Here is a 57,671-nt window from a genome sequence, read left to right as displayed (position 1 = left end):
CAAGGTGGTCATTCACTTGTAAAAGATAGCTTCAGTATTACTACAACAGGTAATAAACCTGGATATTACGGTGGTGCAACTGCTATCGACGATTTCTTAGCGGCCTTTCCTGGATCAACATTCACAATTGATGCTTCTGGAAAAATCACTGTTACAATTCCAAAAGACTTGATCAACAAGACTGGCGTTCTAATTTTCTATCGTACAAAATTAGAAAATGAAAAGCAAAAAGACTTCAAGAACAACACAAAAGTTTGGTACCAAGTCAAAGGTGAAACTGCGGTTGTGGCCAAAGAAGTAAACGCATCTGTGGCAAACATCAATGCAAACGGTGGTGTGGATGGCGATCAAACTTCAACTACTACAACCACAACTACAACCACAACCACAACTACAACTGAAGAGCCTACAACTACTTCAACTACAACAACTACAACTGAAGAGCCTACAACTACTTCAACTACAACTACGACTGAAGAGCCTACAACTACTTCAACAACTACAACAACAACTGAAGAGCCTACAACTACTTCAACTACAACTACGACTGAAGAGCCTACAACTACTTCAACAACTACAACAACAACTGAAGAGCCTACAACTACTTCAACTACAACAACAACTGAAGAGCCTACAACTACTTCAACTACAACAACAACTGAAGAGTCTACAACTACTTCAACTACAACAACAACTGAAGAGCCTAAGACTACTTCAACTACAACAACTACGACTGAAGAGCCTAAGACTACTTCAACTACAACAACTACAACTGAAGAGCCTAAGACTACTTCAACTACAACTACAACTGAAGAGCCTAAGACTACTTCAAGCACAACAACTACAACTGAAGAGCCTAAGACTACTTCAACTACAACTACAACTGAAGAGCCTACAACTACAACTGTAGAACCTAAGACTACTTCAACTACAACAACTACAACTGTAGAACCTAAGGCTACTTCAACTACAACAACTACAACTGAAGATAAGCCAGGGCTTCCAAAAACTGGTGAAAGAAAAGGAACATTTGTAACAATTCTTGGTACTATCATCCTTGTTTCATCAATTCTAGTTGTTAGAAACTCACTTAAATCTAAAAATAACTAATTTTAATGAACACAATTAAAGTGGTCTAATTTTATATGATTTAAGTTCACAACCAAAAAAGGGTTTACTAAAAAAGTAAACCCTTTATTTTTTATGATTTATAATAGAGAAAATCGATAACCATTTTAAAGTTATCGATTTTAAAATATTTTAATCTTTTTCACCAAGTTTACTATTGATTGTCATCATAATGCTAGCAATCTTTTCACCCCAATATGGATCGGAAGCGTAAAGAACGTTCATACCAGATGATTTGTTACCAAGATAGGTTCTACCTTCATCAATATAATTTTCTCGAATCCATTTAGCTGCACCCAAGATTCCCTTATCAACATTGTCAAAACTCTTTGCAGAATCATATGGAGTTGTATCATAGGCGGCAATACCAAAGAAGTTATTCTTATCTTTAGCAATTTGACTACGTCCCCATGCACTTTCCAGAGCACTGTGGGCCATTAGATAGAGTGCGTTGACCTGATAACGTTTCTCCGCTTCTTTGAAGACCTCTCCTTTACCTGCAAGTCGGCTCCCCTGAATATTCATAAGAGAATAAACTTTATCTAGTTCAGCTGCTGTATAATTTGTTGGCTTCCTTAGATCTCTATATAAGAATGGATTCTCAACTTTAAAGTTATCGAAGTTAACGCCATCTGCTGAATAGTATTTTGTACCAATAGCCATCGATGAACTATGAGGTGCTACACGAATACTTGTATAAGGTGATAACTCGTGATAAACGTAACGACCATCACTCGTATAATGAGGAATAAACTCGTCACTAGCATTCACAGCTACAAGGTCACTCTTATTCATAAAGCCTGAAAGTCCAGAAATTTGGACTGGTAATCTATCACCTTGTGATCCTGAGGCAGAAACAGCGACTATAGTACCTTGAGAAATATAGCTAAGTCTAGCTCCAGAAGCACTATAAACATAGGCTGTTATTGGTTTTACTTTATAATAACTAGATGGGTTAGAGATCCACTTCCCGTTATTTTCAAAGCTATAATTTTTACCATTGATTTTGAGTGTTCCAGTAGCATATAGTCCATCTTCTTTTAGATAATACCAAGCATTGTGTGAATTATCAAAAATCCACTCACTTTTGGCCATATAGCCACCTGATTTAAGATAGTAGGACTCTTGCCATTGATTTTCAGCATAAGTCCCATCTGGTTTTAAGTAGAACCAGCTATTGTACTGTTTGTCAAAAATCCATTCACTTTGTGCCATAGCACCACTATCTTTTAAATAGTATTTCTTTTTCCAGGTGCTACTTACCATTACACCTTCCGCATCAAAGTAATACCAGCGGTCTTTAATTTTTTCCCATTTATTACGAGTTATTTTACCGGATGCATCAGCGTAATACCACTTGTTAGAAATTTTAACCCATGAAGATTCGGCTAATGCACCGCTCTTGTTGAAGAGATACTCTTTGTAAATCGTATCACTGAGCATGGTTCCGTCTTGGTTAAAGTAATACCAGATGTTCTTAATTTTTTCCCACTTATTACGAAGAATTTTCCCATCCTGATTACCATAGTACCATTTATCATCAATTTTAGTCCAAGTGTTAATTGCTAAAGCACCGTTGCTATTGAATAAATAGTCTTCGTAAATGACATTACTAAGCATGATACCGTCTTGATTAAAACGATACCAATCTCCAGAAATACTAGCCCATTTATTTCGAGTTACTTTTCCTTCTTCAGTCGCATAATACCATTTATTTTCAAGTTTTACCCATGATGATTCCGCTAGGGCTCCACTCTTATTGAAAAGATAGTCGTTAAAGACAGTATTGCTAAGCATGGTACCATCCTGGTTAAAATAATACCAAACTCCAGCAATCTTCTTCCAATTTTTGACAGACTTTTTATTTTCATAATAACGCCATTGACCATTCTCTTTTTGCCAACCTTCTTTGTTAACCTCTTCAGTAATTTCTTCTGTTGAAGAGTTATCCTTAGTAAGGGCTGTTTCTTGTTTCTGTGTAGATTGAGAAGAATCCTTTTCTGCCTTGTTTCGTGTTTCGTTCTGATTCTGTTTATCGCCCTGTTCTTGACCTTGAGCTTGCTTTTTCTCTTTAGCTTCCTTAATCGTTCCATTTGCTACAGTTTTTTCTGAACTTTGTACTTTGTTTGTAGCTTGGTTTTCCTCTGCTAATACAGTTGTTTTTGAAATACCTGCCATGGAAAGAACAACAGTACTTGCTAGTAATATCTTTTTCATTTTTTACCTTTCAATTTTATAAATTCATATTCTTTATTTCTTGCTTATCTCTATTACAGACGAGAATTATCCATTTTATTATACAATATAATTTCAAATATAAAAGTAAGGTCTTTAAGAAGAAAGAAAGTTGTAATATTGTTAAAACAATTTAGAAATAAAAGTCAACAAAAAGTAGTCGAACATGATCTGAACGACTACTTTTTTATTCTGATAATTAACCTTCTATTACTTTGGTACGCTGATTAGTTAGAAACGGTTTTATAAAGATGGATAGAATAGCTAGTACTGAAAAACCAATCCCAACGTACCAGTATGGTGCATCAAGTGCGGTTGAACGGCCTGATAGATTAACAATTCCTCGGAAAAGCATACCTGCTGTAAAAATAGCTACTGCCGAATTCCATAGATTTAGACTGATACGAGAGAAATGTGGAAGAGCTTTGAGAAAGATTACTAGTATTATCCCACCGACCAGAGGTACGGCGAACAAGTAATGCATATGAACTGATGTCTCTCCAAAACTGAATGCTTCATAAATTCTAGAGAAGGCAAAGAAGAAAATCGTAATTAGTGTATAAGAGATGGCAGTTTTTTTAAAACGTTTTTTGCCAAGATTAATAACCGATGTAGACAATATCACTCACCGCCCTTTCTGAAATTTTGTTTCCTCCAGTCGTTGGTTTATTGATAACCTGACCGTTGAAGTAAAGTGTAGAGGAACCCCCACCATCAAGATTGTAAGCTGTTTTTGCACCGTATGATTTCATGACTTCAGCCATTTGGTACAGGGATAGACCCTTGCTTTCAGATGTACGTCCGTCAGAAACTACAATAATGTAGTGGTTTTCATCGATAATACCAATAGCTGTACGTGGATTCGAAGCCATAGCTTGTCCAACTTCTTGGTTTTTTCCTACTGCTATTTCACCATTTTCTACCAAGGCAGGACCAAAAGCTAAGAGATTAATAACTCCGTCTTTGACAAGTTGCTCAGCTGAAATCTGATCCTCGTAAATAATCTTGAAAGAACCATCTTTATAAATGGCTAAATCACCATTATTAGAATTTTCACGGACAGTATCACGATAGACAACTCCATTACGGATAACAAAACCCGAAGAGTTGGCACCGTAATAGTCGCCATTGACTGCTAAAATTGCATCATTATCTGCAGCAGTGACAGATGTTTTAGCTGTTACGTTTGTTCCAAATGAGTTTTGAGCAAATGCTGTTTTTAGATATTCTGATGAACTTACTGTAACATCTGCAACATAAACTTGGGTATGATTAACCGTCGTTTCAGTCAACTTGATAGAGATATTCCCGTCCTTATAACTTGAGTTAGTTATTGTTGCTGGTTTAGCTGCTTGGCTAGCTTGAACTGTATTGGAACTTGTATTAGTTGTTGCTACTGTCGAAATAGTCTCAGCGAGTACAAAAGTTTTCAACATTGAGTAACTAAAGGATCCTGTCAATAGTAAACCGAGAACCGAGGCATAAGCATATGGTTTCTTTATAAATTTCATAATACAGTTGATGTCCTTTCCTTAAAGATCAATTTCTTTTGCACTGTCCAAGAGACAGCGAAGAGAAGGATGCCGACGATAACTTTGGCAATCAGAAGGTTAATACCAAAGATTGTAAAGAAGAGACGAATTAGTAGCGTGTCTAAGACAAAGAGCCCGACTGCCAGACCAAAGTACCCCATCCCTGTTTTCACAAAGCTATCGTCGTTTTTAAAGACTAGTTTCTTATTTGTAGAGTAGTTAAAAACGGAGCTTGTCACACGAGCTAGTCCGTTAGCTAGGAAAATTCGAAAACTTGTTGGCGCTGTTGGTAAAAACAAGATTGCAATAGCGTAAACAAGATAGTCTACAACAAAACTACTGAGAGATGACAAGGCAAATTTAAAAATATTTTTATAAATCATTAATCCATCTCTGATTGGACGGAAGTGTGAACCCTCATTATCATTGATATAAACTGTCTCAATAGGAACTTCTAAAATTTGATATTCTTTAGTAGCTTCAAGTAGCATATTCATTTCATATTCATAACGTTGTCCTTCGATCTTTAGCATAAAAGGAATAAGATTTGTTGTAAAAGCTCGAAGTCCTGTTTGAGTATCTGCTACTTCTACCCCAGTTTGAATCTTAAAAAGTGCTTTTGTTAAGCTATTTCCGAAACGGCTACGAAGGGGTACTTTACCAGTGAAGGCCCGCACACCCAAGATTAGCTTATTAGGATTTTCAGAAGCTTTATTAGCCGTACGGAGAATATCCCAAATCTTATGCTGACCATCTGCGTCTGCCGTTACAACCGTTCCATAGCTATTTTGTTGTTGGATATAAGTAAAGGCCGTTTTAAGTGCTTGGCCTTTACCTTGGTTCACTTTGTGACGGAGTACCGTAGCATATTGTTCTGCTTTATCAAAGATATTTTGACACTTTGATGAACTACCGTCGTCGATAACTAGAATACGAAAATCACTCTTTTCGTGGATTTTTTCGATGAGTTTGATAAGTTTATTATCAGGTTGATAAGCTGGAATTACTATATAGTTCATACCGGCACTCCTTTCTTAGTGATGGTATAACTATACAGAACATCGCTTAAAGATACCTTATATCAGTTTTCTTTAAGAAAAAGTTAAAGAAACTTTAAGACTGGAACTCATTTCCTTTAGAAATTAAAAATAATCAATATTAATAAATATACAAAAATCCTCAAATAGCATATGAATTTGAGGATGGAATTTATTATAAAATAAACTATTTATTCTATTTTATCTCTTAATTTCTCGACAAAGAGATAGGCTGCAGGACAAGTTAAAGTATTTTTGATAGTCAGATTATTGATTTGATAAATCTTTTTACGGTCGGTATGTGGAAATTCTCTACAAGCCTTGGGACGGACATCATAGATGGAACAAAGATTGTCACCGCCGAGAAATGGACATGGCATTGACTTAAAGATCTTATCACCGTCTTCATCTACCTGTAGAAATTCATCTTCGAAGGCTGGTAATTTCATTTTAAAGTACTTGGCAATGCGTGTAATATCTGCTTCCTTAAAATCCGGTCCAAGGCTCTTGCAGCAGTTAGCACAGGCTGTACAATCAATTTCTTCAAAAACTTCCTGGTGAATCTCCAGCGCAATCTTATCTAGGTTTTTTGGTGCTTTCTTTTTCAGATTTCCAAGAAATTTACGATGCTCTTTTTGCTTTTGTAAAGCTAATTGGTGATAGTATTCGATATCGATTTCTTTTGACATAGATTCTTTAACATCCTTTTCTGAAACTAGTATACCATAACTGAAAATAAATAAAAACTACTGCCGTTAAGGCAATAGTTTTTACAAGATTAGTTAACTTCGACCACCTCAACCATATCTTTGCCAAGTAAGATCAAATATTTTTCAATCTTATCTATCTCATAAGAACGGGATAAGGCTTCTGCATATAGAGATAATTGACCTCTATAACGTTCAATCAGTTGACTTGGATATTCATAATGATCTGTCTTGTAGTCAAAGAGAACAATTTTATCCTCATAAAGGAGATAACCATCTAAAATTCCACGGACAACAAAGTCTTCCTGACTCTTAGCATCCCGTTTTAACATAGAGAAGGGTTGTTCTCGATAAAGTTTATCTTGATTTTTTAGAATCTCTTGACCAAGAGCTGTATCAAAGAAAGACAAGATTTTTTCTATATTAACTTTATCTTTAACAGCTGAAGTCGCCTGAACTTGTTCCAAGGCTTCTGTCAAGGTTTCTAAAGTAGGTTTCTTAGCGAGATTGATTCGTTGCATCAATTCATGAGTAGCACTACCAATCTCAGCTCCAGTGACTTTTTCTGTCTTGGAGAAGTCTGGAAGTTCAAACTGAATCATAGTTTCTTTTGGTTTAGATTGACTAGCTAATACTACACCTTCCATATCCATGACTGGTTCATAAAACTTCTTAATCTGACTTGGGGTCTGAACACTCGGAAGATTAATCGCTGCACGGTGGATTTCATTATACACTTCCACTTCTTTCAGCATTTGTAAAGCTTCCTTAATGGTATCAGACTGACGGTTGCTTGCCTGAGAAAGATCTTGGAGCTGGCTTTTAGTTTCCAATTTACCGATAGCTTCTTCTGTCAGTTGTTCTTCACCTTCGAAACGAACACTAAAGTGTAAGTCCTCTTTAGAAAAAGCTTGATAGATGGCCCAAATCCAGTCCTGGAAATTTTGAGCATCAAGTCTAGTTTCACGAGTCAAAAGACCTTTCCCATTTGTCGGGAATACTTTAGACTCCAACTTTTCCCGAGATCCTTTTCCGACTAGATAGAGTTTTTTTTCAGCACGAGTCATGGCTACATAAAGTAAACGCATCAACTCAGAATAGCTTGCTAATTGGAGCTCCTCCTCATTTTGACTATAAGTCAAGCTTGGAATCGATAACTTAATAGTAGATGGAAGATATTCCTCTTTTGCATTTGTAGCTACTCTAGCTACGTACTTAAGACCAAGGCCATTTTTACGACTTAGGATAACTTCAGACATGGAATCTTGCTTGTTAAATTGCTGATCAATATTGAGAATAAAGACATAAGGGAACTCAAGCCCCTTACTCTTATGAATACTCATAAGCTCCACAGCATCCTTAGGTGGAGCTACAGTGACACTGGCAAGGTCGTGCTTGGCTTCCAAGACTTGATCAATCATAGTTATGAAACGTGATAAGCCTTTAAAATTACTCTTTTCAAACTGGTCAGCTCGTAGTGCTAGGGCATAGAGGTTGGCCTGTCTAGCCTGACCATTTGGCAAAGCCCCAACATAATCATAGTAGAAACGTTCGCTATAGATTTTCCAAATAAGGTCATAAAGCGAATGAGTTTTTGAGAACAAACGCCAAGAATTAACAGTTTCCATAAACAAGTCTAACTTTTTAAGTAATTCAGACTTGATTAAATCTTTATGGAGGCTAGTTTTTGCTTGAGCATTGACTAGTTTCTCATAAAAGTTCTCTTGAACCTTATCCTCAGATTTCTGAAGGGCTAATCGAGCCAATTCATCCTCGTCAAAGCTAAACATAGGAGACTTCATGAGAGCTACTAAAGCGAAGTCTTGGAGAGGATTATGGATGACACGAAGAGTATCCAACATCACCTGCACTTCTAAAGATTGCAAATAATTGTTTTGAGCTCCATCCGTCTTGACAGGAATACCATACTCAGATAATGCAAGTAAAACTTGGTCATTACGACTTCTACTAGCAGTTAAGAGAGCAATGTCCTTGAAAGGAATCCCTTTATCATTATGAAGATGCAATATCTCCTTAATGATCATTCGCATTTCACCAGTCAGTTTGTTGGACGAAAATTCTTCCTCTTCCTTAGAATCACCGTCAACATCCTTATCATACAAGAGGACTTCTGCCTTGTTTTCTGGATCAGGGTGTAAATCAGTATTTCCGAAAACAAGTTGATGCATGCCGTCATAAGAAATCTCTCCAACTTCCTCATCCATGAGATGCTTAAAGACGTCGTTGATAGCATTTAGTACTTCTGAACTACTACGGAAGTTTTCCTTGAGCAGTATTAACTGACCTTCTTCACTATCTTGAGCAAAACTATGGAATTTTTCATTGAAGATTTGGGGATCTGCCTGTCTAAAACGATAAATAGACTGCTTGATATCTCCCACCATAAAACGGTTATGTCCGTTAGAAAGGAGCTCCAACATTCTTTCCTGGATATGGTTGGTATCTTGGTACTCATCGACCATAACTTCGTGGAAACGTTCCTGATACTCTTTTCGTACCTGAGGAAAGTTTTCCAGAATCTCAATGGTATAGTGGCTAATATCAGCAAATTCGAAGGCATTTTCTTCACGTTTACGCTTTCGATAGGCATCAACAAAATCACTCATGAAAACTTGAAAAGTCTTTGCTAAGTCCCAAGACTCTTGATGATATTTTTCCTGGAATTTCAATAAAGTAATTTGGTCATTTAGTGCAATTAGCTTTTCAAACTTGTCTTTTCTCTCTTGGTTGTAAGCTTCTTTCAGTTCTAGGAGTTCAGCCTTGCGACTAGCATTTGTGAGAGCACGACCACCCTTATCTTTAGAAATACTCACAACTCGCTCTAGAACTTCTTGATATTGATTAAAAGTAGATTCGTTTGTTAAAGCTCCAATTTCATCAAGAACTTGTTGGACAGCTTCTAAGTAGGCTGCTTTCCCAAATTCCTTAGCATCATTCTCTAGATGGTAACGGAAGAAACTTTCCAAATCCCAAAGTCTTTCTTTTAAATCCTCTGCAAGGTTTTCTTTAGCAACTGTAAAATCAGCCTTTTCGAAACCTTTTAAGAAAGATTCCTGTAGCCAAGCCTGAGGATTACTTGTAGATTGCAAAAAGTCATAAATCATATAGACCTGTTTACGCAAACCACGCGCATCCTTACTTTTACCCGCAAAGTTCTTGACCAGCTGACTAAACTGTTCTTGTTCCTTACCTTGGTAGTGTTTTTCAAAAACCTGTCGAAAGACTTCGTTTTTTAAGAGGAGTTGCTCACTTTCATTCTCAAGAATGCGGAAGTTTGGAGCAAGATCTAGAAGATAGCCATGTTTGGCTAGAAACTTCTGAGTAAAAGAGTCCATAGTTCCAATAGCAGCGTTTGGTAAATCAGCTAATTGTCTTCCAAGATGCTTTTTTAGCTCCATATCTTGAGTCTCTTGGATTTGTTGGCTGATTTTCTTTTCCAAGCGTTCTTTTAACTCGGTTGCTGCCTTTACCGTAAAGGTTGAGATAAAGAGTTGGCGAATTTCTACTCCACGCGCTAGTTGATCAAGAATTCGTTCAGCCATGACAAAGGTTTTTCCTGAGCCAGCTGATGCTGAGACCAGAATGTTTTGACCAGAACTGTAAATAGCTTGAATTTGTTCAGCAGTTTTCTTGGGTTTCTTGTCAGAATGAGCTTCTTCTATTTGCAACTTTTCAATCTCTTCTTGGGATAAAAATTTCATCGCTCCAACTCCTCTCTAATTTTATTAAACCATGTTTCCTTATCATTGCTCTTTGCAACCTTATCTAACAATCTAGCCTGACCTAGATGGTAATTAGCTTCAAAACCAGTTATCGACTGGTATTGTTGGACATATGGGGCAATACTTCTGCCGTCTTCTGTATAAGGATTGATAGCAAATCTACCAGATAAAATCTTCTCTGCTGCTTTCTTATAAATAAGGGCGTTATAGTCCAGCAATAACTGGAACTCCTCATCAGACAACTGATAGGTCTTGTTTTTATTGTAAAGTTCCCCAAGGTTCTTTATCTCTTTTTCGAGAAATAACCCTTGATATTTCATACTCTTAGTCGTTTCTGCCAAAGCCTTTGAAAGAGTTTTAACTGTTTGTATAGACTGAACTGGTTCAGCCATCTCTAAATACATGGCACCAAAGAAGTCTGTATTTCCTTCTTTCTTAAGAGCAGCTAGATAGGTCGGTAACTGTGAATTAAGGCCGTTATAAAATAGAGGGAAGTTAAACTGAGTTAGAGAAGATTTGTAATCGACAACACCAATAGCTTCACTGGTTTTTAAGCGATCTATACGGTCAACTTTACCACGGACATAGACATTTCTGCCGTTTTCTAACTGAACAAAAGCTTGTTCCTTACCACCAAAGACTGCTTCTTCCTGAATTGTTTCAATTTCAGAATTGTGACGAAGAATGTGCCCAGTTGCACGCGCTACATCCAAAAGAACTTCTTTGGTTAATTGGGCTTCCAAACTTTCTTGATAAATGGCTTGAAACTCACGTTCTTGACTGGTTTCAGAAATTGCTTGTTCTAAACGACGGTCAAAAGGTGTATCAACAGGAAGTTTCATAGCGCGTTCAAAAATACGATGCAAGAAATTCCCATGGCTTCGAGCATCAGGTCGCAAACGTAATTCTTCCTGTAAGCCTAAGACATATCGAAGGTAATAACTGTATTCGTTTCGATAAAACTCTGTCAATCCAGAAGTTGATAGATAAAAATCTTGATCTTGAGGATACAAGGCTTTCAGAGTTTCAGTAGCTAAGGTCTTACTTTTTGGACTTGTCGGTAGGACAGGATTATCAAGACCTTGATCTTCTAATTTTCTCCCCATAACACGAGCTAGAACCTTAATAAAGGTCAAATCTTGCTCACTTGTCTCCATATCACCTTGCTGGTGATAAGCAACAAGACTAGACAGAAGACTGTGATAAGAACCAATGTCTTCAGTTGATAGACTGTTTCGGTCGATTCTCTTTTCAATCTTGGTAAAACCAAAATCCTGCAATTCTTTCAGATAAACTGACTCTTTACTCTCGTTTTCATTGAGTAAACTAGGCGCTGATAAGACTAATTGCTTCTTGGCAGAGTTCACCAAAGAAAGCATGGTATAGCGATTCTTCTTAAGATTTTCATGGCTAGCAATCAATAATTGAGAGCCTTCTTCAGTACCTCGGTTTAAAACTTCTCTTTCTTCATCACTCAAAAGACTAGTATTTTGGGTGATTTTAGGTAAATGATCCTGGGTTAAGCCGAGTGCATAGATGTAATCAGAAGTCAAAGGCGCAATCAAATCATAACTTTGCACCAGAACCGTATCTACCGTTGCTGGGATTGTACGATAATTTGATAAGGACATCCCTGAATGAAGAAGAGCCAAGAAATCATCTAAAGCAACCTGAGTCCCCTCAAATACGGTCGCAAATTGCTCCATTACGTGGCAAAATGCTTTCCAGACCTCTTCTTGTCTTTCTTGCTCTGTCGCATCCATCGTTTCAGATAAGGATTGTAATTGCTTGGTCACAGATGCATCCTTCAAAAAGTTATTCCATTTTATAAGGATATTTTCAGTCTTTTGCTTACGACTGGATAATAAAGTTTCTAGTGGATTTAGAACACGGACTCGCAGCTCATTTAATTTTTCTAAATCAAATTTTACATGATGATTTTTTGTAAATTCTTGTTTAAAGTTAGAAAGACCATCAATACCCAAATAGCGGATATATTGTTCAAAGCTATCGATTTCTTCTTGAGTAAGGTCGGTATATAAGCCGGTTCGTAAGAGGTTTATCAAATCTTCTTGACGGAAATAGTACCGTTTGAGACGTCCCACAGATTCTACAAATTGAGTCAAAGGATGATGAGCCATAGACTCACTTCTCCCCAGATAGAAGGGAATCTGATATTGATTAAAAATTGTCTGCAAGGACAGTTTATAAGACTCTACGTCTCCTAGTAAGATACGAAAATTCTTATAGCTAAGTTCTGGCTCTTGGTGCAATTTCTGGCGAATACTACGAGCAACGAGCTCCAGCTCTTCTTTTTGTGTCAGACAAGACCAAATTTGCAAGTCTTCTCTATCCTTAGCATCCACTTCTATACTGATTTCAGAATAATCATAAGCACTTTCCAGTAATTTTGAGGCCTTGGCAAAAGCATCAAGGTTTTCATGTTCTTGACATGCATCTTCTGCCTTGGTCTGATATTTAAAAGCTAAATGACGTAGAAACTCAACACTGGCTTGATAGAGGTTCCCTTCACTAAAGGGGCTATTATAGGCTTTCTTAGTTGCATAGACACCAATAATAATCTCAACACCCTTACGATGAAGCAAATCCACTAGGTGTTCCTCTTCTGCAGAAAAACGGGTGAAACCATCAATGACTAGGGAAATCTTGTTAAAATCACTACTTACCTTGTTTTCTTCGATAGCATCAATCAGATAGGATAATGGACTTCCTTGTGAAACTTGACCTTGATTTAAATACGCTGTTACCTTTTCAAAAATTAAGAGTAAATCAGAGCGTTTATCAGCATCTGTCAAACTTTCCAAGTCCAAAAAACTCATCTTTGCAGTTGAAATTTCATGATAAATCTCAATCAGTTGCTGGATGAATTGAGGATCTTGCTTAATAGCCCCGTAAACACGTAAATCCTTAGGGTCAATCTCGGACAGACATTTATAGAAAGCCATACCAAGACCGATATCATCGAGACTTGACCTCTCAGGAATATCATTTAAAACCAGATAGCGAGCCATTTGAGCGAAGCGCGTGACTGTGATAGCAAAAGAAGCCTGCTGACTCAAGCACTCCAGCACAGCACGTTCCTTTTCAAAAGAAAGAGAGTTAGGGGCGATATAAAAGACTCGTTTGCCTTGGGCAACCAGTCCTTGAGCCTCCTTGGTTAGGATTTCTGTCAAAGAAGTCCGAATATCGGTATAAAGTAGTTTCATCTCTGCCTCGTTTGTTTTTTCATTACTCTATATTATACCATGATTTAACAGAAGATTCTGTCTCTGATTCCCAAAATATGCTATAATATAGGCAAAACACGTGAAAAGGAAATACTATGATTAAACTACTTGCTCTTGATATGGACGGTACTCTACTCAACGAATCCAAGGAAATTCCTCAGGCTCATATTGATGCTATTCATAAAGCTATCGAAAAAGGTGTTAAACTGGTTCTATGTACTGGACGACCTCTCTTTGGAGTTCTTCCCTACTACAAGAAACTCGGTCTTGATTTGCAAAATGAATACGTTATTGTCAATAATGGTTGTTCTACCCACCAAACCAGCGACTGGAGCCTTGTTGACTGGCGGGAACTTAGCAAATCTGACATCGAATACCTCAATGACCTTGCTGAAAAGAGTGAGGTTCAATTGACTCTTTTTGATGAAGAGCACTACTTCGTTCTCGGAGGCAAACCAAATCCTATCGTTCAATATGATGCCACACTTGTTTTTGCTGACCTGACTGAAATCTCACTGGAAGAAGCTACTAGTGGTAAATATCGTATGTTCCAGGGAATGTTTTTAGGGACAAAAGAACAAACAGATGACTTTGAACAACGATTTGCTGATGAACTTTGTCAGAGATTTAGCGGTGTTCGTTCACAACCAGTGATCTATGAGGCAATGCCACTCGGTACAACCAAGGCTTCTGCTCTTTCTCGTTTGGCTGAGATCTTAGATATCCAACCTTCTGAAATCATGGCTATGGGCGATGCCAATAACGACATTGAGATGTTAGAGTTTGCTGGGCTGGGAATCGCCATGGGAAATGCCAGTGACCACGTCAAATCTCTTGCTGATGCCGTAACTGCTAGCAATGAAGAAGACGGCGTTGCACGAGCTATTGAGAAATATATTTTGTAGAAAATAAGCCCAGTCAACTAGTATTTCTAGCCAACTGGGCTTTTATTTTTTTTTTTTAATTTAAAAACTTTAGAAACACTTTAGAAATGCTTGACGATTCTTTGATATCTATGCTTTATACTAGAGTTATAAAAATAAAACATCTTATACTCTTCGAAAATCAAATTCAAACCACGTCAGCTTCGCCTTGCCGTACTCAAGTACAGCCTGCGGCTCGCTTCCTAGTTTGCTCTTTGTTTTTCATTGAGTATTAAAGGTTAAAGGAGAAAACTATGAAAACAGTCCTCGAAATCCATGGCTTGTCCAAACAATTTGGCAAACAACCTATTCTACAAGATCTTAGTCTCTCAGTTAAAGAAGGAGATATCTATGGACTTATCGGAAAAAATGGTGCTGGTAAGACAACTCTGATTAAAATCGTTACACAATTATTATCTGCTGACCAAGGAACTATTTCCCTCTTTTCTACTCAAGGGTATAAGGAGTGCACGAAAGCCCTATCTCGAGTAGGTTCGGTCATTGAATCCCCAGTAGCTCACAATCATTTAACAGCCTATCAAAACCTAAGATACTATTGTACTATTCGACATATCCCAAATGCCGATCAAGTCATTCAGGAAACATTAAAGTATGTAGGATTAACAGATACAGGTAGAAAAGTTTTTCGAGATTTTTCTCTTGGGATGAAACAACGCCTAGGAATTGCTATTGCCCTCCTATCAAAACCAGACTTTCTCATCCTTGATGAACCTATCAATGGACTTGACCCAATCGGTATCAAAGAGTTTCGTCAAATGATTCAACGTCTGAATCAAGAACTAGGAATAACCATTCTCATCTCTAGTCATATCTTGTCAGAACTCTACCTGGTTGCCAATCGATTTGGAATTTTAGACCAAGGGAAAATCATTCGAGAAATCAGTAAGACCGAATTTGAGACACTTAATGAAGACTATATCGTTCTAAAAACAAGTGAAAAAGAAAAAGCTAGTCAAATCTTAAAAGACAAAGTGCATCTTGAATTTAAAGTTGTTAATTCTGACAATGAGATTCATATTTTTAGTCATGAACAAGATGTCAAACGCATTCTCAAAGAACTTACTCTAGCAGATGTTGACGTGGATGAGATTTACTATGCTCGTCAAAATCTTGAAGAATACTTCACACAATTAGTAAAATAGGAGGGAAACCATGATACATACAATTCAAGCAGACTTTTACCGTCTTTTCCGTTCCAAAGGATTTTGGATTACAGAGCTCGTTCTCTTTGCACTCATGTTAATGGGGGCTACTTTCGGAGCTACAGGACAGATCATATCCGTCAGTACAAGTACAAACGCAGAAACCGAACTGCCAAGCAAGGGATGGGATGGTATACAAGCCCTTATTAACACCTCTAGCAATAGCTCAAACCTAGTTTTCCTCTGTATTATCCTTGCTTGCTTAGTTCTAGGAGTTGATCTTATCGGAAAACTCTATAAAAACAGTTTGACAGTGGGTGTTTCTCGTACAGAGTTTTTCTTAGCTAAATTTTTTGTATTAGCAAGCATCGCACTTATGCAAATTTTTGTTAGTCTAGTTATTGCTTTCGTACCAGCAACTATCCTAAACGGGATTGGTACGATACCAGAAGGATTTATTGGCAATCTCCTTCTAACAATTACTCTTCAATTCCTCTGCCTTCTAGCTTGGCTTTCCATTGTTTCCTTCATTCTCTATGTGACTCATTCTTATTTGGCTGTTTTCATTGGTTATTTGATCAGTTCTATCTTGCTTTCAACGCCGATGCTTATCTTTCCAGATATTGAGATTTTACGCTATTTATCCTTAAATTTTGCCTATGCCATGACTTTCTATAGCCAGGCCATTCTATACACCGTTATCGTTACAGTGACCATTATTCTACTCTTTACTATTAGTGGACTTGCTGTTTTCAAAAAGAAAAGCTTATAAAAATGACCTCCTCTGTTCAAAAAGAGGAGGTTGCTTGTTTTAAAAGAGAACTCTAACTGTAAACCAAGAACTATCTGTACTTAGTTGTAGTTCTGCACCAAGTAGATAGGATAATTCTTCTGTAATATAAAGACCTAAACCTGATGATTCTTCAGTATCTGAGAGGTTTTCAGAGTAAAATCGTTGACTGAGATTTTCAATTTTACGAATCGGTTGTTTGACAAGATTAGCAATTTCCAAACAGATATGATTGTCCACTTCCTTCAGAGAAAATCTCGCTTCATCCTTACCATGTTTTAGAACATTGCCAATAAGATTTTGTAACATACGATCTAATAAATCTGGATCTGTCAATAAATAGAGACCAGGTTCTACTTGAAAATCAAGGTTAATCTTTGCCGTCTGAAAAGAATCATAATAGGTCAGCAATTTTTGCGTCATAAATGTCGAGACTTCTAACTCAGATAAGTCAGGTTTAACTGCTCCTTCCATTAACCGACGATAGTCCAAAAGAGCCTCTAGACGTTTTGAAACTTGATTAAGATGATGGGAAATTTTTTTTAAACTCTCAGACTCAGGATTTTCTGTTTTAAGCAATTGTTGAGTATAACCTGACGCAATCGTTAAAGGTGTCCGAATATCGTGGGCAATATTACTGATAGCCATATCCAAAGTCTGTTTTTCACGTTTCATAATCAACCGTGACTGTTCAACTTCTTGAAAGAGATGATTGATTTGCTTGTAAAGATGTAAAAAAGCCTTGGAGAAAGTTGACACTCCTATTCTCTTCATACTTCCAGTATGAATCTTGTCTTCGATTTGTTGCCTCAAGTTCACGAGTGCTAAATGATAACGAATCAACCATATTATCAATACGATAATGACTATCAGTAGCAAAGATAGTAAAATGTAGATCATTGCTCGTCTCCTTTTAGCCGCACACCAACTCCCCAGATAGTTTCAATATACTCTTGCTCTGGATCCAGTTGGCTTAATTTTTTTCGAAGATTACTTAAATGAGTGTTGAGAGTATTGTCGCCTGGTAAATAATTATCCTCCCAGACCAATTCAAAGAGTTCTTCTTTCGTAAAAATCTTCTTAGGATGTCTCAGCAGGGTTTGGAGAATCAAACATTCTTTCTTAGCTAGGCGAATAATTTCCTGGCTATTTTTGATTTCAAAACTATCTGCATCAAATTGAATATTTTTTAACTGGTGAATCAACTTGTCTGGATGTTCAATTTCAGCTGGTTGTTTGTCACTATTTTGACGTAATTGTACCATAACCCTAGCAAAAACTTCATTCAAATCAAAAGGCTTTACAATATAATCATTAGCACCATCTAAGAGATATTGGCTGATGAGCTTTTTATCGCTTAGGGCAGTTAGCATGATGACAGGAACTGAGCTATCTTTTCTAACGGCTTTTAAAACTTGATCGCCATTTTTGCCTGGAAGCATAATATCTAGCAAGATTAGATCAATGTTGCCTTGCTCAAATCGAATCATTCCTTCAGTACCAGAAAAAGCTTGAATCACCTCATGTTCCTTAGAAAGAAGAGTTTTCAAAATTTCCTGGATCTCATTATTATCTTCAATGATAAGTATTCTAGCCATAAACACCAACCTTTCTAATACTATTATATCATGTTTTTTTAGGAATTTCGGATAAAGAAAAACTCTCCCTCATAACTAGATACGAAGAAGAGTTTACTTTATGTTTTAGAATAAAGCTGTCAAAGCTGTGATAATCCCAAAAACGGTACCTGGTGCATTAGCTGCTGCCAAAGGAATATCACGTTCTTTTTTAAAGAGACCGTAGTAAACCCAGAGACTGCAGTTAATTGCAGCTACTGCTGGTTGGATAAAGTTTCCTTTTTGCCCCGCAAGGTTGTTCATAATTTGTGGAATATATGAGATATACATCATAACAGACATAAAGGTTGCAATCCAACCTAATGTTTTCATTTGTTTTTCACTCATTTTCTTCTTCTTTCAAAGACATTTTCAATTATACACTATTTTTTAAGATAGTGAAGTTTAAAAAGCTATTTGTTAAAAACTTGTAAACTATCACAATCTTGTGATAAGAGAATCAAAAAATTCCCTCTTGCCATTTCAAAAGGGAATCATATTCATTTAGAAAACTTACTTTTTCTCAATCGGTGCTACACTAGCCAAAAGTTTTTTCAAACCGACTTCTGGGAAGTTGATTTTTAGTTCCTGAGTAGCTCCACTACCTGATACTTCAAGAACAGTTCCTTCACCCCATTTTTTATGAAGGGCAATATCACCGATAGACCAGCTAGTTTCACTAGAAGACGATTTACTAGTAGATGCAAATTGTCCAAATGGTAAACCACTTGATTGGATAGATGTAGGCGCAGTATTCCGTTTTCGTTCTTGAAGTGCCTGTGCCAGACTCATTCCTTGACCAAATGTAGTACCACCACTACTGTAAGATGCTTTAAAGCTTGTATTAGCAGGACGAGCCAAACCTTGATAGGTCAACAAATCTGAACTAATTTCATTGATAAATCGTGTCGGACGGTTATAGTTAGTCTTACCGAATAGTAAGCGAGAGTTGGCGTTGGTTAGATAGAGAATTTTCTCAGCGCGCGTGATACCTACATAGGCCAAACGGCGTTCTTCTTCCAGTTCATCAGGATCTTCAGAGGCACGACTAAGAGGAAAGACATTTTCTTCCATGCCGATAATAAAGACAACTGGGAACTCAAGCCCTTTGGCCGCGTGTAAGGTCATTAAGGTTACTTCTGACGTTTCTTGGCTATCAGAGTCCGTATCTGCAATCAAAGCCAAGTCGTTCAGGAATCGACTAAGTTTATCTAGTCCTGTTTCCTCTTCGTCACTTTCAGGATTATCATCGAAGTTTTTTGTGACAGAGAGGAACTCCTCGATATTTTCAACCCGGGCCTTGCTCTCCAATGTTGCTTGTGCATTTAGAATATCAACGTAACCTGTTTTTTCAAGGACAGCCTCAACCAACTCTGTGATTGTTAATTGGTCCAGTTGCTCCCTCAAATCCAGAATCATATTTGCAAAGTCCCAAATAGACTGGGCTGCCTTACCCTTAATTCCTGATAACATGATATTGGCTGAAGCGTCCAGCATGGACATTTCTTGCATGTTTGCGAAGTCTCGAATCTTCTCAACAGTTCCTGGTCCAATACCACGCTTTGGTTCATTGATGATACGCACAAAACTGATATTATCACTTAGGTTGGCAATGAGATTGAGGTAAGCAATGAGATCACGGATTTCTTTTCGGCTGTAGAACTTGGTACCACCAACCATAGTATAAGGAATATTGGACTTGAGCAGAGCTTCCTCAATAGTACGTGACTGGGCATTAGTACGATAAAGGACTGCAAAGTCTTTATGTAGGAAGTTTTGACTTCGACCAAGTTCATCGATGGTTTTGGCTACAAAAACAGCCTCATCTTGTTCGTCATTGGCACGATAGTAGACAATTTGTTCCCCATCCGCATTTTGAGTCCATAGATTCTTAGGACGGCGATTTTTATTGTTTTTAATAACGTCATTTGCTACTTGGAGAATGGTTTTGGTTGAACGGTAATTCTCCTCTAACAAGACAACCTTGGCATCTGGATAATCCTTTTCAAAATCCAAGATATTCTGCATATCAGCACCACGCCATCCGTAGATAGACTGGTCCGCATCCCCAACAACACAGATATTTTTAAAGCGAGAAGCCAACAGTTTGACCAGTTGGTACTGGGCATGGTTGGTATCTTGGTACTCATCGACATGGATATACTGGAATTTTTGCTGATAGTAAGTCAAGACATCAGGATTTTGATCAAAGAGACGCAAGGTCAACATAATCAAATCATCAAAGTCAACTGACTCAGATTGACGGAGTTCCTTTTGATAGGCCTCATAACATTTAGAGACAATGTTTGTATATAAATCTCCTGCTTGTGCAGCATAAGCAACATCGTCAATCAGATCATTCTTAGCATTAGAAATAGTCCCTAAAATAGAGCGTTCATTCCACTTTTTAGGATCCAAATTTAATTGCTTGAGAATGCGTTTCATCAGTGTACGCTGCTCACCTGGATCGATAATGGTAAAGTTACGATTGTAACCAATATGATCCGCATCACGACGTAAGATACGAACGCACATAGAGTGAAAGGTCGCTATCAAACAGTCCTGTGTAGCTGGATTGAGCCCATAGGCACGTTCTTTCATTTCACGAGCAGCCTTATTGGTAAAGGTAATGGCTAAAATATTCCAGGGATTAACCATCTTTTCATCAATTAAGTAGGCAATACGATGGGTCAAAACTCGTGTCTTACCAGAACCAGCCCCCGCCATGATCAGCAGTGGACCTTCTGTTGTTTGGACCGCTTCAGCTTGTCGGTCATTCATACCGTTTAATAAAGGGTTCATTTTCTCTTCCTATTCTACAAATCAATGTTTCTATTATATCAAAAAAGACTGAAAATAACTCTATTAGAGACAAGCTTCCTTTTTTCTAAAAAAAGAACACTAACAAGTGTTCTTTTTATATTAATCATGAATAGATTGTAAAAGTGTCAACAAGGCTTGAGCCGATCTGCGTCCTGCTTCTACGATAAATTCATCAAATGAAATAGAAGCTTCGTGGTTAGCATTATCACTCATGGCCCGGACAACTAGGAAAGGTAGATTAAGCGCGTGAGCTGCTTGAGCGATAGCCGCTCCTTCCATCTCAACCGCAAGCACCCGAGGAAAATGTTCTTTTATAGCTTTAATCTTATCGTCACCCGCAATAAAACTATCACCGGTCGCAATCAAACCTAAATGCCATTTTTGGTTAAGTTTAGATAAACTCTCTTGAATTAAACTGACAAACTTCTTGTCAGTTTCGAAATAGAGTGGTTGTTGGGCCATCTGACCGTATTCATAACCAAAAGCAGTCACATCAACATCATGATAAGCTAGCTTATCAGCAATCACTACATCTCCAACTTCGATTCCTTTTGCTAAAGCACCAGCTGAACCAGTGTTGATAACAGCATCTACTTTAAAGTGGTTAGCTAAGATTGCTACACTCATAGCAGACATGACTTTACCAATTCCACTCTCGACCAAGACAAGCTCGATTGAACCAATTTTACCCGTATGATACTTATTTCCTAATACCGTCTCTTCTTGAGCGTTTTCTAAATGTTGAATCAGAAAAACTAGCTCTTCTGGCATAGCTGCTATAATTCCAATTTTCATGACATTCCCCTTAAATAAATCTCATTGCTAAAACTAGCAAAATCAAGAGAAGAATAACAGCAAATAGAATCTTATTCAGTTTTGAGTTAAAAACATTTCTCTTAGTATTTTCAATTCGACGACTTTTATGGATTTGTGGTTCAACATCAATCGTTAAGGTATCTTGACTAAAACCATGGTCGCTTGAACGTGAAGCTCTATAATGTTGAGATGAAGTCGATAATATCTTTGTTTCTTGATCATCTACTAAAGTAGGACCAGAGATATCTTCACCACGATTTGCACGCTCGATTATTTCATCTGTTAATAAAGGTTTTCCCATGGGTTCCTCCCCTATTTTTCTTGTAATTCCCAGTACTGGATAGCCATGATAGTCTTGGCATCACAGATATCACCAGACTGGATCAGTTGTTTAGCTTCTTCAAGACTAACTTCAAGTAATTCTAAAGTTTCATCTTCATCCTGTGGACGTGGATTTTTAACCTTTGTCAAATCACTTGCCAAATAAAGTTTTAATCGCTCATTACAGAAACCAATAGCAGAATAGAAATCATACAAAAGAGTCAGTTTTCCAGTGTAGGCAGCTTCTTCTTCCAATTCTCGAAGGGCTGCCGCTTCAGGATCAGCGTTTTCTCCAATTTCTAGTTTTCCTGCAGGAATTTCAACAGAAACTTTTTCAATCGCCTTGCGATATTGCTTGACTAAAACAATCTTATTTTCTGGAGTAACCGCAAGAACACATACTGCACCATTATGGAAAATCAAATCTCGCTGAGCAGTTCCCTTTCCAGCAGGCAATTCAACCTGGTCTTGAACTAGCTGGAAAATAGGCCCGGTATAGATTTCTTTACGGCTAAGTGTTTTTTCTTCAAATTCCATCGTAAGCTCCTATTGGTTTTTAGGATGATGAGGGAGACGCGTTGCGTATTCGTCCTTGTTAACCTGACGTCCACGACCAATGGCAATCGCATCTGCTGGTACATCTTTTGTAATGGTTGATCCGGCACCTACAAGAGAATTATCTCCTAGCTCAACAGGAGCAATGATAGTTGAGTTAGAACCAACAAAGACATTGTTTCCGATAACTGTCTTATATTTATTTTTCCCATCATAGTTCACTGTTATAGTACCAGCACCAAAGTTGACGTCACTGCCAACTTCACAGTTACCAATGTATGTCAAATGGCCAGCTTTTGTATTTTCTCCAATGCTAGAACCTTTCACCTCAACAAAGTTTCCAATATGGACTTCTTTTGCCAGGCTAGATCCTGGACGAATATGAGCGTAAGGTCCGACTGTAACGCCATCTGCTACTGTGCTTTCTTCAATCATTGAGTTGGTAATTACAGCACCTGAACCGATAGTACTATCAACGATATAAGTTCCGTTGGTCAAAATAGTTTCTGCACCAATCTTACTAGAACCTTTGAGGGTTACATTGGCTTCAATTTGTACATCTGGAGCAATTTCAACATCCACATCAATATAAGTCGCTTCTGGATTTACAAAACTAACACCATTGACCATGTGTGCTTGATTAATACGACGACGCATTACAGCTTCTGCTGTAGCAAGTGCGACACGGTCATTTACACCGAGACTTTCATCAAAGTCTTTCAGAGTATAAGCTCCTACCTTCTCACCAGCTTCACGGAAAATCCCAATCACATCTGTAATATAGTATTCACCTTGAGCGTTATTGGTATTGATGTTTTTAAGAGCTTCAAAGAGGCGAGCATTATCAAACACATAAGTTCCTGTATTGATTTCTTTGATTTGTTTCTCAAAATCGGTCGCATCTTTTTGTTCTACGATGCGTAGTACTTCAGCATTATCATTGCGAACAATACGTCCATAACCAAATGGATCTTCAGCTTCTGCGGTAAGGATAGTGGCTACGTTCTTGTGATTCACATGAAAATCAATCAAGTTTTTCAAACTTTCACCCGTGATTAATGGTGTATCACCTGCAATAACCAATGTTTGTCCAGAAAGACCCTCAAGAATTGGTTCGGCCATCATAACCGCATGACCAGTACCCAATTGCTCAGACTGTCTCACAAAATCAGTCTGTCCTGCTAAAACTTGCTCTACAAGTTCAGCCTTATGCCCGATTACAGTAACTGTTTTTTCGGGATTAATTGCGCCCACGCTACGAAAAACATGCTCAAGCATTGAAATTCCTGCAACCTTGTGCATAACTTTAGGTAGATCTGATTTCATACGGGTACCTTTACCCGCTGCTAAAATAATTGCATAATTTGTCATATTTTTCTCTTTTCTATAGAAATTCTTTATTATTATACCACAATTTACTTCACGATACACAAATTTGTTAACCTCAACATAACGCTAATGACTGTCACTACTCCGTTTTGAGTAAATTTTTTGATTTTTTTCACAAATTACGATAAACTATAGGAGTATGAGAAAAAAAATTCGTCCAGCTTTTATAGTTATTATATTTGCTGCTTTTATAGGACTCTTGATTCTCAATCGTCCACGATTCGAAGAACATCCTGTAAAAACCAAACAAAATCCAGTTCAAATAGAAACGCAAGCTCTACATAACTTGGATAAGCCTATCATCGATATCTCTGGTTGGCAAAGACCGTCAGAGATTAACTATGATATTTTATCTAAAAATATCTCTGGTGCTATTGTTCGAGTCCACGGAGGAAACCAGATTACTACTGAGAACGATGCATCTTATACGAATGGAACAGATAAAGCTTATAAAAGTCATATCGCTGAGTTTCAAAAGAGAAATGTTCCAGTTGCTGTCTATGCATATGTATCTGGAAAAAGTGTAGAGGATATGGAAAAGGCTGCTGAAGCATTCTACAATTCAGCTTCCCCATACAATCCAAGTTACTATTGGTTAGATGTCGAAGAAAAAACCATGTCAGACATGAATAAAGGGGTTGAAGCTTTCCGTGCTAAACTAGAATCTCTAGGTGCTAAAAACATCGGTATCTACATCGGAGTTTACTTCATGGAAGAGCATAGCATCAGCACAGATAAGTTTTCAGCTATTTGGATTCCTTCCTACGGAGCTGATTCGGGCTACTTTGAAAGTTCACCAAATACAGACCTTGACTTTGATCTTCATCAATACACCTCAAAAGGTAAACTGGTTGGATTTGAACATCATCTAGACCTAAATCTTATTTCTTTGTCAAAAGATAAGGAAGAGACGTTTAGAAAATTATTTTTAAAACCTTAATTTCATTCAGCAAGCAAGATATTACTTCTGCTTGCTTTTTTTATTTCTCTTACTTTGTGATATAATACAAGAAGAGAATTTTAGAGAATAAATATGGAGAGAGTTTATGTTATCTTGGATTTCAAAAATGATTAAAGGAATTGTTATTGCGCTTGGATTTATCTTGCCAGGTATTTCTGGTGGAGTCTTGGCAGCTATTTTGGGTATCTATGAGAGAATGATTCGTTTTCTTGCCCATCCATTTAAAAATCTAAAAGAAGATATTCTTTATTTCTTACCTGTTGCTATCGGTATGTTACTAGGTATTGGGCTATTTTCTTATCCAATTGAGTACTTACTAGAGCATTATCAAGTTTATGTTTTATGGAGTTTTGCGGGTGCTATTATTGGTACAGTCCCAAGTCTTGTAAAAGAGCCTACTCAAGATTCTGAAAGAGACAAAGTCGATCTTATCTGGTTTTGGGTGACCTTTATTATTTCTGGAATTGGTCTTTACGCTTTAAACTTTGTGGTTGGTTCACTCAACGCAAGTTTCACAAGTTTTATCCTAGCAGGTGCTCTTCTTGCTCTAGGTATTTTAGTTCCAGGATTAAGCCCCTCAAATCTTCTCTTGATTTTAGGTCTCTATACCCCAATGTTAACTGGATTTAAAACTTTTGATTTATTTGGTACCTTCCTTCCGATTGGAATTGGAGCTGCTGCTACTCTTATTATTTTTTCAAAATTGATGGACTACGCTCTTCGAGTGTATCACTCTCGTGTTTATCACTTCATCATTGCAATCGTTCTTTCAAGTACACTCTTGATATTGATTCCAAATGCGGGTAATGCTGAAAGCATTAACTACAATGGTTTATCTCTTGTGTCTTATGTGATTGTAGCCTTCTTTTTTGCTCTTGGCATTTGGTTAGGTATTTGGATGAGTCAGTTGGAGGATAAATACAAATAATGGCTAAGAAAGTTAAAGTTAAAAAAACCTTAGTAGAGCAAATTTTGACTAAGGCAGGTGTTGACCATCAAGGCATTCAAATCAATGCTTTAGAAGGAGAACTTCCTTCTGGTTATAATAGAAATCATATCTTTAAGACCTTAGCATTATTGGGTGATAAGACTGGTCCGGTAATAGGAATTGTCCCTATCACCGAACACCTTTCTGAAAAGAAATTAGCAAAGATTTCTGGCAATAAAAAAGTGGCCATGATTCCTCAAAAGGATTTAGAAAAAACGACTGGATATATCCATGGAGCTAATAACCCTGTAGGTATTCGTCAAAAACACAACTACCCTATTTTTATTGATGAAACAGCTTTAAAATTGGAAAAATTGATTGTCTCTGCTGGAGAAGTCGGACACAGTATCATCATCGCACCTAAAGATCTGGCAAACTTTGTAAAAGCTAGATTTGTAGATATCTTGGAGGAAAGTAACTCATGAAACTTTACTTTGTCCGTCACGGTCGAACAGTCTGGAATCTAGAAGGTCGCTTTCAAGGGGCTGGCGGAGATTCCCCACTTCTCCCTGAATCTATTGAAACTTTAAAAGACCTGGGCCAGTATCTTAAAGATATCCCTTTTGACAAGATCTATTCGAGTGATTTACCGAGAGCTGTAAAATCAGCTGAAATTATCCAAAGTCAGCTGACAAATCCATGTCCCTTAGAAAGTGTTCCCGAACTCAGAGAATGGCACCTGGGTAAGCTTGAAGGTCTAAAAATTGCGACTTTAAATGCTATCTACCCTCAGCAAATTCAAGCCTTCAAAACTAACTTAGCTAAGTTTGATACACGCATGTTCGAAGCTGAATCACTCTACACTACAACTCAGCGGACCATCCAATTTATCAAGTCCTTAAAAAACTCTAAGGCAGAATACCTATTACTTGTTGGTCATGGAGCAAACCTTACTGCAAGTCTTCGCACGCTGATAGGCTATCAGGAAGCTCTGCTTCGTAAAGACGGAGGTTTGGCTAATGCAAGTCTAACAATTATAGAAACTGATGACTTTGAAAGATTTACTCTAAAGACTTGGAACGATACTTCTTATCAAAAAATATAGAACTTGATATTAACAATCAAGTTCTTTTTAGTTTTTATAGAATATCCGTGAATTTCTTGACTATTTATGATAAAATGGAGTATCGTGAAAAATTAATTTATTATTTCAAATTTCGATTAAAATTAGGAGGAACTCATGTCAACAGAACACATGGAAGAACTAAATGACCAGCAAATCGTTCGTCGCGAAAAAATGGCTGCGCTCCGTGAACAAGGAATTGATCCTTTCGGTAAACGTTTTGAACGTACTGCCAACTCTCAAGAACTAAAAGATAAATTTGCTGAGCTAGATAAAGAACAACTACACGAACTAAATGAAACTGCTACTATCGCTGGACGCTTGGTGACTAAACGAGGTAAAGGTAAAGTTGGTTTTGCTCACCTTCAAGACCGTGAAGGTCAAATCCAAATCTACGTTCGTAAAGATGAAGTTGGTGAAGAAAACTACGAAATCTTCAAAAAGGCTGACCTAGGAGACTTCCTTGGGGTCGAAGGTGAAGTTATGCGTACTGATATGGGAGAGCTCTCTATTAAGGCTACACACATCACTCACTTGTCTAAAGCCCTTCGTCCGCTTCCAGAAAAATTCCACGGCTTAACAGATGTTGAGACAATCTACCGCAAACGTTACCTTGATTTGATTTCAAACCGCGAAAGCTTTGAACGCTTTGTTACCCGTTCAAAAATCATCTCTGAAATCCGTCGTTACCTTGATGCTCAAGGATTCCTTGAAGTTGAAACTCCAGTTCTTCACAACGAAGCTGGAGGTGCTGCTGCCCGTCCGTTTATCACTCACCACAATGCACAGAACATTGATATGGTACTTCGTATCGCGACTGAGCTTCACTTAAAACGCCTTATCGTTGGTGGTATGGAACGCGTTTATGAGATCGGTCGTATCTTCCGTAACGAAGGAATGGATGCTACACACAATCCCGAGTTCACTTCGATCGAAGTTTATCAAGCTTATGCAGACTTCCAGGACATCATGGACTTGACTGAAGGTATTATCCAACACGTTGCTAGAGCCGTTAAAGGCGACAGTCCAGTTATCTATCAAGGAACTGAAATCAAGATTAACGAGCCATTTAAACGTGTTCACATGGTTGATGCTATCAAGGAAATTACTGGTGTAGATTTCTGGCAAGACATGACTTTCGAAGAAGCTAAAGCTATCGCTGCTGACAAGAAAGTCCCAGTTGAAAAACACTACACAGAAGTTGGTCATATCATCAATGCTTTCTTTGAAGAATTTGTCGAAGAAACTTTAATTCAACCAACATTTGTCTATGGTCACCCAGTAGCTGTATCTCCACTTGCTAAGAAAAATCCTGAAGACGAGCGCTTCACTGACCGTTTCGAGCTCTTCATCATGACTAAAGAATACGGAAATGCTTTCACTGAGCTCAACGATCCAATCGATCAGCTTAGCCGATTTGAAGCCCAAGCTAAAGCAAAAGAACTTGGTGACGATGAAGCGACTGGTATCGACTATGACTACATCGAAGCCCTTGAATATGGTATGCCACCAACAGGTGGTTTGGGAATCGGTATCGACCGTCTTTGTATGCTACTCACTGATACTACTACTATCCGTGATGTACTTCTTTTCCCAACTATGAAATAAAAACTAAACTCCTAGATGATTTCTAGGAGTTTTTTGTAGTTAAAAAGACAACCTTATCAAAGAGGTTGTCTTTTTGCTATTGAACTAGAATAATCCAAGAACAGTTCCATCACTTTCAACATCCATGTTGAGAGCGGCAGGTCTTTTTGGAAGACCAGGCATGGTCATAACATCACCAGTAAGAGCAACGATGAAGCCTGCACCAAGTTTTGGTACCAATTCACGAATAGTAATTTCAAAGTTTTCAGGTGCACCAAGAGCGTTAGGGTTATCTGAGAAACTGTATTGAGTTTTGGCCATACAGATTGGTAATTTGTCCCACCCGTTTTGAACGATTTGAGCGATTTGTGTTTGAGCTTTCTTCTCGAAATTAACCTTGCTACCACGGTAAATTTCAGTAACAATCTTTTCGATTTTTTCTTGAACAGAAAGGTCGTTGTCATAGAGACGTGTGTAGTTTGCCGGGTTTTCGTCGATTGTTTTTACGAGAGTTTCAGCTAGAGAAACTCCTCCTTCAGCTCCATCAGCCCATACGCTCGCTAATTCGACCGGTACATCGATTGAAGCACATAGTTCTTTCAAGGCTGCAATTTCCGCTTCTGTATCAGATACAAATTCGTTAATAGCAACTACTGCAGGAATACCGAACTTACGAATATTTTCAACGTGGCGTTTCAGGTTTGCAAATCCAGCACGTACTGCTTCCACATTTTCCTCTGTCAGAGCATCCTTTGCAACTCCACCATTCATTTTAAGGGCGCGAAGAGTCGCTACAATGACTACTGCACTTGGAGCTGTTGGCAAGTTTGGAGTCTTGATATCCAGGAACTTCTCTGCACCAAGGTCTGCACCAAAGCCAGCTTCTGTTACAGTATAATCAGCTAAACGAAGAGCTGTTTTTGTCGCCAATACAGAGTTACATCCGTGAGCAATATTGGCAAATGGGCCACCGTGTACGAATGCAGGTGTACCATATATTGTTTGAACCAAGTTGGGTTTAATAGCATCTTTCAAAATCAATGCCAAGGCACCCTCAACCTGTAAATCACCAACTGAAACTGGTGTGCGGTCATAACGGTAGCCGATGACGATATTAGCCAAACGACGTTTCAAATCTTCAATATCAGTTGCCAAACAAAGGATAGCCATGATCTCTGAAGCAACTGTGATATCAAAACCATCTTCACGTGGAATACCATTAAGTGGACCACCAAGACCAACAGTTACATGACGAAGAGCACGATCATTCAAGTCAACAACACGTTTCCAGAGAATACGACGTTGGTCGATTCCTAGCTCATTTCCTTGGTGTAAGTGATTGTCAATCAAGGCAGAGAGAGCATTGTTGGCAGTTGTGATTGCGTGCATATCACCAGTAAAGTGAAGGTTGATATCTTCCATTGGTAACACTTGGGCATAACCACCCCCAGCAGCTCCACCTTTAATACCCATAACAGGGCCAAGTGAAGGTTCGCGGATAGCAATCATAGTTTTCTTACCAATCTTGTTCAAAGCATCAGCAAGTCCGATTGTAATAGTTGACTTTCCTTCACCTGCTGGAGTTGGGTTGATAGCTGTAACAAGAATCAACTTACCAACTGGATTTGCCTCAACCTCACGAATTTTATCAAAGCTTAGTTTAGCCTTGTACTTTCCATACAACTCCAAATCATCATATGAAATACCAAGTTTCTCAACAACGTCAACGATTGGTTTTAACTCAATACTCTGTGCAATTTCAATATCTGTTTTCATAAAAAACTCCTCTAGCCTCTAATGTATTAATTCATTATATCATAAAACAAGATTTTTAACAGTCATTATGATTAGTAACGTTCGTGAATATCGCTAAATGATAGGCTTTCTATATCTCTATTTAAATTTTTATATGCCTTTATAGATTTTAACTATGGATTAATATCCTATTTCCGACCCTCGTTACATCGCTTTCATTTTACTTAATGCTCATTTTTTTGTACAATAGTTCTATGGAAATTTTAGTTACTTCTGGCGGTACAAGTGAAAAAATCGATAGGGTTCGTTCTATTACCAACCACTCTTCCGGTAAACTTGGAAAAATTATCACCGAAACTCTTCTAAAGGCTGGTCATGAAGTTTGTTTGATTACCACTCTTCAGGCAGTTAAGCCAGTTAGTCATCCAAACTTAACCATCATCGAAATTAAAAATACAGCTGATTTGCTACAAGTCATGAAAGATAAGGTAATGGATTACCAGGTCTTGATCCATTCTATGGCTGTATCAGATTACACGCCTGTCTATATGACTGGATTTAATGAGGTTAAGGATAGTCAAGATTTAACAGAGTTTTTAGATAAGAAAAATCAGGAAACAAAAATCTCATCTAAGGAAGACGTCCAAGTTCTATTTCTCAAGAAGAATCCAAAAATCATATCTCTTGTTAAAGAATGGAATTCTAAGATTCACCTGATCGGATTTAAATTATTAGTTGATGTCAGTCGTGAATACTTGATTCAAATTGCTCGGGAAAGTCTTGAAAAAAACAAAGCTGATATAATTGTTGCTAATGATCTCACACAGATTAATGCTGAACAACATATCGCATATCTAGTTGAAAAAGCTAACTTCCAAACTGCTATGAGTAAACATGAAATTGCTGATTTACTCCTCGAGAAAATCAACAGTTATGACTAAAAGAAAGGAATTTTATGGCTCGTATTACACTCGCTATTACAGGATCTATTGCCGCATACAAGACAGTTGACCTAGTTAGTTCTTTGAAAAAACAGGGGCATTCAGTTACTGTTCTTATGACTCAGTCAGCAACAGAATTCATTCAGCCATTAACTTTACAAGTACTATCACAAAATACTGTACATCTCGATGTCATGCACGAACCTTTTCCAGATCAAGTGAATCACATTCAAATAGGAAAAGAAACAGATTTATTTATCGTAGTTCCTGCGACAGCCAATACAATCGCTAAATTAGCTCACGGTTTTGCTGACAATATGGTGACTGCTACTGCTCTTGCTTTGCCACACTTTGTACCTAAACTATTGGCTCCAGCTATGAACACAAAGATGTATGACCACCCTGCGACCCAAGCTAATCTTAAAACTTTAGAAGATTATGGTTATACAATTGTTTCTCCCAAAGATTCTCTACTCGCCTGTGGGGATACAGGTCGTGGTGCTCTCGCTGATCTCAAAACTATTTTACAAGAAATAAAGGATAAAATTCATGAAAAAACGCTCTAATATTGCTCCAATCGCTATCTTTTTTGCCATTATGATTGTTATTCATTTACTAAGCTCGATTTTATTTAATGTACTTCCCTTTCCAATCAAACCAACCATCGTTCACATTCCAGTAATTATTGCAAGTATTATCTACGGACCAAGAATTGGCGCAACCTTAGGTTTTCTGATGGGAATGCTTAGCTTAACGGTTAATACTCTCACAATCCTGCCAACAAGCTATCTCTTCTCACCATTTGTACCAAATGGTAACTTCTATTCAGTTGTGATCGCAATTGTTCCTCGTATCTTAATCGGTTTGACACCTTATTTCGTCTATAAACTATTAAAGGGAAGAGCTGGACTCATCTTTGCAGGTGCACTTGGTTCACTCACGAATACAGTTTTTGTCTTAGGCGGTATCTTCTTCCTTTTCGGAAGTGTTTTTGATGGAAATATTCAAAAACTATTGGCTACTGTTATCTCAACAAACTCAATTGCAGAATTAGTTATCTCGGCTGTTTTAACTGCTCTCATTGTTCCAAGACTAGAAAAAATTAAACAATAAAAAACTGTATCAAGAGATACAGTTTTTTATTTATTACTGGGCTAAACGAGCCTCTTCTAAAATCTTTTCAATCTTTGTTGTCAGTAAATCAATTGCTACTGTATTTGTCACTCCTTCTGGAATAACGATATCTGCATAACGCTTTGTTGGCTCGATAAATTGATGATACATAGGTTTTACGACACCAAGATACTGATCAATGACGCTATCCAAACTACGACCACGTTCTTCCATATCGCGTTTAATACGACGGATGATACGAACATCATCATCAGTGTCCACAAAAATCTTGATATCCATCAAATCACGAAGGCGTTTGTCTTCTAAAACCAAAATTCCTTCTACGATAAATACATCTTGAGGTTCTTGGCGATAGGTTTTCGAACTTCTTGTATGGGCAGCATAATCATAGGTAGGAATATCAACAGGACGTCCTGCCAACAATTCCTTAATTTGCGCAATCATCAAGTCAGTATCAAAAGCAAAAGGATGGTCATAATTAGTCTTAATACGTTCTTCAAAGGTTAAATGAGATTGATCTTTATAGTAGGAATCATGCTCAATCATGGCAATTTTTTCATTTGGGAAATGGGATAAGATTGCTTTAGAAACACTGGTTTTTCCTCCACCAGATCCCCCTGTTACTCCGATAATGATTGGTCTGTTTTGCATAGTTGCCTCCGTATTTTTCCTTTGTCTATTTTACCATATTTTTAGAAAATTTTACAGGTGGACTTTTTAAATTAGAATAAAAAAACCTTGTAGTTTTGTCCTACAAGGTTTTAATGTTTTTAATCAAAGTTAACGTATTCTTTTGAAAGTTCAAGAACTTCTTCCATTGTTGAACATTCAGTAAGAGCACGGTTAGCGTATTCTTGCATCTTAGCTGTGTCAAGTTTCTTCATCAAGCTACGTGTGCGAAGAACAGATGTAGCTGACATAGAGAACTCATCTAAGCCCATTCCGACAAGAAGTGGAACAGCAGTTTGGTCACCAGCCATTTCACCACACATACCAGCCCATTTACCTTCAGCGTGAGCTGCTTTGATTACGTTGTTAATCAAACGAAGGATCGATGGGTTATATGGTTGGTAAAGGTATGAAACTTGTTCGTTCATACGGTCAGCAGCCATTGTGTATTGGATCAAGTCGTTTGTACCGATTGAGAAGAAATCAACTTCTTTAGCAAATTGGTCAGCAAGCATAGCTGCAGCAGGAATTTCAATCATGATACCAACTTGGATATCATTCGCAACAGAAACACCTTCAGCAACCAATTTTGCTTTTTCTTCTTCAAGAATAGCTTTAGCAGTACGGAACTCTTTCAACAAAGCAACCATTGGGAACATGATACGTAATTTGCCGTGAACAGATGCACGAAGCAAAGCACGCAATTGTGTACGGAACATTTGGTTACCAGTTTCAGAGATTGAGATACGTAAAGCACGGTAGCCCAAGAATGGGTTCATTTCTTTAGGAAGATCGAAGTAAGGAAGTTCTTTATCCCCACCGATATCCATTGTACGAACAACAACAGGTTTACCGTTCATACCTTCAAGAACTGCTTTGTATGCTTCGTATTGGTCGTCTTCAGTTGGGAAGTCTTGAGAATCCATGTACAAGAATTCTGTACGGTAGAGACCAACAGCTTCAGCACCATTTTCGTTCACACCTTCAACGTCTTTAGGTGTACCGATATTTGCTGCCAACTCAAAGTGTTTACCATCTGCAGTAACAGTTTTAGCATCTTTCAAAAGAGCCCATTCAGCTTTTTGTTTAGCGTAAGCTTCACCAGCTGCTTTGAATTCTGCAATTTGTTCTTCAGTTGGGTTGATAACCACTTCACCTGAAATACCTGAAACAGCCAAAATGTCACCATCTTTTACAAGTTCAGTGATATTGTTTGTACCCAAGACAGCTGCAATTTCAAGTGTACGAGCCATGATAGCTGAGTGACTTGTACGTCCACCAATGTTTGTTACAAAAGCTTTTACAAAGTTTTTGTCCAATTGAGCAGTATCAGACGGAGTCAAGTCATGTGCAATCACAATCACTTCTTCATTGATTGAAGCTGGGTTTGGCAGTTTCTTGCCAAGAAGATTTGCCAAAACACGTTTGGTAACGTCGCGAATATCCGCTGCACGTTCCTGCATGTATGGGTTGTCTTCCATGCCTTCAAAGATTGTGATAAACATGTCTGTAACTTCTTTCAGACCTGCTTCTGCATTTACTTTCTTAGCACGAATTGTTTCTTTAATCTGACCGATCAATTCAGGGTCAGCAAGAACCATCAAATGAGCGTCAAATACTTGCGCCGCTTCTTCACCAAGCGTACCTACAGCCTTCTCGCGGATAAGAGAAAGCTCGTTTTGAGAAGCTTCAAGAGCAACATCCAAACGAGCCTCTTCTGCATTTGTATCTTCGACTGTAATAGTCTCGAATGATAAATCCGGTTGAACGAGTAGATATGCTTTAGCAACTGCAACACCATCAGATGCTGCGATTCCTTTAAGCATTTCTGTCATATCCTTATGCCAATCCTTCTTTTTCCATTGTTTCTGAGATAGCAGCGATAGCGTCATCAGCGTCTGCACCTTCAGCAGTGATTGTAACGTCAGCACCTTGACCAACACCAAGGCTCATAACACCCATGATAGATTTAAGGTTAACTGATTTACCTTTGTACTCAAGAGTAATATCTGAAGCAAATTTGCTAGCAGTTTGTACCAACAATGTTGCTGGACGTGCGTGAATACCTGTTTCTGCCACTACGTGGAAATCTTTAGAAGCCATAATTTGACTCTCCTTTAAATGTTTTCTTTTTGAGTTATATCTGATAACCCTTACAATTTGGTATTATATCACCTTCTAGGATTTTTTTCAAGTATTTTATGGGATTTCTTCTTTTTCCTTTCAGATAACTTGCTGAAAATCTTCTATTTTATGTATCAAAATACATCATGTAGTTTTTTATAATTTTAACATTTAGAAAACGCTGTTATTTATGGGTTTTATTTTTTGCAATCACTATATATTGTGTTCAGATAACTCTCATCTAAAAAAAATCTACAATATTTAGTTCTTCTTCGTTGACAAAGATTTTTTTTCTGATATACTTAAGAAGTAATTAAATTTTGAAAGAGGAGTTACAGAATGGTAACCGTTTATTCTAAAAACAATTGTGTTCAATGTAAAATGACCAAACGATTCTTAGATAGTAACAAAATCGCATATCGCGAAATCAATCTTGATGAACAACCTGAATTTATTGAACAAGTTAAAGAGCTAGGCTTCAATGCTGCTCCTATCATTCAAACACCAACTGAAGTTTTCTCTGGTTTCCAACCAGCAAAACTTAAAGAACTTGCTTAAGTATCAGGATTAAAAGCTTCTATGTCAATCTTAGAAGCCTTTCTTTTGTAATGAATTAAAGGAAATTTTATGGGATTAAAACAACTTGAGGACGTAACTTACTTCCGTCTAAATAATGAAATCAACCGTCCTGTTAATGGACAAATCATGCTCCACAAAGATAAAGAAGCCTTGGACGCTTTCTTTAAAGAAAATGTTGTGCCAAATTCTATGGTTTTTGATTCTATCACTGATAAAATCGATTACCTTATTAAACAAGACTATATCGAAACAGCGTTTATCAAGAAATATCGTCCAGAATTCTTAGAAGAGCTTTACCAATTTATTAAGGATCAAAACTTCCAATTCAAGTCTTTCATGGCAGCATACAAGTTTTACAATCAATATGCCTTGAAAACTAATGACGGAGAGTACTATCTTGAGAGCATGGAAGACCGTGTCTTCTTTAACGCTCTTTACTTTGCTGATGGTGACGAAGCTATCGCAATTGATATTGCCAATGAAATCATCCACCAGCGTTACCAGCCTGCTACACCTTCTTTCTTGAATGCGGGCCGTGCACGTCGTGGTGAATTGGTATCCTGTTTCTTGATTCAGGTAACTGATGATATGAACTCTATTGGACGTTCTATCAACTCAGCTCTTCAACTTTCACGTATCGGTGGTGGTGTCGGAATTTCCCTCAGCAACCTTCGTGAAGCTGGAGCACCTATCAAAGGGTATGAAGGTGCTGCTTCTGGTGTCGTACCAGTTATGAAGCTTTTCGAAGACAGCTTCTCTTACTCTAACCAACTGGGTCAACGTCAAGGGGCTGGGGTTGTTTACCTTAACGTCTTCCACCCAGACATTATTGCTTTCCTTTCTACTAAGAAAGAAAATGCTGATGAAAAAGTTCGTGTCAAGACTCTTTCACTTGGTGTTGTGGTACCAGATAAATTCTACGAATTAGCACGTAAGAATGAGGAAATGTACCTTTTCAGCCCATACTCTGTAGAAAAAGAGTATGGCGTACCTTTCAACTATATCGATATCACAGAAAAATACGATGAGTTGGTAGCAAATCCAAACATCCGTAAGACAAAAATTAAGGCCCGTGATTTGGAAACAGAAATTTCTAAATTGCAACAAGAATCTGGCTATCCTTATGTAGTCAATATCGATACTGCTAACCGTGCAAATCCTGTCGATGGTAAGATTATCATGAGTAACTTGTGTTCAGAAATTCTTCAAGTTCAAGAACCAAGTCTTATCAACGATGCGCAAGAATTCCTTCAAATGGGTACTGACGTTTCATGTAACCTTGGTTCAACAAACGTTGTAAATATGATGACATCACCTGACTTTGGACGTTCTATTCGTGCAATGGTTCGCGCTTTGACCTTTGTAACAGATAGCTCTCACATCGTTGCTGTTCCAACTATCGACCACGGAAATAGCCAAGCTCATACATTTGGACTTGGTGCCATGGGGCTTCACAGCTATCTTGCTCAGCAATTAATCGAATATGGATCTCCTGAGTCTGTTGAATTTACAAGCATCTACTTTATGCTTTTGAATTACTGGACTTTGGTAGAATCAAACAATATTGCGCGTGAACGTGGCATTACCTTCCACAACTTTGAGAAATCAGACTATGCAAATGGTACTTATTTCGATAAGTATACGTCTGGTCAATTTGTTCCAAAATCTGATCGTGTTAAAGAACTCTTTGAAGGAATCTTTATCCCGTCTGCAGCTGATTGGGCTGAACTTCGTGATAAAGTTAAAGCAGATGGACTTTACCACCAAAACCGTCTTGCTGTTGCGCCGAATGGTTCTATCAGCTACATCAATGACGTGTCTGCTTCTATCCACCCAATCACTCAACGTATTGAAGAACGTCAAGAGAAGAAAATTGGTAAGATTTACTATCCTGCTGCAGGATTATCAACTGAAACTATTCCTTACTACACTTCTGCCTATGACATGGATATGCGTAGAGTTATCGATGTCTATGCTGCTGCAACTGAGCACGTAGACCAAGGGCTTTCACTCACTCTCTTCATGCGTAGTGATATCCCAACAGGTCTTTACGAATGGAAGAAAGAGAACAAACAAACAACACGTGACCTATCTATCCTTCGTAACTACGCCTTTAACAAGGGCATTAAGTCTATCTACTACGTTCGTACCTACACAGATGACGGCGGTGAAGTTGGTGCTAACCAATGTGAAAGCTGTGTGATTTAAAATCTCACTAAAATCTTGTTTACAAAGATAAGGTAACATCAAAAAGTCGGAGTACCGACTTTTTGTGCGGTAACCCAATCACACAAGGATAGAACATTCATCACTATTTTAATAAAATCAAAAGAAAGAGATTTGTAATGGAAACTTACTACAAAGCCATTAACTGGAATGCTATCGAAGATGTCATCGATAAATCAACCTGGGAAAAACTAACTGAACAATTTTGGTTGGATACACGTATTCCCTTATCTAATGACTTAGATGACTGGAGAAAGTTATCAAATCAAGAAAAAGACTTGGTAGGAAAAGTCTTTGGCGGTTTGACACTTTTGGATACCATGCAGTCTGAAACAGGGGTAAATGCTCTTCGCGATGATATTCGTACTCCTCACGAAGAAGCTGTTTTTAACAACATCCAATTTATGGAATCTGTCCACGCTAAATCTTATTCTTCTATTTTCTCAACCTTGAATACCAAGACTGAGATTGAAGAAATCTTTGAATGGACTGATACAAACCCATATCTTCAGAAAAAGGCACAAATCATCAATGAGATTTACCTTAACGGAACACCACTTGAAAAGAAAGTGGCTAGTGTATTCCTTGAAACCTTCCTCTTCTACTCTGGTTTCTTCACTCCACTCTACTATCTAGGAAATAACAAGTTGGCAAACGTTGCTGAAATCATCAAACTCATCATTCGGGACGAGTCAGTACATGGAACATATATTGGTTATAAATTCCAACTTGGTTTCAACGAATTACCAGAAGAAGAGCAAGAAAAGTTAAAAGACTGGATGTACGACCTGCTCTACACTCTTTATGAAAATGAGGAAGGTTATACAGAAAGCCTTTATGATGGTGTCGGTTGGACTGAAGAGGTTAAAACCTTCCTTCGCTACAACGCCAATAAAGCTCTTATGAATCTAGGACAAGATCCTCTCTTCCCTGACTCAGCTGACGATGTAAACCCAATTGTTATGAATGGAATTTCAACTGGTACTTCCAACCACGACTTCTTCTCTCAAGTTGGTAACGGATATCTACTTGGCGAAGTCGAAGCTATGCAGGACGATGATTATAACTATGGATTAGACTAATTAAGAAATATAAAAACATCTGAGTTAAAAACAAACACAGATGTTTTTTGTTTTTGTTTATTTTTGTTTTATTTAAGTTGCTTAGATGTTTAAAATGTGATAAAATAATATTGGATACGGGGGTGATTCAATGCTAAAACAAGAAAAACTAGATGTGATTTTAGAGATTGTCAATACGAGAGGAACCATCACAGTCAAAGAAATAATGAATCGTTTAGATATTTCTGATATGACTGCTCGACGTTATCTGCAAGAGTTAGCTGACAAGGATCTACTTGTTCGAGTGCATGGAGGTGCTGAAAAACTTCGTTCTGGTTCTCTATTAGCAAATGAACGCTCGAATGTCGAAAAACAAGGTCTTCAGATTGCTGAAAAACAAGAAATCGCAAAATTTGCTGGTCATTTAGTCGAAGAAAGAGAAACGATTTTTATCGGTCCAGGTACTACTCTTGAGTTCTTTGCGCGTGAACTTCCAATAGATAATATTCGTGTGGTAACAAATAGCCTTCCTGTTTTCATTATCTTGAATGAACGAAAGTTGACTGATTTAATTTTGATTGGTGGAAATTATCGAGAAATCACCGGTGCCTTTGTCGGAACCTTAACGCTCCAAGATATCGAAAGTCTTCAATACTCTAAAGCTTTTGTTAGTTGCAATGGTATAAAAGATCATGCTATCGCTACTTTTAGCGAAGATGAAGGCGAAGTCCAAAAGCTAGCATTAAATAATGCTAATAAAAAGATTCTTCTTGCTGACCACAGTAAATTTAATAAGTTTGATTTTTATACTTTCTATAACATTGCTGATATTGATACAATTATTTCAGATTCAAAACTTAGCCAAGAAACCCTAAAAACTTTGTCTAAACAAACAAAAATTATTAAATCGACACCTTAAAAAGTCTCACCATTGGTGAGACTTTTTTTATCGTTAAATCTACTCAATAAGGCCTGTTTCAGCTACTTTCTTATACCAATGAGCTGATTTCTTAGGATAACGTTCTTGTGTATCGAAATCAACGTAGAAGAGTCCGTAACGTTTTTCATAACCATTGGACCATGAGAAGACGTCCATGAGTGACCAGATGAAGTATCCTTTGACGTTTGCACCATCGGCAATCGCATCAGACAATACTTCCAAATGTTGTTTCACATAATCAATACGGCCATCATCGTAAACAGTGTTGTCCACAAATTCATCTTTGTAGCCCAGTCCGTTTTCAGTGATGTAGATTTTCTTATAGTTTGGATAGTCTTTCTTGACGCGCATGATTTGGTCATACAAACCTTGAGGATAGATAATCCAGTCCCAGTCAGTGCGAGGTACATAGTCAGGAGCTACACGACGACCAACACCTTTGATTTGGTATTTGGAGCTTCCTTTTTCACCTTTACCATTATGAATGATTTCTGTTTCGCCATCAAAGGCTTCCATCCAATCACTCATGTAGTAGTTAATTCCAAGGAAGTCATTCAGGTCTTTAGCTGCTTCAAGTGCCACAAAGTCTTCGTCTCGAAGATCCAACTCACCCCCATTAACTGAAAGAATGTGGTTTACACCTTCCATGGTTGCATCTGAATAGTGACCAAGGTAGGTTGCGTCCAAGATAAATTTGTTGTGAATGATATCTTCCAACTCAGCAGCCCGAACGTCTGCAGGATTTTTAGGATCTAATGGATACTTAGTTGGAAGGGCGTGAACAACCCCGATTTCACCTTTGTAGCCTTTGTCTTTGTACAATTTCACAGCACGTGCATGAGAAACCATCATATTGTGGTGTGATTGGAAAACTTTCGCAAGGTCATATTGAATACCTGGTGGGAATTTACCGACCAAGTATTGACCGTCACCGATTGGGCCGATTTCATTGAAAGTAGTCCAGTAGTTGACTTCTGGAAATTCTTCGAAACAGAAGGCAGCATAATTTACAAAGTGTTCGATGTTTTCACGGTTCAAGAAATCTCCATTTGAGTGAAGAGCCTCAGGAGTATCAAAGTGGTGAAGAGTTACGAATGGTTCTACATGACGTTTATGACATTCTGCAAATAACTTATGATAGAATTCTATCCCTTTTGGGTTTACTTCGCCATAGCCAGTTGGGAAAATACGTGACCAAGCGATCGAAATCCGAATACCGTTGACGCCATATTCTTCAGCCAACTGTAAGTCTACTGGATATTTATGGTAGAAATCACTTGCTGGTTCTGCTGTATACCAATAGTTATCTGCTAAGTATTTGTCCCATGCAACAGGTCCTTTACCGTCTGTATGAGTCGCACCTTCTGCTTGATAGGCAGCCGTTGCCCCACCAAAAATAAAATCTTTAGGAAGTGTTTTTGTCATTTTTTCACCTATTTCTTGATTGTATAAAATGAAAAGTGAGTGGAGAGGAGTTAGTGAGCCATCCATCTCCATCTCACTTCTTGTTCCAAGCCACCGTATTGTGACATGAGGAGGTAAAAACGATATATTTTTACCGACGAATTAACAAGGCGATTAGGAAAATCGCCATAGCGATTTCCGCTACGATAGGAGACTGTTTCACAGTCCCTATCGTTAATCGAATTGATCCTGAACAAAGGCTAGAGCACCTTGTCCATCGCGTGTTAATTTAATGTACTGTGCACCTTCTGTCTTCGCCAATTTGATGCCTAGTTTATCTGTTTCAGCCTTCATATCTTCGAAGTTGGAAGCAACCTGAGGCGCCAAGATAACAAGGTCAAATTCTGGCAACATTTCACGGTGGGCTCCATAGCCACCTGCTGCAGCTTTAACTGGAACTTTATACTCTTCTGCGGCTTTATTCAAAGCATTGGCAAGAAGACCACTTGTTCCTCCACCCGCACAAAGAACGAGGACGTTTGTTTCTTCAGTAATTGTATTTTGTGCTGAATCTACTCCAGCTTTCTCAAGAATAGCATCTGCTTTTGCAGTGTTAAAGTTTGCAGCTACTTTTTCTTTTAATTCATCATTAGCTTTACCTGAACTTTCTTCTTCAAGAATTTGTTCATCATAAACCTTGAGGAATGGATAGTAGATAACAATATCTACTACAATTAACAATGCTGCAAGAGCGAATGATAAGAACTGGAAGTTTGTACCAAGAACAATACCAAGAGGTCCTGGTGTAGTCCATGGAAGGTTGGCAGTAAATGAGTTCATGCCAAGTGTTTCAATAAAGAACTTAAAGATCCATACGTTTGCAATTGGTGCAAAGATGAATGGGATAAAGAAGATTGGGTTCAAAACAAGCGGTGCACCAAACAAGATTGGTTCGTTTACACCAAAGAATGTAGGAACTACTGAAGCGCGTCCAATAGCACGATTTCGTTTTGATTTACATAACCACATAAACATGAAAGGAACAACAAGAGTTGCACCAGTACCACCCATAGTGACGATAAACATTTGTGTACCAGATGTAAGGATCTTATCAGCGTGCATACCTTGTTGAAGAAGGTTCAAGTTGACTTCAGCATTTGCATAAGTGATCGCTGCAATCGCAGGCTCAACGATAGATGGGCCGTGAATACCAATAAACCAGAAGAATGCAAAGGCACCGAAAATAATCGTAATACCAACATAACCGTCTGCTGCTGAGAATAGAGGCGCAAAGAATTTACCGATTGATTCTGCTACGCTTGCACCAACAAAATGACGAGCAAGTAAGTCAAGACCGTATAGGGAAACGACAGAAAGCGTAAATGGAATAACATCTTTAAAGACCTGTGAGATATTTGGTGGAACTTCATCAGGCATTCGAATAGTAACATTATTCTTCACACAAACCTTATAGATTGCTACAGTCACAAAGGCTGCTAGGAAAGCTGAAAGCAAACCTTTTGTTCCGAGGAAACCTGTTGCAAAGCCCCCTTCAATTGGGTCAGCTGCCAACATCAATAACCCAACAATAGCAGCTAATAGCGTTGACATATAGTTGATTTGATTGGTTTTCTCCATGTTACGGTTAACAGAGTCTGTTAAGGATTTAGCTGTTGTACCAGCAACCAAAAGTGCGAGAATACCCATTGAATAGCTATAAGGTTTCATCAAAAGCGCTACAACATCATCAGACCATACAAATCCCCATGAATTAGGCACAAAGGCAATCAAGATAAAAATACTTGAGAATAGAATGACTGGCATCCCAGCGATAAATCCATCCCGAATAGCACGAAGATAGATATTTCGAGATAGTTTTTCAAAGAAAGGCTTCCCTTTCTCGATATAGGCAATTAACTTATTCATTATTTAGCTCCTCTTTTATAAAGTTCAATTAAATGATGCATCAAATCTTTTAGCAAGATTGTTGTCATCAGGTGATCTTGGCCATGCATCATGGTCACGCTATAAGCCAAATCGTCACCAGCAGCTTCCTTAGTCAATAGACTAGTTTGCGCGTGGTGGGCCTCTGCAATACAGCTACCAGCTTCCTCTACCAGAGCGTCCGCTTTTGCAAAATCACCAGCTTCAGCAGCCTTCAAGGCTTCCAATAGTTTTGAACGAGCATCGCCAGCATAGGCAACAATTTCAAAACCTAACAATGTTACTTCTTCTCTATTCATGATAGATTTCTCCTTATATAATTTTTAGTAATATTATGACAATAAACGTTGAATATGTAGAACAAGGTAAACTCGTTCACTCTTATAAAGATCAACACCCGTTTCCTGAGCAATGACGTCATAAATTTTGCTACCAATCTCGAATGCTTCTGGATAGGTGTTTTTTATATGTTCTTCCATATCGAGCAAGGATTGATTATCATCGCGACTACGATCAAGGTAATCCAAGAAATAATTTAGATGAATCATAAAACGATCGTAGAAATTATTATTTTCTTGGGTTCTTTGAATGTTATAGCTCCTGAGAAGACTCTCAACCTTCTTTATGATTTCCTTTCTCTTATCAATAGCTTCTGGAACTTCTACCTCATTCTCACCCTCGGCATTAATAAAGTGGTAGGCTATTCTTTTTATTTCATCCTTTGGTAAATTACCAGATAGTTTACTATTATAGATTTCAAAAGACTCTTGAGCTATTTGAAAAGCAATAGGATACTCCTTTGAAATATCAGGTAAATTACTATCCTTATAACGTCCTTGGCTAATCGCTTGATAAGAACAATAGATATGGTCTGTCAAGGTTACGTAGAGGTACTCTTGAATAGGATATTGGTATTTTTTTGAAAGATTATCGATAATTTCATAAGTAACGGTAATAAAGTCTAACGGAACATCCTTGAGTAGAGTCATAAAATTTTCTCGAGATTCTTCAGTCTTCATACGAAAGACTTTTTCAACCTGATCCTCAGAAATCAAATCTCCCTTCTTCTTACCAAACGAAATACCCTTACCGACTACGATCAACTCCTCTCCCTTGCTATTCCGCACAAGAGAAACATTGTTATTCATTGGATTTAATATCCGATACATGTCGACCTCCTTGTTCTGTCATTTAAGAGCTAGAGTATAAAAAATGACCACAAATGACCCTGAAAATAAATTTCTGAGTCATCTGTGATCATGCCTAATATTACTTAGTAACACTCACTCTTATTAACTTGTGACTTAAGTATAGCACAAGATTTTTATTTTGTAAACCTTTACATGCAACTTTTTTAAAAGTTTTTTAGCTGGGTTTTAGACATAAAAAGGGTGGAAATTTACACACGTTCAGTCCATGAAGTTGCTGTTGTTTTAAGAACTTTGTTGAGTTCATCGATGTTCTCAAAACCAGTTGTACGAAGCCATTCGCGAGCAGCTGCTTCACCGTCTTTGATATAAGCTTCAACTGATCCAGCCCATGTTGCACGTCCACAAAGAACACCATTGAAGTTTGCACCTGATTCGTGGGCAAATACAAGAGTTTCTTGGAAGAGCTTAGCTGATACACCTGCACTCAAGTATATGTATGGCAAGTTAGTAGCTTCGTCTTGAGCTTTAAAGAAGGCTGCTGCTTCTTCACGTGTATGAACGATTTCGCCATCGCCAAATCCTTCAACGTATTTCACGTTAACTGGAACTTCCACTTTCAAGACATCGATGTTAAAGCGTGGGTCTGAGAAGACCTTCATAGCACCGATAACCTTGCGTGGTTTTACTTTTGCGTATTCGGCAGAACCTGCGTCCGCAATCTTTTCATCGTAAGCCAAGATTTCAAGGAAGAATGGAATATCTTCAGCTACACACTCAGAACCAATACGTTCAATGTAGGCTTGTTTTTGTTGGTTGAGTTCGTCAGAGCTATCTACGTCATAGTAAAGCAAGAATTTAACAGCATCTGCACCTTGTTCTTTGATACGTTTTGCAGACCAAACATCCAAGCAGTCAGGCAAGCGTTTTGTACTTGTTGTATCGTATCCTGTTTTCTCATAAGCAAGGAGAAGACCAGCATTTGGATCAAGAGCTTTTGTAGCTGGAAGTCCGTACTCAGGGTCAAGTAGCATAGATGAAGCATATTTAGTCAATTCATCTGCTACCAATACTTTAAGTTCTTCCATTTGAGCAACTGTTGGCTCTTCTGTTTGGTATTGAGCCATGAGGCGTTTCAAAGCACCACGTTGGTCAAAGGCGAGAGCTGAGATGATACCATTCTCATCAGAGAGTTTTTGCATACAAGCGCGTTTATTTTCTGTTAAAACCATTTTATACCTCTTTTACAATTAATTGGTCATATAGACCTTGATAGTTGGCCATATTGACATGACCGGTCATTTTTTCTTGAGCATTAAGCATACCAAGGACATTTGCCTTGATCAACAGTTCTTGATCCGTTTCATTATGGAAAAGACCAGAAGCAATACCTGCCACTGTAGAATCGCCAGAACCGACTGGATTTACTACTTGAATTCTTGGAATATCTACTTTGTAGAAAGTGTTACCGTGTTTAGCGAATGCTCCGTTAGCACCTAAGGAAACGATAATCCACTCGATTCCATCGAATAGTGGTTCTTGAAGGACTTCTTTTAATTCATCCAAGTCTTTAGAAATTTCTCTTCCTAAAAGTTGAGATAATTCTTCATTATTTGGTTTGATGACTGTTGGCTTATGTGGAGACTCAAGAACTGCCTGAAGTGCAGCGCCTGAACAGTCCAATACAACAGGTTTACCAGCTTGGTTAGCAAGTTCAACCAGACTAGCATAATAATCCACTGGAAGTCCTGCAGGTAGACTACCTGAAATGGCCACTACCTCTACAGTCTCTAAAAGTCCTTTGAAATGAGCCAAGAAATCTTGACCTTCTTTTTCTTGAACTTCAGGACCTTTTTCTAGGATTTCTGTTTGGTTTTCTCCATGTAGAATCGCGATACAGTTACGGGTTTCACCTTGAATAGAGAAGAAACGTTTGCTTACTTTATCATCAATATTTTCTACTAAAAAATCACCAAGTTTACCACCGACAAGTCCTGTTGCGACTAAGGAGTCACCAAATTCTGATAGGACACGAGTAACGTTAAGACCTTTACCACCAGCCGTTTTAGTTACATCTACAACACGGTTGACAGTGTCAATTTTCAGTTCATCCAAAGGATAGGAAATATCAATGGATGGGTTCATTGTGACTGTTAAAATCATAAGTAACCTCTTAGTCGTGGTATTCACCACGATCCCATTTTTCAAGGAACTCTGTAAAGAAGTTGGCATCAGTTTGATGATCGTTATGAGTTTCAACGTGTTGGATTTTAGCGATCAATTTTTTGTTTTCTTCTGATGGTTTGTATTCAGCGTTGATGAAAGCTTCAATGATATCACACATGAGCAATTCACCAGTGATTTTACCACCAAATCCGATTACGTTGGCATTCAATTGTTCTTTTGCATATAGAGCACTTGTCATATCTCGAACCAAAGCAGAACGAACACCAGGAACCTTGTTAACAGCATTATTGATACCTACACCAGTACCACAGATACATACACCAAGATCAGCTTGTCCACTAACTACTGCTTCACCAACTTTTTTACCAAAGATTGGATAGTGGGTACGAGCGTGGTCATAAGTACCAAAGTCGATAACTTCATGTCCTTTTGATTTCAAAAATTCTGAAACAGCCATTTTTTCATTTGTTACGATGTGGTCACATCCGATTGCAATTCTCATTTTATCTTACCTTTCTTTCAATATCAAAATTAGCACATTTTGTTCAACATGTCGACCCTGATTTGGTGACGACCGCCGTCGTATTTACCATTTACAAAGCCTTTAGCAATGTTTTTAGCTAATTCATCACCAACAAGTTGAGCACCCATCGTAATCATACGTGAGTTGTTGTGACCTCGAGTCATATAAGCTGAACGTTCATCAGAAACTTCTGCAGCAACCATTCCTTTGATTTTAGTAGCAACCATAAATGGACCTGCACCATAAGCATCAATGACGATACCAAGGTTTTGTTCTTCTTTCTTAACTTCTTCCGCAACTGCTAGAGTTACATCAACAAAGTCTTGACCTTCTGCTGTAACATCCACTACGTGGAAGTTTTCTTTTTCCAAGAAGTTTTTTACAACTTCTTTCAATCTTAAACCTGCAGCATCTGCACCAATAACAATAGCCATATTGTATACTCCTTTTTTATAATAGACCAGTAAAACTTTTTGATTCTAGCCTAAAAGAGACCTTTCTCAAATAGTTACTAGTAGTTTTGTTGACAATCATTTAAATTAAGAACAAATATCTTATTCGTTTCTTAATAAGCTTTCTTCAGAGAAAAGCCAGAACAGTAATCTTGTTAAAATAAACACAAATTGTTCTTTATAAACATAATATACTACTATTAGTTGGAAAAGTCAACAATTTATGTTTGTTTTTGTTTATTTTTTTATAAAATCTCGATATCAAATCCAACCTGATCAAAATCACTAGGTTTTATAATCTTAACATCTTTCTTATCTTCCAGTCTATCTCCTTCTTCTATTGAAGTAGACAAACCTGACCATGGTTCCAAGGCAATAAAAGGCCCTTTATTAAGAGTTGACCATACAATTAAATTTGGAAACTCTTTAAAATGTAGTTTTAAACCTTTATCATGTTTTCGTGAACGCAAAGCTACTGTGCGAGATTCCAACTCATCTAATGTCACAGCATCATAGCTAAAGAAATCAAAATTTAAATCTAATTCTTTTTGATTATTTAACCAATCACTTCTATCTTTGAAATCCAACATTCCTGTTTCTGGGAAAGGTTTTGGAACTGTACATGTTTCTGGCTTTTCAAATTCAAGATAGTAATCTTCATATACCTCGTCATCTAGTAAGGGACAGTTAAAACCAGGATGCCCACCGATAAAATATGGCATACTCTTTTCTGATTCTTTATTATAGATTTTATACTGTGTACGTATGCTTTTCCCAGTCACTGTATACGTAATTTCTAAACGAAAATGATAAGGGTAATTTACATACATTTCTTCATCATCTTCAATAGCAAATGAAACAGAATTATCTGTTTGTTCTACTAATGTAAACTCTTTTTTTCTTACTAGACCATGTCGAGGAATTTTTCCTTCTTTTTGACTACCATCTTCCTTATCATAAAGGACCGAATCATTTCTTACTGAACCACATATTGGGAATAATACGGGTGCTTGCCCACTCCAATAAGTTGGATCCCCCTGCCACAAATACTCTACATCATCTTTATCTTTTATAGAGGATAGCGCTCCTCCAAGTGTTTGAAACTCAACATTTAATTGATCTGATTTTAATACAATCACAAGTCTTACCTCCAATTTTCTAAAAAAACTAGGCTGACTGCTCCATAGTGGAAACTGACAACCTAGTTTTTACAATTTACATTTTTAGGAGCAAATTATTTTGAGTTTGCTGCGTATTCTTCGTTACGTTTGATCATTTGTTTTCTGTACCATGCAAAAATACCGATATAGAAAGTAAGGAAGATTACTGCACCAATAATTGCTTTGATATCACCTGTTGTAGTGTTACCAATTGTCCAACCAAGAAGTTTTTCAATTGGTCCTTCAAGTGTTGAGTGAGTGATCAATTGAGTTTGGCTCACACCTTCTGGGAAGGCACCTACACTTTTAGCAAGATCTGTTGCAAATGGTGCGATAAGTGTACCTGAAAGAAGGAAGAGTGGCAACAAGAGTGTTCCGAAGATAATCATACGGAGCAATTTACCACGAGTAACTACCAAGAGAGCTGGAGTCACACCCATAGCGATGATACCAGCAAGTGGCAAGATACCATTTCCGACATTTGAAAGAAGCACTGCTTCAATCAACATGATTGGTGCAAGTACGTTGGCACAAGCCCAGATTTCAGCACGACCAGCGATAAATGGCCAGTCAAGACCGATGTTGAATTTACGTCCTTGAAGACGTTTAGTAGCAACGTTTGTAATACCTTGTGAAAGTGGTTCTACGGCTGCGATGAACCATGAACCGATCAATGAGAAGAGCTCCAAGCAGACACCGGCAGTCAAACCAAGTGACAACCAACCTTTAATAACTAGTTCCCATTTATCAGCACCTTCTACACCTGGAACCGGTTGTGGAGTCCCCATCAAACCGATAACGATACCAAGGATGAAACCGATGAAGAATTTAGAACCCCAGAAACCGATTCTCTTGTTCAATTTAGCAGCGTCAAAGTCGTATTTATCAAGACCTGGGAAGAATTTATCAAAAATCTTATCCAAAACCATGATAACTGGGTTCATCATGTAGTTCATGTGAGTTGAAGTCATTGGTGATGAACTTGGTGCATTAAGAAGATCGTCGAATGTTGGTTTCATCAAGTCAGAGTTGATAATTTTAAGAACCCCTACAAGAACAACTGCTGCAGTCGCGATGAAAAGAGAAACTCCTTGACCAACTCCACTCTTGTCAGCATACCATTTAATCAAAAGACCTGTGATAGACAAGTGCCAGATATCGAAGATATCAACGTCAAGTGTGTCTGTTTTCTTCATTGCAAGCATTACAATGTTGACAATCAACATAACTAGCAAGAAGTATAGAGTCCATGCAGATCCCCAAGTGATTGTAGCAAGTGGTGCCCAACCAACGTCGGTGATGGTCAATTGAATACCAGTATTTTCAACGAATTTTGCAAGTGAAGCTGAGAAAGCTCCGTTAAGCATTCCGATGATAGCACCGATACCAGTAAGTGCGATGGCAAGTTTGATACCACCTTCAAGTGCTTTGGAGAATTTAACTCCGAAAAGCAAAGCCAATACTGTCAAAATGATCAGCATGATGATTGGGCCACCCATAGCCAAGATTGGTTTAAAGAAATCGTTGGCTAGATTGATAATGAAATCCATAATTTTTCCTCCCTTTATTTTTATGGAAAATTACAAAATAATAATTAACTTAATCCGTGTTCTTTAATTGCTGCTTCAATATTGTCATAAACTGGAGCGCTCATCGCTGGAATACGGAATAAGATAGGTCCAGCTTCTACTACTGGGATACCAGGGTCAAAACCTAAGTCTGTTGCAGCAATTGGTGTGAAGATATCATAACCTTTAATCAAGTCTTCGTTGACATCTTTAACCATAACTGCGTCACACTGTACGTCGTATCCACGGTTAGATAGCTCTTCTTCTAGAGCGCTTTTAATTTGGTGGCTTGAGTTAACACCTGCACCACATGCAGCAAGAATTTTAATCATTTGGATTTCCTCCGTTTTATATTTACTATTTATTAATGAATTTAAGCAGTTGCTTCTGAGATATACTGGAACAAAGCTTCTGGTTCTGTAATCTTAGAAAGTGCTTCTAGATGACCATTACCTGTAAAGAAGTCCATCAATTGAGCAAGGATATTAGTTTGACTTGAACTTGAATTATTGATGATAAAGAAGAGTAATGATACTTCTACTTCCTTGTCAGGAGCAATCATGTTGTGGAATGTTACTGGTTTCGCTAAGCGAACCACAACAACGTTTTCAGTTAAATTATGAATCGTGTCTGTGTGAGGGATTGCTACATTCGGCAAGTCCTTCCCAAGAAATTCCATATCTAAACCAGTTGGGAACATTTTTTCACGTTCAATCAATGCCGATCGATAGGTATCCGTAACAACTTTCTTTTCTTCCAATAGGGTTGCAACTTGATCAAATAGTTGCTCTTGATTATCTGCTTCTAAACAAAAAACTAAGTCTTTGCTGAAGAAATGATCTAGTCCCATGACCTTCTCCCTTCATATTTAACTTTTATGATACAAGTATAACACTATATGAAACCGTTGTCAATATTTTTTTGTTGTATTTTGTTTGATTTTTATTTTTTTTTGTTTGATTTTAAACAGCAAATAATTTTAAATAGTTTTGAAAAAAGATAGAAAAAAACAGGACATACATCCTGTTTTTTATCTATTAATTTTTTTCGTAGTCCAACTTTGTTCAATCAACGGAAGCATATCCTTTAAAACTTCAGGTGTCCCTTCTAGAGAAACGTATCTAAACTTACCATCATCTGATTTAAAGATCCAGATCACTAAATATTTACCATTTTTAGCAATACAGTTTACGACATAGGCGTCATAACCACCAATTTTTGACTTAGATCCCCAAACTTTAGAGAAATCCTTGCTTTGTTGTTTAGTTTGATAAACACTAGTAGAGACTTGAACAGCATCAAGAGCAGCATATTCACTTTCACTAACACCAAGGTGCTCTGGTTTAAAAGTATTTAGGGTTACGATATTGATGTCCGTTCCATCACAGTACTGAATATCATCACCACCCTCAACTTCTGTAAAATGAATCCATGATTTTGGCACTTTTACGTAGCCATAAGCATCTGACCCAATTACCTGTGTATCTTTAATTGTTGATTCGGCTACAGTTGTTGTTTCTTGAGCAGTGGTAGTTTCCTGGACTGTTGTTGTATCTGAGGCTACTTCTTTTTTAGATTTTGAAGTATTACAAGCAGCGAGGCAAAGGCAACACACTAAAAGTGTAGATAAGCTGACGATTTTTTTCATAATCCTTCTCCTTTCACTTCTATTCTAATGAATGAAAAGATAAGTGTCAAAAGATAACTGTATTAGGAATCAATTATTCTTCATCCATACTCAAGACACTTAGGAAGGCTTCTTGAGGAACTTCTACTGATCCGATAGCTTTCATACGCTTTTTACCAGCCTTTTGTTTTTCAAGAAGTTTACGTTTACGCGAAACATCTCCTCCATAACATTTGGCAAGAACGTTTTTACGAAGAGCTTTGATATCTGTACGAGCTACAATCTTGTGTCCAATAGCTGCTTGGATTGGAACTTCAAACTGTTGACGTGGAATGATTTTCTTGAGTTTATCAACGATGAGTTTCCCACGTTCATAAGCAAAGTCCTTGTGAACGATAAAGCTGAGTGCATCCACCTTGTCTCCATTGAGAAGGATATCCATTTTCACTAGCTTAGATGGGCGATACTCTGACAGTTCATAGTCAAAACTTGCATAGCCACGTGTTGAAGATTTGAGCTTATCAAAGAAATCAAAGACAATTTCAGCTAGTGGAATTTGATAGATAACATTGACACGATTATCATCGATATAGTCCATCGTGACAAAGTCACCACGTTTGCGCTGAGCTAGTTCCATAACAGCTCCTACAAATTCCTGTGGTACCATAATTTGTGCTTTAACATAAGGTTCTTCAATAGTTGCAATTTTAGTAGGATCAGGAAACTCGGATGGATTCGATACATCCATAGACTCGCCATCAGTCTGATTAACCTTGTAGATAACGGATGGTGCAGTCATGATCAAGTCAATGTTGAACTCACGTTCCAAACGTTCCTGAATAACATCCATATGAAGGAGACCCAAGAATCCACAACGGAAACCGAATCCAAGAGCTTGCGATGTTTCGGGTTCAAACTGAAGACTAGCATCGTTCAACTGCAATTTTTCAAGGGCTTCACGAAGGTCGTTGTATTTATTTGACTCGATTGGATAAAGACCTGCGAAAACCATCGGATTCATCTGTTTGTATCCAGATAGGGGTTCTGAAGCAGGGTTTGCCGCCAAGGTAACTGTATCACCGACACGAGTGTCTTGAACAGTCTTGATAGATGCTGCAATATAACCAACGTCACCTGTCGCAAGGAAGTCACGTCCTACAGCTTTGGGTGTGAATATTCCGACCTCAGTAACATCAAAGGTTTTACCATTGCTCATGAGCTGAATCTTATCACCTGGCTTAACAACTCCATCCATGACACGAACTTGGAGGATAACGCCACGATAAGCATCGTAAACTGAGTCAAAAATCAAAGCTTTTAATGGTGCTGATACATCACCAGTTGGTGCTGGAACTTTTTCTACAATTTGCTCTAAAATATCTTCAATTCCAATCCCAGCTTTTGCTGAAGCTAATACAGCCTCACTAGCATCCAGACCGATAACATCTTCAATTTCTGTACGCACGCGCTCCGGATCTGCTGCAGGCAAATCAATCTTGTTGATGACTGGAAGGATCTCCAAATCATTATCTAAGGCAAGGTAAACGTTAGCTAATGTTTGAGCTTCAATCCCTTGGGCGGCATCAACGACTAAAATGGCGCCCTCACAGGCAGCTAGAGAACGTGATACCTCATAAGTGAAGTCCACGTGTCCTGGTGTGTCAATCAGGTGGAAAATATAGGTTTCGCCGTCTTTGGCAGTATAATTAAGCTCGATGGCATTCAGTTTGATAGTAATCCCACGCTCTCTCTCTAGGTCCATACTATCAAGAAGCTGAGCTTGCATTTCACGACTAGAAACCGTCTCTGTAGCCTCCAAAATACGGTCCGCCAAAGTTGACTTCCCATGGTCAATATGCGCGATAATGGAAAAGTTTCGGATCTTCTCCTGACGTTTTTTCAATTCTTCTAAATTCAAGATTCTCTTCCTTTCAGGGTATCTATTAATTATAAATTGTTTTTATGTTTTTGACAAGACCATAATACCCTGTAGAGAGTATTAATCTTCAGCAACAAAGCCGTCATTTTCGATGAAATAGTGGTCTGTCATACCTTGGTCAGTAAAGATAATTCCATGAAGGACACCACCATAGACAGCTCCTCCATCCATTCCAATCTTTCCATCTTCTGTCATCCAAAGCTCTGGAGTACCTGGTTTTTGATCCAAAAGTCCGTAGACTGGTGTATGCCCAAAGACAATTGTTTTCCCTGTATGATTAGCTGCCTCGTGGAATGGTTTTCTGAGCCAGACTTTCTTGTAATCTGTAGTTTCATGCCAATCATCCAAAGTTAAATCAATTCCAGCATGAACAAAGATATACTGATCCGTTTCAATCACGAATGGCATTTGTCTGATAAAAGCAACCAAGTCTGCTGCTTCAGTTTCTACACGTTTAGCATCTGCTACTCCATCGACTGGTGCATCCAGTGGGCGCCCCAAAATAGAATTTATAGTTGTATCGCCACCATTACGACGATAGTGATCATAGCTTTCTTCAGGATTATCCAACCATGTTAAAAACATATACTCATGATTTCCTGATAAACAGATAGCTCCTTTGTTATCAACCAAGTCCTTGACCATTTCAAGAACACGTCGGCTATCCTCTCCTCTATCAATCAAATCTCCAAGAAAGAGTAATTGAGTCTTACCATCCCATGTTTTTAGAAGGTCCTCGAGCATTCCTGCTTTCCCATGGACATCTCCAATAACATAATAGTCTGTCATTTATTTCTCCTTACTTTGCAACAATTCTCTCGCTTGACTAAGTGCTGCTTCAGTCACATTCTCACCAGCCAACATTTTAGCAACTTCTTCCACCCTTTCTTCAACTGTCAACAAGCGAACTGTTGAAACAGTTGAATAGTCATTACTTATCTTTTCAATAAAGAACTGATAATCTGCAATCGCAATGACTTGAGGAAGATGAGATATAGCTAATACTTGGCCGTGCTGACCAATTTTATGAATCTTTTGAGCGATTGCTTGAGCCACACGACCGGAAACTCCTGTGTCCACTTCATCGAATACAATACTGGTCTTACCTTCCTTACGAGAAAAAGCAGACTTGATCGCCAACATGAGGCGAGACAACTCTCCTCCAGAAGCTACTTTAACCAATGGTTTAAAGTCTTCTCCAGGGTTGGTGGAAATGTAAAATTCAACACTTTCATTTCCTTCACGAGTAAACTTACCTTTAGTAAATTGAACCTGAAACTGAGCTTTCTCCATATAGAGGTCTTTAAGTTCTTGCTGAATCTCAATTTCTAATTGTTGAGCTAAGTTATGTCGAGCAGATGCAAGCTTAGTTGCTAAGTCAACTAGACTTACTTCCAATTTTTTGAGTTCTGCTTCCATATCATCTGAAGATAAATGATTGCCAGTCAAAAGGTTGTATTCTTCTGTGATTTTAGCAAAATACATCAAGACATCGTCAACATTCCCACCGTACTTACGTGTAATAGAGTGAATGAGATCTAAACGGCTTTCAATCTGCATGAGACGATTACCGTCGAAATCAAGACTTTCAATAATATCCTCTAAACGCTTAGTGACATCCTCTAATACATAATAGGATTCAGATAGAGAGGAAGATATTTCACGGTACTCTGCATCATAGTCTTCTAAACTTTCCATATCATTCATAGCTGAACGCACGTTAGCTAGACTTGAAAACTCTTCATTATCTAACATTGTATAAGCATTAGTCAACGTATCAGCAATATGTTTATGATTTAGAAGTTTATCTCGTTCTTGGTTTAGTTTGAGGTCTTCACCTGGCTGTAAGGACGCAGATTCAATTTCAGCCATCTGAAATTCCAACATTTCAATACGAGCCCTGTGCTCTTCTTGATTTTTCTTAATCTCAAGAAGTTCCTTGCGCATTTTACGATAAGCATCAAAGTTTGTCTGATAGGCTTGCTTCAGTTCCAGAAAATCTGCATCACCAAAACCATCAAGCATCTGAATATGCAATTGGGGACGCATTAACTCTTCTTGATCATGTTGGCCATGGATATCAACAAGATACTGTCCAATTGAGCGAAGAACAGATAGATTAACCATCTGTCCATTGACACGACTAACACTACGCCCGTTTTGTAAAATTTCACGACGGATGATGATTTCATCGCCTAACTCCAGACCTTGCTCATCAAAAATCTCTTGTAAAGCTCGACTATTTTCAATTGAGAAAAGACCTTCGATTTCAGCCTTAGGAGCACCATGACGAATAACGTCCGTTGTAGCTCTGGCTCCCAGCATCATATTCATAGCATCGATGATGATAGACTTCCCAGCACCGGTTTCCCCAGTCAGAACTGTCATCCCCTTCTCAAAATTAAGTGAAATAGCCTCAATGATGGCAAAGTTTTTAATTGAAATTTCAAGTAACATAAGGTCCTACCACTTTTTAACTTGTTCAACAATCTCTACAGCTGCTTCTTCAGTTCGCGCCACAATTAAAATTGAGTTATCATCTGCTAAACAGCTAAAAATCATATCTGAAAATGTTTGAGTCAATTGACTTTTTACAAAAATTGTATTCCCAGGAATGACATCTAAATTAATGAGATTCCCCATTCTTTCAAAACTTTCGATATTGTTCTCAGCTAACTGTAAACTTTTAACTACTGACTTTGGTAATTCATAGACATATGTATTGTCTTTCAAAGGAATTTTTACAATCCCTAATTCTTTGATATCACGTGAAACAGTTGCTTGAGTAGCAGAGATGCCTGCTTCTCTCAAGTGTTCAACGATTTCTTCTTGTGTGCCGATTTGATAGTCAGTCACAAATCTTCTAATCTTTTCAAGTCTTTCTTTTTTATTCATCTTTAAACTCTCTATGTGCTTTTTCTACTACTTGTTCTATTTCAGAAACTACTTGATTGCTTGCATGTTCCTCTTTACGTAAATAAGCAAGAAACTCAATATTCCCATGTCCACCTTGAATAGGAGAGAAATCCAATCCTAAGACTGAGAATCCTTCATCAACTGCCATTTTAGTAACTGATTCTAAAACATTTTGGTGAACTTTGGCATCTCTGATAATTCCATTTTTACCAATCTGTTCTCGTCCTGCTTCAAACTGTGGTTTTATGAGTGCGACGACTTCACCTTGGTCTTCCAAGACTCTATGTAGAGCCGGTAAAATGAGACTCAAAGAAATAAAACTCACATCGATACTTGCAAAACTTGGTTCTTCTTCAAAGTCATTTTTTTCAGCATAACGAAAGTTAAATTGCTCCATGCTAATAACACGTGAATCTTGGCGTAATTTCCAGGCTAGCTGATTGGTCCCAACATCAACGGCATAAACCAGTTTCGCACCATTTTGAAGCATGACATCCGTAAAGCCTCCTGTTGAAGCTCCAATATCAATGGTCGTTTTGCCTTCAACTGATATTTCAAATTTTTCTAAAGCTTTCTCAAGTTTCAAGCCGCCTCGACTAACATACTTGAGTTTCTCACCCTTGAGTTTTAATTCAGTATCGTCAGGAATTTTTTCTCCTGGTTTATCAAAACGCTCACCATTAAGGACTGCAATCACTAATCCAGCCATTACGCCCCGCTTAGCCTGTTCTCTTGTTTCAAATAAACCT

At 38.0% G+C, this 57,671-nt stretch carries 53 protein-coding genes (1 of these 53 running past the window's edge); 16 read left to right on the top strand and 37 right to left on the bottom strand.

Features of this window, described 5'->3' with window-relative positions; genetic code table 11:
- Window positions 1–1,110, top strand: partial view of an LPXTG cell wall anchor domain-containing protein gene (locus ACWPUA_RS05350; RefSeq protein WP_454379635.1) — the 3' portion only. Its footprint begins 642 nt before the window's first position; 1,110 of the gene's 1,752 nt are visible here — the last part of the coding sequence; its start codon lies off the left edge, out of view; the stop codon is at window positions 1,108–1,110.
- A 150-nt stretch (window positions 1,111–1,260) separates the two neighbouring features.
- Here the strand turns inward: ACWPUA_RS05350 and ACWPUA_RS05345 are convergent, their stop codons facing one another.
- The 7 genes from ACWPUA_RS05345 to rexB form a co-directional block, all read right to left on the bottom strand.
- The gene (locus ACWPUA_RS05345; RefSeq protein ID WP_454379633.1) at window positions 1,261–3,345 is read right to left on the bottom strand and encodes a glucosaminidase domain-containing protein; all 2,085 of its coding nucleotides are present in this window, start codon (window positions 3,343–3,345) and stop codon (window positions 1,261–1,263) included.
- 217 nt (window positions 3,346–3,562) lie between these two features.
- Window positions 3,563–3,988, bottom strand: a complete 426-nt coding sequence (locus ACWPUA_RS05340; protein WP_454379631.1) for a hypothetical protein — start codon at window positions 3,986–3,988, stop codon at window positions 3,563–3,565.
- A complete protein-coding gene (locus ACWPUA_RS05335; RefSeq protein ID WP_454379629.1) occupies window positions 3,963–4,874 on the bottom strand; it encodes a phosphodiester glycosidase family protein in 912 nt (303 codons plus the stop codon). Before ACWPUA_RS05335 ends, ACWPUA_RS05340 begins: the two co-directional genes overlap by 26 nt.
- Entirely contained in the window at window positions 4,871–5,914 is a 1,044-nt protein-coding gene (locus tag ACWPUA_RS05330; RefSeq protein WP_454379627.1) for a glycosyltransferase, read from the bottom strand. Before ACWPUA_RS05330 ends, ACWPUA_RS05335 begins: the two co-directional genes overlap by 4 nt.
- A gap of 209 nt (window positions 5,915–6,123) precedes the next feature.
- Window positions 6,124–6,621 carry a YkgJ family cysteine cluster protein gene (locus tag ACWPUA_RS05325; RefSeq protein WP_006152239.1) on the bottom strand — a complete coding sequence of 166 codons (498 nt, stop codon included), beginning with the start codon at window positions 6,619–6,621 and terminating at the stop codon, window positions 6,124–6,126.
- An 89-nt stretch (window positions 6,622–6,710) separates the two neighbouring features.
- Window positions 6,711–10,361, bottom strand: coding sequence for a helicase-exonuclease AddAB subunit AddA (gene addA / locus ACWPUA_RS05320; RefSeq protein WP_454379624.1), 3,651 nt, complete (start codon window positions 10,359–10,361; stop codon window positions 6,711–6,713).
- The gene (gene rexB / locus ACWPUA_RS05315) at window positions 10,358–13,609 is read right to left on the bottom strand and encodes an ATP-dependent nuclease subunit B (RefSeq protein ID WP_454379622.1); all 3,252 of its coding nucleotides are present in this window, start codon (window positions 13,607–13,609) and stop codon (window positions 10,358–10,360) included. Before rexB ends, addA begins: the two co-directional genes overlap by 4 nt.
- Before the next feature lie 116 nt (window positions 13,610–13,725).
- Between rexB and ACWPUA_RS05310 the strand changes: the two genes are divergently transcribed.
- The 3 genes from ACWPUA_RS05310 (at window position 13,726) to ACWPUA_RS05300 (ending at window position 16,488) form a co-directional block, all read left to right on the top strand.
- Window positions 13,726–14,535: a Cof-type HAD-IIB family hydrolase gene (locus ACWPUA_RS05310; protein WP_454379620.1), complete on the top strand. Its 810-nt coding sequence runs from the start codon at window positions 13,726–13,728 to the stop codon at window positions 14,533–14,535.
- A gap of 272 nt (window positions 14,536–14,807) precedes the next feature.
- Window positions 14,808–15,716, top strand: a complete 909-nt coding sequence (locus tag ACWPUA_RS05305; protein ID WP_454379618.1) for an ATP-binding cassette domain-containing protein — start codon at window positions 14,808–14,810, stop codon at window positions 15,714–15,716.
- A gap of 10 nt (window positions 15,717–15,726) precedes the next feature.
- Window positions 15,727–16,488 carry an ABC transporter permease gene (locus tag ACWPUA_RS05300; RefSeq protein WP_454379616.1) on the top strand — a complete coding sequence of 254 codons (762 nt, stop codon included), beginning with the start codon at window positions 15,727–15,729 and terminating at the stop codon, window positions 16,486–16,488.
- A gap of 39 nt (window positions 16,489–16,527) precedes the next feature.
- Here the strand turns inward: ACWPUA_RS05300 and ACWPUA_RS05295 are convergent, their stop codons facing one another.
- The 8 genes from ACWPUA_RS05295 to glmU all read right to left on the bottom strand — a co-directional run bounded on the left by ACWPUA_RS05295 (window position 16,528) and on the right by glmU (window position 24,008).
- Window positions 16,528–17,406 (bottom strand): sensor histidine kinase, encoded by an 879-nt coding sequence (locus tag ACWPUA_RS05295; protein ID WP_454379614.1) that lies wholly within the window; start codon window positions 17,404–17,406, stop codon window positions 16,528–16,530.
- The gene (locus ACWPUA_RS05290) at window positions 17,403–18,104 is read right to left on the bottom strand and encodes a response regulator transcription factor (RefSeq protein ID WP_454379612.1); all 702 of its coding nucleotides are present in this window, start codon (window positions 18,102–18,104) and stop codon (window positions 17,403–17,405) included. The genes ACWPUA_RS05295 and ACWPUA_RS05290 overlap by 4 nt, the downstream gene beginning before the upstream one ends.
- 105 nt (window positions 18,105–18,209) lie before the next feature.
- Window positions 18,210–18,470 carry a SemiSWEET family transporter gene (locus ACWPUA_RS05285; RefSeq protein WP_454379610.1) on the bottom strand — a complete coding sequence of 87 codons (261 nt, stop codon included), beginning with the start codon at window positions 18,468–18,470 and terminating at the stop codon, window positions 18,210–18,212.
- Window positions 18,471–18,635: 165 nt separating this feature from the next.
- Window positions 18,636–20,924 carry a DNA helicase PcrA gene (gene pcrA, locus ACWPUA_RS05280; RefSeq protein WP_454379608.1) on the bottom strand — a complete coding sequence of 763 codons (2,289 nt, stop codon included), beginning with the start codon at window positions 20,922–20,924 and terminating at the stop codon, window positions 18,636–18,638.
- A gap of 120 nt (window positions 20,925–21,044) precedes the next feature.
- A complete protein-coding gene (locus ACWPUA_RS05275) occupies window positions 21,045–21,740 on the bottom strand; it encodes a 5'-methylthioadenosine/adenosylhomocysteine nucleosidase (RefSeq protein WP_454379606.1) in 696 nt (231 codons plus the stop codon).
- Between the two features lie 10 nt (window positions 21,741–21,750).
- Window positions 21,751–22,062, bottom strand: a complete 312-nt coding sequence (macP, locus tag ACWPUA_RS05270; RefSeq protein ID WP_006151759.1) for a cell wall synthase accessory phosphoprotein MacP — start codon at window positions 22,060–22,062, stop codon at window positions 21,751–21,753.
- A gap of 11 nt (window positions 22,063–22,073) precedes the next feature.
- The gene (locus tag ACWPUA_RS05265; RefSeq protein ID WP_454379604.1) at window positions 22,074–22,619 is read right to left on the bottom strand and encodes an NUDIX hydrolase; all 546 of its coding nucleotides are present in this window, start codon (window positions 22,617–22,619) and stop codon (window positions 22,074–22,076) included.
- A 9-nt stretch (window positions 22,620–22,628) separates the two neighbouring features.
- Complete coding sequence (gene glmU, locus ACWPUA_RS05260) at window positions 22,629–24,008, bottom strand: bifunctional UDP-N-acetylglucosamine diphosphorylase/glucosamine-1-phosphate N-acetyltransferase GlmU (RefSeq protein WP_454379602.1); 1,380 nt, start codon at window positions 24,006–24,008, stop codon at window positions 22,629–22,631.
- 157 nt (window positions 24,009–24,165) lie between these two features.
- On the opposite strand from glmU, the gene ACWPUA_RS05255 reads away from it, so the two are divergent.
- The 5 genes from ACWPUA_RS05255 (at window position 24,166) to lysS (ending at window position 28,646) form a co-directional block, all read left to right on the top strand.
- A complete protein-coding gene (locus tag ACWPUA_RS05255; RefSeq protein WP_006151636.1) occupies window positions 24,166–24,966 on the top strand; it encodes a glycoside hydrolase family 25 protein in 801 nt (266 codons plus the stop codon).
- A gap of 106 nt (window positions 24,967–25,072) precedes the next feature.
- Window positions 25,073–25,915, top strand: coding sequence for a DUF368 domain-containing protein (locus ACWPUA_RS05250; RefSeq protein ID WP_454379600.1), 843 nt, complete (start codon window positions 25,073–25,075; stop codon window positions 25,913–25,915).
- Window positions 25,915–26,400, top strand: coding sequence for an aminoacyl-tRNA deacylase (locus ACWPUA_RS05245; protein WP_414286658.1), 486 nt, complete (start codon window positions 25,915–25,917; stop codon window positions 26,398–26,400). Before ACWPUA_RS05250 ends, ACWPUA_RS05245 begins: the two co-directional genes overlap by 1 nt.
- Window positions 26,397–27,020, top strand: coding sequence for a histidine phosphatase family protein (locus tag ACWPUA_RS05240; protein ID WP_254724163.1), 624 nt, complete (start codon window positions 26,397–26,399; stop codon window positions 27,018–27,020). The genes ACWPUA_RS05245 and ACWPUA_RS05240 overlap by 4 nt, the downstream gene beginning before the upstream one ends.
- A 135-nt stretch (window positions 27,021–27,155) precedes the next feature.
- The gene (gene lysS / locus ACWPUA_RS05235) at window positions 27,156–28,646 is read left to right on the top strand and encodes a lysine--tRNA ligase (RefSeq protein WP_254724162.1); all 1,491 of its coding nucleotides are present in this window, start codon (window positions 27,156–27,158) and stop codon (window positions 28,644–28,646) included.
- An 84-nt stretch (window positions 28,647–28,730) separates the two neighbouring features.
- Here the strand turns inward: lysS and ACWPUA_RS05230 are convergent, their stop codons facing one another.
- Window positions 28,731–30,401 (bottom strand): formate--tetrahydrofolate ligase, encoded by a 1,671-nt coding sequence (locus ACWPUA_RS05230; RefSeq protein ID WP_254804052.1) that lies wholly within the window; start codon window positions 30,399–30,401, stop codon window positions 28,731–28,733.
- Window positions 30,402–30,634: 233 nt separating this feature from the next.
- Here ACWPUA_RS05230 and coaB point away from each other — a divergent pair, with 233 nt between their 5' ends.
- From coaB to ACWPUA_RS05215, 3 genes are read left to right on the top strand one after another with little or no spacing between them, the layout of a single operon-like run.
- The gene (coaB, locus tag ACWPUA_RS05225; RefSeq protein ID WP_223333002.1) at window positions 30,635–31,321 is read left to right on the top strand and encodes a phosphopantothenate--cysteine ligase; all 687 of its coding nucleotides are present in this window, start codon (window positions 30,635–30,637) and stop codon (window positions 31,319–31,321) included.
- Window positions 31,322–31,335: 14 nt separating this feature from the next.
- Window positions 31,336–31,887, top strand: a complete 552-nt coding sequence (gene coaC, locus ACWPUA_RS05220; RefSeq protein WP_223333000.1) for a phosphopantothenoylcysteine decarboxylase — start codon at window positions 31,336–31,338, stop codon at window positions 31,885–31,887.
- Window positions 31,871–32,434, top strand: a complete 564-nt coding sequence (locus ACWPUA_RS05215; RefSeq protein ID WP_454379597.1) for an ECF transporter S component — start codon at window positions 31,871–31,873, stop codon at window positions 32,432–32,434. The genes coaC and ACWPUA_RS05215 overlap by 17 nt, the downstream gene beginning before the upstream one ends.
- A 33-nt stretch (window positions 32,435–32,467) precedes the next feature.
- Here the strand turns inward: ACWPUA_RS05215 and udk are convergent, their stop codons facing one another.
- The 3 genes from udk to ACWPUA_RS05200 all read right to left on the bottom strand — a co-directional run bounded on the left by udk (window position 32,468) and on the right by ACWPUA_RS05200 (window position 35,227).
- Window positions 32,468–33,106, bottom strand: a complete 639-nt coding sequence (udk, locus tag ACWPUA_RS05210; RefSeq protein WP_004253618.1) for a uridine kinase — start codon at window positions 33,104–33,106, stop codon at window positions 32,468–32,470.
- 119 nt (window positions 33,107–33,225) lie between these two features.
- Window positions 33,226–34,959 (bottom strand): phosphoenolpyruvate--protein phosphotransferase, encoded by a 1,734-nt coding sequence (ptsP, locus tag ACWPUA_RS05205; protein WP_414287101.1) that lies wholly within the window; start codon window positions 34,957–34,959, stop codon window positions 33,226–33,228.
- Window positions 34,960–34,963: 4 nt separating this feature from the next.
- The gene (locus tag ACWPUA_RS05200) at window positions 34,964–35,227 is read right to left on the bottom strand and encodes a phosphocarrier protein HPr (protein ID WP_000146952.1); all 264 of its coding nucleotides are present in this window, start codon (window positions 35,225–35,227) and stop codon (window positions 34,964–34,966) included.
- Between the two features lie 360 nt (window positions 35,228–35,587).
- On the opposite strand from ACWPUA_RS05200, the gene nrdH reads away from it, so the two are divergent.
- The 4 genes from nrdH (at window position 35,588) to ACWPUA_RS05180 (ending at window position 40,033) form a co-directional block, all read left to right on the top strand.
- The gene (gene nrdH, locus ACWPUA_RS05195; protein WP_036757515.1) at window positions 35,588–35,806 is read left to right on the top strand and encodes a glutaredoxin-like protein NrdH; all 219 of its coding nucleotides are present in this window, start codon (window positions 35,588–35,590) and stop codon (window positions 35,804–35,806) included.
- Between the two features lie 69 nt (window positions 35,807–35,875).
- Window positions 35,876–38,035: a class 1b ribonucleoside-diphosphate reductase subunit alpha gene (gene nrdE, locus ACWPUA_RS05190; protein ID WP_036757517.1), complete on the top strand. Its 2,160-nt coding sequence runs from the start codon at window positions 35,876–35,878 to the stop codon at window positions 38,033–38,035.
- Between the two features lie 137 nt (window positions 38,036–38,172).
- Complete coding sequence (nrdF, locus tag ACWPUA_RS05185) at window positions 38,173–39,135, top strand: class 1b ribonucleoside-diphosphate reductase subunit beta (RefSeq protein WP_036757519.1); 963 nt, start codon at window positions 38,173–38,175, stop codon at window positions 39,133–39,135.
- A gap of 130 nt (window positions 39,136–39,265) precedes the next feature.
- On the top strand, window positions 39,266–40,033 hold the full coding sequence (locus ACWPUA_RS05180) for a DeoR/GlpR family DNA-binding transcription regulator (RefSeq protein WP_004253596.1): 768 nt from the start codon (window positions 39,266–39,268) through the stop codon (window positions 40,031–40,033).
- A gap of 39 nt (window positions 40,034–40,072) precedes the next feature.
- Here ACWPUA_RS05180 and lacG read toward each other — a convergent pair whose 3' ends face one another.
- The 18 genes from lacG to ACWPUA_RS05090 all read right to left on the bottom strand — a co-directional run.
- Window positions 40,073–41,479: a 6-phospho-beta-galactosidase gene (lacG, locus tag ACWPUA_RS05175; RefSeq protein ID WP_454379592.1), complete on the bottom strand. Its 1,407-nt coding sequence runs from the start codon at window positions 41,477–41,479 to the stop codon at window positions 40,073–40,075.
- Between the two features lie 213 nt (window positions 41,480–41,692).
- Window positions 41,693–43,384, bottom strand: coding sequence for a lactose-specific PTS transporter subunit EIIC (locus ACWPUA_RS05170; protein ID WP_414265321.1), 1,692 nt, complete (start codon window positions 43,382–43,384; stop codon window positions 41,693–41,695).
- A complete protein-coding gene (locus ACWPUA_RS05165; RefSeq protein ID WP_247912375.1) occupies window positions 43,384–43,701 on the bottom strand; it encodes a PTS lactose/cellobiose transporter subunit IIA in 318 nt (105 codons plus the stop codon). The genes ACWPUA_RS05170 and ACWPUA_RS05165 overlap by 1 nt, the downstream gene beginning before the upstream one ends.
- Window positions 43,702–43,734: 33 nt before the next feature.
- Window positions 43,735–44,571: a PRD domain-containing protein gene (locus tag ACWPUA_RS05160; protein WP_454379589.1), complete on the bottom strand. Its 837-nt coding sequence runs from the start codon at window positions 44,569–44,571 to the stop codon at window positions 43,735–43,737.
- Window positions 44,572–44,801: 230 nt separating this feature from the next.
- Window positions 44,802–45,782 (bottom strand): tagatose-bisphosphate aldolase, encoded by a 981-nt coding sequence (gene lacD / locus ACWPUA_RS05155; protein ID WP_006152000.1) that lies wholly within the window; start codon window positions 45,780–45,782, stop codon window positions 44,802–44,804.
- 1 nt (window position 45,783) lies between these two features.
- Window positions 45,784–46,713, bottom strand: coding sequence for a tagatose-6-phosphate kinase (locus ACWPUA_RS05150; protein ID WP_454379587.1), 930 nt, complete (start codon window positions 46,711–46,713; stop codon window positions 45,784–45,786).
- 10 nt (window positions 46,714–46,723) lie between these two features.
- Entirely contained in the window at window positions 46,724–47,239 is a 516-nt protein-coding gene (gene lacB, locus ACWPUA_RS05145; protein WP_254804065.1) for a galactose-6-phosphate isomerase subunit LacB, read from the bottom strand.
- Between the two features lie 29 nt (window positions 47,240–47,268).
- Window positions 47,269–47,694 carry a galactose-6-phosphate isomerase subunit LacA gene (lacA, locus tag ACWPUA_RS05140; protein WP_006151484.1) on the bottom strand — a complete coding sequence of 142 codons (426 nt, stop codon included), beginning with the start codon at window positions 47,692–47,694 and terminating at the stop codon, window positions 47,269–47,271.
- A gap of 263 nt (window positions 47,695–47,957) precedes the next feature.
- Window positions 47,958–48,851: an aldose 1-epimerase family protein gene (locus ACWPUA_RS05135; protein ID WP_414314065.1), complete on the bottom strand. Its 894-nt coding sequence runs from the start codon at window positions 48,849–48,851 to the stop codon at window positions 47,958–47,960.
- 95 nt (window positions 48,852–48,946) lie between these two features.
- Window positions 48,947–50,422, bottom strand: coding sequence for a PTS galactitol transporter subunit IIC (locus ACWPUA_RS05130; protein ID WP_414268160.1), 1,476 nt, complete (start codon window positions 50,420–50,422; stop codon window positions 48,947–48,949).
- Window positions 50,423–50,466: 44 nt separating this feature from the next.
- Window positions 50,467–50,772, bottom strand: a complete 306-nt coding sequence (locus ACWPUA_RS05125; RefSeq protein WP_006148587.1) for a PTS sugar transporter subunit IIB — start codon at window positions 50,770–50,772, stop codon at window positions 50,467–50,469.
- A 41-nt stretch (window positions 50,773–50,813) separates the two neighbouring features.
- Window positions 50,814–51,290 (bottom strand): PTS sugar transporter subunit IIA, encoded by a 477-nt coding sequence (locus ACWPUA_RS05120; protein WP_006148588.1) that lies wholly within the window; start codon window positions 51,288–51,290, stop codon window positions 50,814–50,816.
- 180 nt (window positions 51,291–51,470) lie between these two features.
- Window positions 51,471–52,088, bottom strand: coding sequence for a hypothetical protein (locus ACWPUA_RS05115; RefSeq protein ID WP_454379582.1), 618 nt, complete (start codon window positions 52,086–52,088; stop codon window positions 51,471–51,473).
- Between the two features lie 73 nt (window positions 52,089–52,161).
- Window positions 52,162–53,985 carry a translation elongation factor 4 gene (lepA, locus tag ACWPUA_RS05110; protein ID WP_036757546.1) on the bottom strand — a complete coding sequence of 608 codons (1,824 nt, stop codon included), beginning with the start codon at window positions 53,983–53,985 and terminating at the stop codon, window positions 52,162–52,164.
- 81 nt (window positions 53,986–54,066) lie between these two features.
- A complete protein-coding gene (locus ACWPUA_RS05105) occupies window positions 54,067–54,795 on the bottom strand; it encodes a metallophosphoesterase family protein (protein WP_454379580.1) in 729 nt (242 codons plus the stop codon).
- On the bottom strand, window positions 54,796–56,463 hold the full coding sequence (gene recN / locus ACWPUA_RS05100; protein WP_454379578.1) for a DNA repair protein RecN: 1,668 nt from the start codon (window positions 56,461–56,463) through the stop codon (window positions 54,796–54,798).
- Window positions 56,464–56,469: 6 nt separating this feature from the next.
- Entirely contained in the window at window positions 56,470–56,901 is a 432-nt protein-coding gene (locus ACWPUA_RS05095; protein WP_004253525.1) for an arginine repressor, read from the bottom strand.
- Window positions 56,894–57,671: TlyA family RNA methyltransferase (locus tag ACWPUA_RS05090; protein WP_454379576.1), on the bottom strand; the 778-nt coding region annotated here is incomplete at its 5' end. The genes ACWPUA_RS05095 and ACWPUA_RS05090, both read right to left, overlap by 8 nt.

Source organism: Streptococcus sp. Marseille-Q6504 (genome assembly GCF_965111625.1).
This window is presented reverse-complemented; position numbering and strand designations above follow the sequence as displayed.

Coding starts and splice junctions, on each gene's coding strand:
- pcrA (WP_454379608.1), bottom strand. CDS start 20,924: ATGAACCCTTTATTAAACGGTATGAATGACCGACAAGCTGAAGCGGTC.
- coaC (WP_223333000.1), top strand. CDS start 31,336: ATGGCTCGTATTACACTCGCTATTACAGGATCTATTGCCGCATACAAG.
- ACWPUA_RS05170 (WP_414265321.1), bottom strand. CDS start 43,384: ATGAATAAGTTAATTGCCTATATCGAGAAAGGGAAGCCTTTCTTTGAA.
- ACWPUA_RS05255 (WP_006151636.1), top strand. CDS start 24,166: ATGAGAAAAAAAATTCGTCCAGCTTTTATAGTTATTATATTTGCTGCT.
- coaB (WP_223333002.1), top strand. CDS start 30,635: ATGGAAATTTTAGTTACTTCTGGCGGTACAAGTGAAAAAATCGATAGG.
- udk (WP_004253618.1), bottom strand. CDS start 33,106: ATGCAAAACAGACCAATCATTATCGGAGTAACAGGGGGATCTGGTGGA.
- ACWPUA_RS05215 (WP_454379597.1), top strand. CDS start 31,871: ATGAAAAAACGCTCTAATATTGCTCCAATCGCTATCTTTTTTGCCATT.
- ACWPUA_RS05230 (WP_254804052.1), bottom strand. CDS start 30,401: ATGAAAACAGATATTGAAATTGCACAGAGTATTGAGTTAAAACCAATC.
- ACWPUA_RS05335 (WP_454379629.1), bottom strand. CDS start 4,874: ATGAAATTTATAAAGAAACCATATGCTTATGCCTCGGTTCTCGGTTTA.
- ACWPUA_RS05180 (WP_004253596.1), top strand. CDS start 39,266: ATGCTAAAACAAGAAAAACTAGATGTGATTTTAGAGATTGTCAATACG.
- ACWPUA_RS05310 (WP_454379620.1), top strand. CDS start 13,726: ATGATTAAACTACTTGCTCTTGATATGGACGGTACTCTACTCAACGAA.
- nrdE (WP_036757517.1), top strand. CDS start 35,876: ATGGGATTAAAACAACTTGAGGACGTAACTTACTTCCGTCTAAATAAT.
- ACWPUA_RS05305 (WP_454379618.1), top strand. CDS start 14,808: ATGAAAACAGTCCTCGAAATCCATGGCTTGTCCAAACAATTTGGCAAA.
- ACWPUA_RS05295 (WP_454379614.1), bottom strand. CDS start 17,406: ATGATCTACATTTTACTATCTTTGCTACTGATAGTCATTATCGTATTG.
- nrdF (WP_036757519.1), top strand. CDS start 38,173: ATGGAAACTTACTACAAAGCCATTAACTGGAATGCTATCGAAGATGTC.
- ACWPUA_RS05150 (WP_454379587.1), bottom strand. CDS start 46,713: ATGATTTTAACAGTCACAATGAACCCATCCATTGATATTTCCTATCCT.
- glmU (WP_454379602.1), bottom strand. CDS start 24,008: ATGACAAATTATGCAATTATTTTAGCAGCGGGTAAAGGTACCCGTATG.
- ACWPUA_RS05130 (WP_414268160.1), bottom strand. CDS start 50,422: ATGGATTTCATTATCAATCTAGCCAACGATTTCTTTAAACCAATCTTG.
- ACWPUA_RS05250 (WP_454379600.1), top strand. CDS start 25,073: ATGTTATCTTGGATTTCAAAAATGATTAAAGGAATTGTTATTGCGCTT.
- ACWPUA_RS05115 (WP_454379582.1), bottom strand. CDS start 52,088: ATGAAAAAAATCGTCAGCTTATCTACACTTTTAGTGTGTTGCCTTTGC.
- rexB (WP_454379622.1), bottom strand. CDS start 13,609: ATGAAACTACTTTATACCGATATTCGGACTTCTTTGACAGAAATCCTA.
- ACWPUA_RS05345 (WP_454379633.1), bottom strand. CDS start 3,345: ATGAAAAAGATATTACTAGCAAGTACTGTTGTTCTTTCCATGGCAGGT.
- lacB (WP_254804065.1), bottom strand. CDS start 47,239: ATGAGAATTGCAATCGGATGTGACCACATCGTAACAAATGAAAAAATG.
- ACWPUA_RS05105 (WP_454379580.1), bottom strand. CDS start 54,795: ATGACAGACTATTATGTTATTGGAGATGTCCATGGGAAAGCAGGAATG.
- ACWPUA_RS05095 (WP_004253525.1), bottom strand. CDS start 56,901: ATGAATAAAAAAGAAAGACTTGAAAAGATTAGAAGATTTGTGACTGAC.
- ACWPUA_RS05240 (WP_254724163.1), top strand. CDS start 26,397: ATGAAACTTTACTTTGTCCGTCACGGTCGAACAGTCTGGAATCTAGAA.
- ACWPUA_RS05200 (WP_000146952.1), bottom strand. CDS start 35,227: ATGGCTTCTAAAGATTTCCACGTAGTGGCAGAAACAGGTATTCACGCA.
- ACWPUA_RS05265 (WP_454379604.1), bottom strand. CDS start 22,619: ATGGAATTTGAAGAAAAAACACTTAGCCGTAAAGAAATCTATACCGGG.
- addA (WP_454379624.1), bottom strand. CDS start 10,361: ATGAAATTTTTATCCCAAGAAGAGATTGAAAAGTTGCAAATAGAAGAA.
- ACWPUA_RS05325 (WP_006152239.1), bottom strand. CDS start 6,621: ATGTCAAAAGAAATCGATATCGAATACTATCACCAATTAGCTTTACAA.
- lacA (WP_006151484.1), bottom strand. CDS start 47,694: ATGGCTATTGTTATTGGTGCAGATGCTGCAGGTTTAAGATTGAAAGAA.
- ACWPUA_RS05285 (WP_454379610.1), bottom strand. CDS start 18,470: ATGAGTGAAAAACAAATGAAAACATTAGGTTGGATTGCAACCTTTATG.
- ptsP (WP_414287101.1), bottom strand. CDS start 34,959: ATGACAGAAATGCTTAAAGGAATCGCAGCATCTGATGGTGTTGCAGTT.
- ACWPUA_RS05165 (WP_247912375.1), bottom strand. CDS start 43,701: ATGAATAGAGAAGAAGTAACATTGTTAGGTTTTGAAATTGTTGCCTAT.
- ACWPUA_RS05160 (WP_454379589.1), bottom strand. CDS start 44,571: ATGTATCGGATATTAAATCCAATGAATAACAATGTTTCTCTTGTGCGG.
- ACWPUA_RS05125 (WP_006148587.1), bottom strand. CDS start 50,772: ATGATTAAAATTCTTGCTGCATGTGGTGCAGGTGTTAACTCAAGCCAC.
- nrdH (WP_036757515.1), top strand. CDS start 35,588: ATGGTAACCGTTTATTCTAAAAACAATTGTGTTCAATGTAAAATGACC.
- ACWPUA_RS05330 (WP_454379627.1), bottom strand. CDS start 5,914: ATGAACTATATAGTAATTCCAGCTTATCAACCTGATAATAAACTTATC.
- macP (WP_006151759.1), bottom strand. CDS start 22,062: ATGGGAAAACCTTTATTAACAGATGAAATAATCGAGCGTGCAAATCGT.
- lacG (WP_454379592.1), bottom strand. CDS start 41,479: ATGACAAAAACACTTCCTAAAGATTTTATTTTTGGTGGGGCAACGGCT.
- lysS (WP_254724162.1), top strand. CDS start 27,156: ATGTCAACAGAACACATGGAAGAACTAAATGACCAGCAAATCGTTCGT.
- ACWPUA_RS05275 (WP_454379606.1), bottom strand. CDS start 21,740: ATGAAAATTGGAATTATAGCAGCTATGCCAGAAGAGCTAGTTTTTCTG.
- ACWPUA_RS05300 (WP_454379616.1), top strand. CDS start 15,727: ATGATACATACAATTCAAGCAGACTTTTACCGTCTTTTCCGTTCCAAA.
- lacD (WP_006152000.1), bottom strand. CDS start 45,782: ATGGTTTTAACAGAAAATAAACGCGCTTGTATGCAAAAACTCTCTGAT.
- ACWPUA_RS05120 (WP_006148588.1), bottom strand. CDS start 51,290: ATGGGACTAGATCATTTCTTCAGCAAAGACTTAGTTTTTTGTTTAGAA.
- ACWPUA_RS05290 (WP_454379612.1), bottom strand. CDS start 18,104: ATGGCTAGAATACTTATCATTGAAGATAATAATGAGATCCAGGAAATT.
- ACWPUA_RS05245 (WP_414286658.1), top strand. CDS start 25,915: ATGGCTAAGAAAGTTAAAGTTAAAAAAACCTTAGTAGAGCAAATTTTG.
- recN (WP_454379578.1), bottom strand. CDS start 56,463: ATGTTACTTGAAATTTCAATTAAAAACTTTGCCATCATTGAGGCTATT.